Annotated in this window: 57 protein-coding genes, 1 tRNA gene and 1 pseudogene (2 of these 59 cut by a window edge); 15 read left to right on the top strand and 44 right to left on the bottom strand. The window is 35.7% G+C overall.

Annotated features, from left to right (window positions below; genetic code table 11):
• The 42 genes and pseudogenes from ABN763_RS13110 to ABN763_RS12905 form a co-directional block, all read right to left on the bottom strand.
• Positions 1-534: the 5' portion of a helix-turn-helix domain-containing protein gene (locus ABN763_RS13110; protein ID WP_410485934.1), read on the bottom strand. Its footprint begins 36 nt before the window's first position; only the first 534 of its 570 coding nucleotides appear in the window; its start codon is at positions 532-534; its stop codon lies beyond the left edge, outside the window.
• A gap of 782 nt (positions 535-1,316) precedes the next feature.
• Positions 1,317-2,036: pseudogene (gene bla, locus ABN763_RS13105) on the bottom strand (subclass B1 metallo-beta-lactamase); the annotation flags it as partial.
• 187 nt (positions 2,037-2,223) lie between these two features.
• Positions 2,224-3,258, bottom strand: a complete 1,035-nt coding sequence (locus ABN763_RS13100; protein ID WP_410485933.1) for a serine hydrolase domain-containing protein — start codon at positions 3,256-3,258, stop codon at positions 2,224-2,226.
• The gene (locus ABN763_RS13095; protein ID WP_410485932.1) at positions 3,255-4,025 is read right to left on the bottom strand and encodes a DUF6090 family protein; all 771 of its coding nucleotides are present in this window, start codon (positions 4,023-4,025) and stop codon (positions 3,255-3,257) included. Before ABN763_RS13095 ends, ABN763_RS13100 begins: the two co-directional genes overlap by 4 nt.
• Positions 4,026-4,318: 293 nt before the next feature.
• Positions 4,319-4,894 (bottom strand): YceI family protein, encoded by a 576-nt coding sequence (locus tag ABN763_RS13090; RefSeq protein WP_410485931.1) that lies wholly within the window; start codon positions 4,892-4,894, stop codon positions 4,319-4,321.
• A 33-nt stretch (positions 4,895-4,927) separates the two neighbouring features.
• The gene (locus ABN763_RS13085; RefSeq protein WP_410485930.1) at positions 4,928-5,281 is read right to left on the bottom strand and encodes a nuclear transport factor 2 family protein; all 354 of its coding nucleotides are present in this window, start codon (positions 5,279-5,281) and stop codon (positions 4,928-4,930) included.
• Positions 5,282-5,377: 96 nt separating this feature from the next.
• Positions 5,378-5,962 (bottom strand): Crp/Fnr family transcriptional regulator, encoded by a 585-nt coding sequence (locus tag ABN763_RS13080; protein WP_410485929.1) that lies wholly within the window; start codon positions 5,960-5,962, stop codon positions 5,378-5,380.
• 168 nt (positions 5,963-6,130) lie between these two features.
• Positions 6,131-7,045 (bottom strand): hypothetical protein, encoded by a 915-nt coding sequence (locus ABN763_RS13075; RefSeq protein ID WP_410485928.1) that lies wholly within the window; start codon positions 7,043-7,045, stop codon positions 6,131-6,133.
• A gap of 198 nt (positions 7,046-7,243) precedes the next feature.
• Positions 7,244-7,375, bottom strand: coding sequence for a hypothetical protein (locus ABN763_RS13070; protein ID WP_410485927.1), 132 nt, complete (start codon positions 7,373-7,375; stop codon positions 7,244-7,246).
• 78 nt (positions 7,376-7,453) lie between these two features.
• Positions 7,454-7,909 carry a hypothetical protein gene (locus ABN763_RS13065; RefSeq protein WP_410485926.1) on the bottom strand — a complete coding sequence of 152 codons (456 nt, stop codon included), beginning with the start codon at positions 7,907-7,909 and terminating at the stop codon, positions 7,454-7,456.
• Positions 7,910-7,990: 81 nt separating this feature from the next.
• On the bottom strand, positions 7,991-8,350 hold the full coding sequence (locus tag ABN763_RS13060) for a nuclear transport factor 2 family protein (protein ID WP_410485925.1): 360 nt from the start codon (positions 8,348-8,350) through the stop codon (positions 7,991-7,993).
• Between the two features lie 16 nt (positions 8,351-8,366).
• Complete coding sequence (locus tag ABN763_RS13055; protein WP_410485924.1) at positions 8,367-8,723, bottom strand: iron chaperone; 357 nt, start codon at positions 8,721-8,723, stop codon at positions 8,367-8,369.
• Positions 8,720-9,424: a DNA alkylation repair protein gene (locus ABN763_RS13050; RefSeq protein WP_410485923.1), complete on the bottom strand. Its 705-nt coding sequence runs from the start codon at positions 9,422-9,424 to the stop codon at positions 8,720-8,722. Before ABN763_RS13050 ends, ABN763_RS13055 begins: the two co-directional genes overlap by 4 nt.
• A 40-nt stretch (positions 9,425-9,464) precedes the next feature.
• The gene (locus tag ABN763_RS13045) at positions 9,465-9,878 is read right to left on the bottom strand and encodes a DUF6463 family protein (RefSeq protein WP_410485922.1); all 414 of its coding nucleotides are present in this window, start codon (positions 9,876-9,878) and stop codon (positions 9,465-9,467) included.
• 106 nt (positions 9,879-9,984) lie between these two features.
• Entirely contained in the window at positions 9,985-10,851 is an 867-nt protein-coding gene (locus tag ABN763_RS13040) for a DUF5694 domain-containing protein (RefSeq protein ID WP_410485921.1), read from the bottom strand.
• 444 nt (positions 10,852-11,295) lie between these two features.
• Positions 11,296-11,670 (bottom strand): VOC family protein, encoded by a 375-nt coding sequence (locus ABN763_RS13035; RefSeq protein WP_410485920.1) that lies wholly within the window; start codon positions 11,668-11,670, stop codon positions 11,296-11,298.
• Positions 11,671-11,754: 84 nt separating this feature from the next.
• A complete protein-coding gene (locus tag ABN763_RS13030; protein WP_410485919.1) occupies positions 11,755-12,573 on the bottom strand; it encodes a DUF6597 domain-containing transcriptional factor in 819 nt (272 codons plus the stop codon).
• Positions 12,574-12,905: 332 nt separating this feature from the next.
• Positions 12,906-13,328, bottom strand: coding sequence for a DUF2147 domain-containing protein (locus ABN763_RS13025; RefSeq protein ID WP_410485918.1), 423 nt, complete (start codon positions 13,326-13,328; stop codon positions 12,906-12,908).
• Positions 13,328-13,744 (bottom strand): DUF2147 domain-containing protein, encoded by a 417-nt coding sequence (locus ABN763_RS13020; RefSeq protein ID WP_410485917.1) that lies wholly within the window; start codon positions 13,742-13,744, stop codon positions 13,328-13,330. Before ABN763_RS13020 ends, ABN763_RS13025 begins: the two co-directional genes overlap by 1 nt.
• 8 nt (positions 13,745-13,752) lie before the next feature.
• The gene (locus ABN763_RS13015) at positions 13,753-14,715 is read right to left on the bottom strand and encodes an NAD-dependent epimerase/dehydratase family protein (RefSeq protein WP_410485916.1); all 963 of its coding nucleotides are present in this window, start codon (positions 14,713-14,715) and stop codon (positions 13,753-13,755) included.
• Between the two features lie 73 nt (positions 14,716-14,788).
• Positions 14,789-15,727, bottom strand: a complete 939-nt coding sequence (locus tag ABN763_RS13010; RefSeq protein WP_410485915.1) for a helix-turn-helix domain-containing protein — start codon at positions 15,725-15,727, stop codon at positions 14,789-14,791.
• 90 nt (positions 15,728-15,817) lie between these two features.
• Entirely contained in the window at positions 15,818-16,903 is a 1,086-nt protein-coding gene (locus ABN763_RS13005; RefSeq protein WP_410485914.1) for a serine hydrolase domain-containing protein, read from the bottom strand.
• A gap of 86 nt (positions 16,904-16,989) precedes the next feature.
• Positions 16,990-17,607 carry a GntR family transcriptional regulator gene (locus ABN763_RS13000; protein ID WP_410485913.1) on the bottom strand — a complete coding sequence of 206 codons (618 nt, stop codon included), beginning with the start codon at positions 17,605-17,607 and terminating at the stop codon, positions 16,990-16,992.
• A 184-nt stretch (positions 17,608-17,791) separates the two neighbouring features.
• Positions 17,792-18,265, bottom strand: a complete 474-nt coding sequence (locus ABN763_RS12995; protein WP_410485912.1) for a GNAT family N-acetyltransferase — start codon at positions 18,263-18,265, stop codon at positions 17,792-17,794.
• A 92-nt stretch (positions 18,266-18,357) separates the two neighbouring features.
• Positions 18,358-19,551, bottom strand: coding sequence for an alpha/beta hydrolase-fold protein (locus ABN763_RS12990; protein WP_410485911.1), 1,194 nt, complete (start codon positions 19,549-19,551; stop codon positions 18,358-18,360).
• A gap of 127 nt (positions 19,552-19,678) precedes the next feature.
• Positions 19,679-20,422 carry a hypothetical protein gene (locus ABN763_RS12985; RefSeq protein WP_410485910.1) on the bottom strand — a complete coding sequence of 248 codons (744 nt, stop codon included), beginning with the start codon at positions 20,420-20,422 and terminating at the stop codon, positions 19,679-19,681.
• 219 nt (positions 20,423-20,641) lie between these two features.
• Positions 20,642-21,154, bottom strand: coding sequence for a YdeI/OmpD-associated family protein (locus ABN763_RS12980; protein WP_410485909.1), 513 nt, complete (start codon positions 21,152-21,154; stop codon positions 20,642-20,644).
• A 219-nt stretch (positions 21,155-21,373) separates the two neighbouring features.
• Positions 21,374-21,811: a hypothetical protein gene (locus ABN763_RS12975; protein ID WP_410485908.1), complete on the bottom strand. Its 438-nt coding sequence runs from the start codon at positions 21,809-21,811 to the stop codon at positions 21,374-21,376.
• A 92-nt stretch (positions 21,812-21,903) separates the two neighbouring features.
• Complete coding sequence (locus ABN763_RS12970; RefSeq protein ID WP_410485907.1) at positions 21,904-22,575, bottom strand: TIGR00266 family protein; 672 nt, start codon at positions 22,573-22,575, stop codon at positions 21,904-21,906.
• A 139-nt stretch (positions 22,576-22,714) separates the two neighbouring features.
• A complete protein-coding gene (locus tag ABN763_RS12965; RefSeq protein WP_410485906.1) occupies positions 22,715-23,311 on the bottom strand; it encodes a hypothetical protein in 597 nt (198 codons plus the stop codon).
• 133 nt (positions 23,312-23,444) lie between these two features.
• Complete coding sequence (locus ABN763_RS12960) at positions 23,445-23,927, bottom strand: DinB family protein (RefSeq protein WP_410485905.1); 483 nt, start codon at positions 23,925-23,927, stop codon at positions 23,445-23,447.
• A 164-nt stretch (positions 23,928-24,091) separates the two neighbouring features.
• Positions 24,092-24,520: a VOC family protein gene (locus ABN763_RS12955; RefSeq protein ID WP_410485904.1), complete on the bottom strand. Its 429-nt coding sequence runs from the start codon at positions 24,518-24,520 to the stop codon at positions 24,092-24,094.
• A 15-nt stretch (positions 24,521-24,535) separates the two neighbouring features.
• Entirely contained in the window at positions 24,536-25,474 is a 939-nt protein-coding gene (locus ABN763_RS12950; protein WP_410485903.1) for a formylglycine-generating enzyme family protein, read from the bottom strand.
• Between the two features lie 191 nt (positions 25,475-25,665).
• Entirely contained in the window at positions 25,666-26,319 is a 654-nt protein-coding gene (locus tag ABN763_RS12945; protein WP_410485902.1) for a hypothetical protein, read from the bottom strand.
• Between the two features lie 162 nt (positions 26,320-26,481).
• Positions 26,482-27,240 (bottom strand): flavodoxin family protein, encoded by a 759-nt coding sequence (locus tag ABN763_RS12940; protein ID WP_410485901.1) that lies wholly within the window; start codon positions 27,238-27,240, stop codon positions 26,482-26,484.
• A gap of 81 nt (positions 27,241-27,321) precedes the next feature.
• A complete protein-coding gene (locus ABN763_RS12935) occupies positions 27,322-27,858 on the bottom strand; it encodes a Crp/Fnr family transcriptional regulator (protein WP_410485900.1) in 537 nt (178 codons plus the stop codon).
• 152 nt (positions 27,859-28,010) lie between these two features.
• The gene (locus ABN763_RS12930) at positions 28,011-28,691 is read right to left on the bottom strand and encodes a hypothetical protein (protein WP_410485899.1); all 681 of its coding nucleotides are present in this window, start codon (positions 28,689-28,691) and stop codon (positions 28,011-28,013) included.
• A gap of 150 nt (positions 28,692-28,841) precedes the next feature.
• The gene (locus ABN763_RS12925) at positions 28,842-29,678 is read right to left on the bottom strand and encodes a hypothetical protein (RefSeq protein WP_410485898.1); all 837 of its coding nucleotides are present in this window, start codon (positions 29,676-29,678) and stop codon (positions 28,842-28,844) included.
• Positions 29,679-29,879: 201 nt separating this feature from the next.
• Positions 29,880-30,425, bottom strand: coding sequence for a hypothetical protein (locus ABN763_RS12920; protein ID WP_410485897.1), 546 nt, complete (start codon positions 30,423-30,425; stop codon positions 29,880-29,882).
• Between the two features lie 63 nt (positions 30,426-30,488).
• Positions 30,489-30,614, bottom strand: coding sequence for a hypothetical protein (locus tag ABN763_RS12915; RefSeq protein ID WP_410485896.1), 126 nt, complete (start codon positions 30,612-30,614; stop codon positions 30,489-30,491).
• Positions 30,615-30,718: 104 nt separating this feature from the next.
• Positions 30,719-31,363, bottom strand: coding sequence for a polysaccharide deacetylase family protein (locus tag ABN763_RS12910; RefSeq protein WP_410485895.1), 645 nt, complete (start codon positions 31,361-31,363; stop codon positions 30,719-30,721).
• A gap of 117 nt (positions 31,364-31,480) precedes the next feature.
• Complete coding sequence (locus tag ABN763_RS12905; RefSeq protein ID WP_410485894.1) at positions 31,481-34,810, bottom strand: protein O-mannosyl-transferase family; 3,330 nt, start codon at positions 34,808-34,810, stop codon at positions 31,481-31,483.
• Between the two features lie 365 nt (positions 34,811-35,175).
• Here ABN763_RS12905 and ABN763_RS12900 point away from each other — a divergent pair, with 365 nt between their 5' ends.
• The gene (locus ABN763_RS12900) at positions 35,176-35,640 is read left to right on the top strand and encodes a hypothetical protein (RefSeq protein WP_410485893.1); all 465 of its coding nucleotides are present in this window, start codon (positions 35,176-35,178) and stop codon (positions 35,638-35,640) included.
• A gap of 609 nt (positions 35,641-36,249) precedes the next feature.
• On the opposite strand, the gene ABN763_RS12895 is transcribed toward ABN763_RS12900, so the two are convergent.
• Positions 36,250-36,322 (bottom strand) — tRNA-Gln (locus ABN763_RS12895).
• 406 nt (positions 36,323-36,728) lie between these two features.
• Between ABN763_RS12895 and ABN763_RS12890 the strand changes: the two genes are divergently transcribed.
• From ABN763_RS12890 to ABN763_RS12865, 6 genes are all read left to right on the top strand, one after another.
• Positions 36,729-38,489, top strand: a complete 1,761-nt coding sequence (locus tag ABN763_RS12890) for a carboxypeptidase-like regulatory domain-containing protein (protein ID WP_410485892.1) — start codon at positions 36,729-36,731, stop codon at positions 38,487-38,489.
• A gap of 135 nt (positions 38,490-38,624) precedes the next feature.
• The gene (rimP, locus tag ABN763_RS12885; protein WP_410485891.1) at positions 38,625-39,086 is read left to right on the top strand and encodes a ribosome assembly cofactor RimP; all 462 of its coding nucleotides are present in this window, start codon (positions 38,625-38,627) and stop codon (positions 39,084-39,086) included.
• Positions 39,087-39,098: 12 nt separating this feature from the next.
• Entirely contained in the window at positions 39,099-40,331 is a 1,233-nt protein-coding gene (gene nusA, locus ABN763_RS12880) for a transcription termination factor NusA (RefSeq protein WP_410485890.1), read from the top strand.
• An 87-nt stretch (positions 40,332-40,418) separates the two neighbouring features.
• A complete protein-coding gene (infB, locus tag ABN763_RS12875) occupies positions 40,419-43,154 on the top strand; it encodes a translation initiation factor IF-2 (RefSeq protein WP_410485889.1) in 2,736 nt (911 codons plus the stop codon).
• Positions 43,155-43,488: 334 nt separating this feature from the next.
• Positions 43,489-44,643 (top strand): hypothetical protein, encoded by a 1,155-nt coding sequence (locus ABN763_RS12870; protein ID WP_410485888.1) that lies wholly within the window; start codon positions 43,489-43,491, stop codon positions 44,641-44,643.
• Positions 44,644-44,661: 18 nt separating this feature from the next.
• The gene (locus tag ABN763_RS12865) at positions 44,662-45,753 is read left to right on the top strand and encodes a trypsin-like peptidase domain-containing protein (protein WP_410485887.1); all 1,092 of its coding nucleotides are present in this window, start codon (positions 44,662-44,664) and stop codon (positions 45,751-45,753) included.
• 122 nt (positions 45,754-45,875) lie between these two features.
• Here the strand turns inward: ABN763_RS12865 and ABN763_RS12860 are convergent, their stop codons facing one another.
• Positions 45,876-46,313 (bottom strand): SPOR domain-containing protein, encoded by a 438-nt coding sequence (locus tag ABN763_RS12860; RefSeq protein WP_410485886.1) that lies wholly within the window; start codon positions 46,311-46,313, stop codon positions 45,876-45,878.
• A gap of 222 nt (positions 46,314-46,535) precedes the next feature.
• On the opposite strand from ABN763_RS12860, the gene ABN763_RS12855 reads away from it, so the two are divergent.
• The 8 genes from ABN763_RS12855 to ABN763_RS12820 all read left to right on the top strand — a co-directional run.
• On the top strand, positions 46,536-47,810 hold the full coding sequence (locus ABN763_RS12855) for a c-type cytochrome (protein WP_410485885.1): 1,275 nt from the start codon (positions 46,536-46,538) through the stop codon (positions 47,808-47,810).
• Between the two features lie 124 nt (positions 47,811-47,934).
• Entirely contained in the window at positions 47,935-51,096 is a 3,162-nt protein-coding gene (locus ABN763_RS12850; protein ID WP_410485884.1) for a TAT-variant-translocated molybdopterin oxidoreductase, read from the top strand.
• A 35-nt stretch (positions 51,097-51,131) separates the two neighbouring features.
• Entirely contained in the window at positions 51,132-52,895 is a 1,764-nt protein-coding gene (nrfD, locus tag ABN763_RS12845; protein ID WP_410485883.1) for an NrfD/PsrC family molybdoenzyme membrane anchor subunit, read from the top strand.
• Between the two features lie 2 nt (positions 52,896-52,897).
• The gene (locus tag ABN763_RS12840) at positions 52,898-53,425 is read left to right on the top strand and encodes a DUF3341 domain-containing protein (RefSeq protein WP_410485882.1); all 528 of its coding nucleotides are present in this window, start codon (positions 52,898-52,900) and stop codon (positions 53,423-53,425) included.
• Positions 53,426-53,432: 7 nt separating this feature from the next.
• Positions 53,433-53,996 carry a c-type cytochrome gene (locus ABN763_RS12835; RefSeq protein WP_410485881.1) on the top strand — a complete coding sequence of 188 codons (564 nt, stop codon included), beginning with the start codon at positions 53,433-53,435 and terminating at the stop codon, positions 53,994-53,996.
• Between the two features lie 23 nt (positions 53,997-54,019).
• The gene (locus ABN763_RS12830) at positions 54,020-55,384 is read left to right on the top strand and encodes a quinol:cytochrome C oxidoreductase (RefSeq protein ID WP_410485880.1); all 1,365 of its coding nucleotides are present in this window, start codon (positions 54,020-54,022) and stop codon (positions 55,382-55,384) included.
• Between the two features lie 120 nt (positions 55,385-55,504).
• Positions 55,505-56,602, top strand: coding sequence for a cytochrome c oxidase subunit II (locus tag ABN763_RS12825; RefSeq protein ID WP_410485879.1), 1,098 nt, complete (start codon positions 55,505-55,507; stop codon positions 56,600-56,602).
• Positions 56,603-56,644: 42 nt separating this feature from the next.
• Positions 56,645-57,671: the 5' portion of a cbb3-type cytochrome c oxidase subunit I gene (locus tag ABN763_RS12820; RefSeq protein ID WP_410485878.1), read on the top strand. It continues 773 nt past the right edge of the window; only the first 1,027 of its 1,800 coding nucleotides appear in the window; it begins with the start codon at positions 56,645-56,647; the stop codon falls past the right edge of the window.

The raw sequence follows: 57,671 nt of genomic DNA, 5'->3' as shown, positions 1-57,671 counted from the left end.
TTTTTTGTCAATATCAATAGATGTTCGTGTAACAATAATAATATTGATTATGGCCACCATAAAATAACAAATAAACACAGGTAAAGGGATTGCCCCATTTCCTCGACCTATCACTAGGAAAATAATAACGCTGAAAAAAAATAAGAGTATGGTAGTCACAATCTGGAAACTGATGATTTTTCGACCTATGGTGTTTACGTTTTGGTTTGTTCTATGTTTATAAAATAGTATTGTCGGTAAGATAATATTACCAAAAGGGATGAGTAACACACTCAAAATACTGAAGTTTAATAGCTTTACTTTATTGAAGTTGTTGCTTTTTTCCAACGGTTGATTTTCATTTAAAACACGCAATTCTTGATTTTGAATGTTAAGTGCTTTGGCTAAGGCTTTAATTGTATGAGGACTTCCAGAAGTTAATCCTTTTTCTATGCGTTGTATAGTTCTGATAGAGATACCAGATTGATTAGCAAGCTCTTCTTGTGTAAGATGATTATTAATTCTATGTTCTTTTAGTATGTTTTTTTCTTTCATTATGAAGCGATTATAATGAATATAAGTAACCCCGCTAAACGTTGTACTGTTTCACAAACAAAAAGATTGTGAATTTGTGTTACCATGGTCTTAATGAAATTAGAACGTTGTATCAAGATTAATTAAAAGCGTTAGTTTTCACCATAGTTCGTTATTATAAACGACTGTAGAAATATAAACTGTATCGCTCACCGATGTTTATTGATCTCATAATTTCCATTCGCCCATCGTATTGTTGGTTCTATCCACTCTTTTAAAGGTTTGAACAAAAAACCGTGACCCATTCCTGTATTCAGTTCAATTTCTTTAAAGTTAATAATTTCACAAGTGGAATTATGTTTTCTTTCGATTGCAGAAACACCAAAAGGATCGGACTTTTCATAAATGGTTAATATATTTCCGCAATAGTTGATTTCGGGGATATTTTGAATATCGTTATTCTGATAACTTGCTACAAACACAAAATTCAAATCGGGATTATTGGCCATGGTAGAAACATATTGAGCTATGTATCCGCCTTTTGATGTTCCTACGACTGTTATGTTTTCTGGTTTAACCCCTTTTGCAATTAAGTTGTTGATTTGCTGAACAACTTCAATGGCGTAATCACGTGCGTTAACGTTACCATTTCTTTTCTCGCTAATTACTTCTAGTCCGGTTTTTTCAAATTCTGCAATAATTTCTTTGTATTCTGTCCGTCCAAATTCGGGATGTAAGTCGCTCAAACTATGCGTTTCTAAGAATCTGTTATGCAAAAAGAAAACAATTCTTCTATTTTCGTTAAATAAGTCAATAGTATAGTCCAGAAGCTCAGTATTTCCGTGTTTACCGTGCCCGGGAATAACAATTTCTAAGTCGGATAGTTCTTTTTTAATTCTTTTGACACTTGAAGACCATTCATAAATGTTTGCATCTGCTAAATTTCCCTTGGGTGCGTTTAGGGATTTAACTAAACAACCTCCAAATAGTGCTTTTTCATTAGGAATATATCCAACTATATTATCTTTTGTATGGCCTTCTCCAAAATACTTTGCCAAAACTATTTCACCATCAATTTTGAATTGATATTCATTATCAAAACCATTTTGGGGTAGGATTACGTTATCATCTTCTTTGGCAAGTTCAATAGTTTTATTTGATGCGTATGATGCAATTCCATTTGAATGAAATGTATGTAAACCTCCTAAACAGTCTATGTGAAAATGAGTGACTACAATTGCTTTAACCTTTTTATCTCCGATCCATGCAATCAATTCTTCCGATGCTTTTTCGTTAGTAGGAGTATCAAAAACGATTGCTTCTTCTCCATTGAGGTATACCATCCCATTGCAGGGAACTGTCCCTAAGTTTCTAGTTTGTAAATATGAAGTATGCTTAAAAACATTGTTGCCAATTCGTTCGATTTTTAACAACTCGGACTCATAATTTTCAGGTGTCTGCGTATTCAATTTACAGGCACTAAAAATTAAAGAAACTATTATAATTTGTGCTAGATACTTCATAATTGTGAGTAGTCTCTTTACCAAACGCGGAGTTGTTTTGTGAACGAAAAGATAGTGAATTTGCTTAACTATTATTTTAAATGAAGAGAGCTCAAAACGACTATAAAGCGGCTTAGTTAATGTGCTTGAATGGCTGATAAAGAAGGCATTTTCTCTCGTCGCCATAAGACCATGTCTTCATACGGTGTTATAAGTTTTTTTGTTTTTTCAGAATTTTGACAATACGGTTAATCATGATTTCAGACAAGTTCCATTCATATCCATTAAAATCAGTTGTATTAATAAATTGCACCACTACTGTATCAATATCTTCATGGTATTCAGCAAGGCTCTGATAGCCAACAACCAAGCCTCCATGATCGTAGACATAAGGGTAGATCTCCTGTTCCCCCTCATCAAATACTGAACCATCGTTCAAAGCTCGCAAGAATATACCCACGTCCTCCGCTGTTGCTAACATTCCATATTCATTGGCCTTAAAATCTTTATCATATCCAACATAATATCCACTCATTACATCATCTAAATTCACTTCGTTAAGCGAAAAAAAGGTGTTATTAAGATTAAGTGGTATCAATATTCTCTCCTTGATATACTGTTGGTGACCGTATCCTAATACGTTATCAATAATCTTTCGGAGCAACAAATAATTTGTGTTTGAATATTCATATCCTTTATCAGGGGCAAAACTAGCGGGTAAATCGAGAGCAAATTCAAGGGCTATTTTGCCATTCTCCTGTTCGTTTTCCCAATAAGCAGGATTATCCGTGAAATTGGGAATACCAGATCGATGTTGAACCATCATCTTCAAAGTTATTCTTTCTGCATTTTCAATTCTTCCTACCAGTTCAGGAAAGTAATCAGCGAGTGTTTCATCCAAAGACAAGCGCTTTTCTTTTGCCAGCTTGGTTATACTTACAGCAACATATAATTTACTAATACTCGCAATTTTGAATAACGAATTTGGGTCTGCTGGTGTCTTATTATCCCGATTCTTCCAGCCACCTGTATAGAACGCTGATGGTTTTCCTGCCTCTCCCACATACACAATCATACCATCAAAACCATATTCGATAGCCTCATCAACTTGCTCTTGAACTGTAGCGGGTAGTGGTATTATCCAAGCTTTTACTAAGATCCAGGGCACAAAAAATAATGAAATCGCTGTTCCTGTGAACAACAAAATGCGAACAATCCACTTTGCTTTTTTATTTTTTATCATTTTTGATCTTCGATAATCATGTCTATTTCCTTAATAATGCTTAAGCCTACGTTCTTTAGTTCATTGTATCGATGGATCATAGTATCAAACTGCCAGGCAGCTAAACTGATAACGTTTCGATAGGCAGCAAATGAAGTATATTCTTTAAAATCGGTAAAATATTCATTTTGTGGAGTGGCTCTTATGTTAAGGGAATCGGGCGGTACAAAGGCATACGCCAAAATCAAAGACCTGTCAAATTGAGTTGAAAGATATGCTTCTTGACTTTCTGCATATTCATTATAACTCTTTTCATTTAATGCAATCTCGCCAATAATGGTATGGTATCTCGTTAAAAGCGAATCCAAAGCCGTATTGTTAATTTTTCCATAGTAATTTGAATTTCTTAGGGCTTCATAGCCACCAATACTAGGATTAAAATAGAGGTCAATAAATGCCCAGCCGCTGGAAATAAAAAGCACAGTATTTTCATCTTCTGTCTTATCCAAAATACTAGTACGAGCCTGTTTACATAGCTCGGCTATTTGTCTTCTTCCAGTTGTTAACGAGTCTAGTTCGAGCATATCTTCTAAGGTGTTGGATTTGATTTTTACTAAATACTCTTTCAAGGCTATATCGCCTTTTCTAGATTCATTCCAATTGTTAATTTGTAAGGCAATCAAAATTCCAATTACTACCAATACTATTTCTCCTAAAGCATACTTTAGGTATTTTGTTTTTTTATTGTCCAAAATAAGTTTATGTCTTACTCCTCTAAAGAACTTCATAATGTGGTTCTAAATTGCTAATAACAAGTGTGCTAAACGTAATACTGTTTTGCAAACTAAAAGATAATGAATTTGCTTAACTATTGTTTAAAAGACTAAAGGAATTCAATAGGACCGAAAAATAACTTAGTCAATGTGCTTGAACGTTTGACCGTATATGAAAAATAGTAGGTTAGTAAATAATACTTTTTGGTTTTGCAGGGGGAATAAAAAAGTGCAAGCCAACAGGCTTGCACTACTTCAACTAATTTTTAATGTGTTGTAAGCATTAGGTTTTTAAACCTATATCTTTTTTAAAATTCCAAATCGGCAACTAAATCAAACTCATCATAGATTGCTTTGTCTTTAAGTCCGTCAAAGAAACTTGTAGAACCGTATCGTACATCAAATTTTGTTCTGTCAATTTTCATAGCAACAGTAGCTTTATTTCCATAAACAGATAGGTTAAAGCTAATTTTTTCGGTTTTACCCTTAATCGTGATATCACCTGTAACTTTATAAGCGTTTTTACCTGAAGGTTTTACTTTGGTAAATATTAGTGATGCTGTTGGGAATGTGCTTACTCCAAAAAAGTCATCTGATTTTAAATGACCTTCAAGTTTTCCTTTGTATTCACCTTCTAAGTCTGTTACGTTAATTGTGGTCATGTCGATTATAAAATTACCACCCGTTAAAACCTCATTGTCAAAAATCAAGTCTCCAGATTTAATAGTAATCTCACCGGTATGTGAACCTGTTACTTTGTAACCTTTCCATGTTACTGTACTAGTGTTGGTATTTACTTCTTTTTTAATGCTTTCTAAAGACTTAAACGAGAATGTCATCAATACGATTGTTAGTATTGCCGTGATATTTTTTAATTTTTTCATTATTTCTAGTATTTGTTTTTTTAATCTTAAAAATTAAGATCCGTAGTAAAATTTTTCTTTGATTATTTTTCCATCTTCCCATTCTTGAACAGCGACTTGGGTATAATTTCTTACACCCCAATCTTTATGAGTGTAATCAAAATGCCATTCTACCATTGTAGTGTTTTCGCCAACTGTGACATTAAGCGGTTTTGCTCCTCTAAACTCCGTAATGGCTCCAAAGAAATCTTCTTCTCTTTTTTTGTTTGCGGCCTTTCCTGAAATTTGTGGATTGTCGTTTTCTTGCATTATCACATCGTCGTGATAAAACTGATCAAAAGCATCTAATGCTTGACCCTGAAGAATCATATCATTAATTGTGCTTATTTTTTCTAATAAAGTACTCATCTATTTATGTTTTAATGTTATGGTACAAATCTCTGTAACATTGAAAACCTAAAAAATGAACTAGAATATGAAATGAAGTTAAACTAGATTAACATTTCATTGTTCATGTATGAGTTGACTTTTTATTTTACTCAAGAATTCTTTCGTTATACCTAAATATGAGGCGATCATGTATTGTGGAACTCGTCGATCTATCTTGGGGTATGTATGTTTAAAAATGGCATATCTTTCTTTTGCATCCAAACTAAAATTTCGGATAATTCGGTTTTGAGACGCTACAAATGCACGTTCTACAATTTTTCTAAACAACCTCTCAAGTTTTGGAATTTCTATGTATAACTCTTCAAGCTTGTCATAGTTGAATTGAATTAGTTGGGTATTCTCTATACACTGTACATTAAAATCTGCCGGTGTTTGGGTAATAAAGCTGCCCAAATCTGATGCCCACCAATCTTCTACGGAAAACATCACAATGTGTTCTTGCCCTTCCGTGTCCATATAAAATGTTTTAGTACAGCCATTAATAATGAAGTTTGCACTATTACAAACATCACCTTGCTGCACGATATATTGATTTTTGAGATAGGTGCGAAGGGATGTTTTAGATAGCAGCAATGTTTCCTCTTCTAATGTGAGGGCGATGTATTTTTTAATGTAGTCTAAAAGAGGTTTTGTGCTCATTTATTTTCAGCTTATATCTAACGATTTTCGCTATAATCTTTTCTCAACGCGGGATGAACCACATGAATGCGAGGGCAACTTTTGTTCTGTGTTCTAATTTAATAAATTGTAGCAAACACTATTGTATTAATTATCAACGTGGCGTATTGGCTTTATTGCAAAGAGTTTTTACTCACCTTTTTTCTTAAATACCAAGTTGTTATTGGACGGTAATGCAATATTTCCAATTTCCATAGCGCTATTTAGGCCTTTTAAATATGTGTCAAATAATACAATTGAATTTTCCTCATTAAAGGTTTTGATATCTCTATTGAGTCCTGCAATATCATTATGACCCGTATTGTCACCTTCAACAAGAATTTGAATTCTCAACCCATCCTCATTCATTTGTTCATATCCTTGCAGTCTCCAATCTTCCTGGTTAATAGTCTCCATTCCGTTACTATCTTTTTCAGCTTCTCCAATGATCATTAATACTGCTGTTTGGTTTATTGTGCTAAATCCATTTGGGCTCTGTTTTATTCCAAATTGATCTGGTGAATATCCTGGTGGTGACATTGCATACACTGCCTTAATAGCTGGACATAAGTAGTTCCCATGATTCATATCCATGCCGGCAGATAAAAGGCCTTCCATTGCACCAGCTGAATGGCCAATATAACCTTGTTTAGTGCCATCTATGGAACCTAAAAAATTACCATAATCAATGGTGCCTTTTGCTATTTGATCAGAAAGAAATTGAATTTCCTCACCACGTAATTGTGCTATGTTTTCAATATTAGATCCTGCATTTCTATGGTCAATTTGAACTACGACATAGCCTTCAAGGACAAATTTGTTTGCATACGATAACAAGGCTCCGCGATCATCGCCTTGACCATTACCGCCTCTTGAAAGAATAATAACAAATGTTTGGTCGTCAAATGCTGTCGGATAAAAGACGCGATATGGAAGGTCTCCAAATGGAGCATTAAGAGTTCCATCATATTGTGCAATTGTGAATACGCTATCATCAATTTCTAGTGCTGTAGCATCGTCTTCTTGACAAGTAAATAAAGATAAAACTGTAAGAAAAAATATCATTCTATTCATCTTGGATTTTTGTCCTTAGACTTAAGAAACGGTCGTTAGTTTAATAATCATAAATCGATTGCATAAAAGCAGGAAGACTTTGTTTTGTAATGTTAATTGAAATGCGATGCTACCTCATTGCTTTTCTTTGATATTCGAAATATATCAACGTAAATCTGTTACGATCTCTTCAATTATTGCGGATTTAATTTAGTCTTCTGATTTTGGTGCATCTTTGTACTTACTAATATGACTAATTTCTTTACTGAAAACTGCTTCATAAAAAGTAAATGCTTCCTTACAGTTTCCGTTAAAGTAGATATATGGATTTACCATTATCATAAATAGCTGATTTAACAGTGTTCTTTTATTGGAGATAGGACTGAATTGTTTTGAATTATAGTAATTTGTGCATCATTCTTATTTACTTTTTTTAATCCACTTACCAAATTGAATTCCGACTAAAATTGCAGGTATAGTTCCAATTACTATAATCCAAAAGAATGGTTTGAATACGTAATCTTCAAAGGAATCCCAAAACCTATCATAAGGTTCGATTCCTTCTTGCACAAATCCAGTCCAACCAACAAGAAATGCAGTTATTATCAAAGTTAAAATTCCATATTTTATCCCAACTTTGCTGTCGTCTTTTTTCTTTATTAAGATTTCGTATCCGGCATTTCTTCCTGACCAGTATGCAAGGCCATAAAAAACACCAATTCCGATAACTATGTTTATCCAGTAGTTCCATTCAGTCATCCATCTTAAATTTCCTCCAGCAAGTAAAGTCATAAAGAAAAAAGCTATCAGAATGCCAACTGTTGCATATTGTAATGCTCTTTTAACTCCTATCTTTTTAGCTATTTCAGGCGTCATTTTACTTTTTTGGGATATGTTTGGTGTAAAAGGTCATTTTAATAGCTTTTATCCATTGTTATGCGTTTGTTTTATATCTTTTTATTCGGTCGGAATCGGTAGATTATGCATTTTTAGAAATGATAATTTATCCCAATACCCGCGTTGAAATTTGATTTTCCCTTTGACAACTTGAAAAAACCCACATCCTCTTAATCCCAAAGGATCTTTCCATTCTAAAATAGCCCATTCTCCATCCTCGAATATATTTTCAGGAATACAGGTCATATCCGCCGTGTTGAATTCGATCGAAAAGATTTCTTTAATGGCATTTCTTCCTTCAATTGGTTCGTTAGCCACCTGATGATTAATTGCATCCAAATGATATAGTTCTGCAATTTTTTCTGCATTTCCCTCATTGAATAATTCAATCCACTGCTCAATCAACTCCTTTGGTCTCATTTTTTTAGAAGGTATTTTATTTTTCGTTCAATTTTAATTGCTTCTTTATCAATTTTTTGATTTCAATTATTGGCACTTTCTGGTCGAACTTAATCTGTACGGTTTTTTTTCCTGTTTTGTAGCCCATATCACCAAGAGCTTTTCGGTCTTCTTCTTTTAGAGCATCTATTCCAAAACTAACATGTTTTTTAGCAACGTCAAATCCGGCCAGTATACCATTATACTTATATATTGGAACATTCCAACTTATTCCGCCTTCAGCTCTCGGAACTGTTGATTCTATCAATTCCTTCAGGACCTTCATAATTTGTTGGGATTCTTCCGGGGAAGTTTGGATATATTCATCAATAGTCTTTGGTTTTGAAGCTTTCATGTCATCTTTTTTAGCTTTAAATAGTGTTCTTTAGTAGGTGCATCAAACTTCTCTATAGCATATCGTAAAGTTACTCTGGGCATCGTTTTTGCGTATTTATCCAAAAAGCTTTTCAAACGCTTTTCATCTTTTTTTCCAGCTTCTCGAATCCAACTTCCTACAGCTTTATTTATCAATTCTTCCTTATCGTTTATCAAGATTTCTGCAATTTTAAAAGTGTCTTCCAGTTGTCTTTTTTTTATGAACGCATATGTACTAACGATCGCAGTCCTGCGCTCCCAAATTATGTCTGATTTTGCCAATTCATAAAGAACATCTCGAGGTTTGTCTATTAAATACTCCCCAATGATATTGTACGAACCTCTATCTACAAAATCCCAGTTATTTAATCTATCGTGTCTGGATAAATAAAGGTTAAAAAGCTCTTTTTTTGTCGATTCAGGCGTTTTTTTTGATTTTGCCTGAAAGTCCATTATACTAACTGCCCCCATCCTGATTTCATAATATTCATTGTCTAGGAGCTTGTTAATTTCGCTCAATGGCATTTCAATAAATTCTTTTGCAATCTTAAATACGTCGCCAAATTTTACTCCAAATGGCTTTGTGATTCCATCATTTCCTTTGAAGAATTTTTCAACGACATCCAATCGTTCTTCTGTCCTAAATTCCGATAATCGTTTTATAAAATCTTTTGCAGTCATTTTTAGCTTATAGGTCCATTCTTCTTTTGATTCTCAAGTTTCATTCTGCAACGTTTTTCAAATGCTTATTTCTATGGTACAGCATATATAAGGCATGTGGTAACATTAAAAACGTCATTCCAGAGAATGGTATCATAAAAACCCCAATTAATATGATAATGAGATATGTTCTAATAAAATTTCTAGGTATTTGTCCGTTTGTTTTTTCTACATAACTAACTATAATACCAAGTGGAATGAGTAATAGACCATAATAAAAAAACCAGAATGCTGCGAAATTCTCGTAGTTCATCTGTCCGTTTAGTAATGGAAACTCGAACAGTCCTTCGCTAATTTTAAAAAAGAATGTATCTACAAATCCTATAAATTGTTTCCCAAAAGCAAAGGGTGATATTCCTAACAGTGTATGGATAATTCCAAAAAAAATTAAAACTGTTCCGTTTGTTATTTTCATGTTTTGGTTATTGGGTTCTGGATTGCAATAGGGTTATTGTAAAGATACGGAACAGTTTAAGTTAGCACTCAAATCGCTACTACTTACCCAACAGTTTGGTTGGCAGTTATTTTTTCACGATTTCATGTAACTCCTTTATTTTCCAATCATCATTTTCATTAATAAATAGCTCAAACATAGCAGCATGACTTGCCCCAACAAGTATCATTATTCTTTCATCCGTATCCATTGTGTTTTTTTGAGCCAATGACCACATGTACAGGTTTCTCTTATACCATTCAGAAGTTAATAGTGGTCCATTAAAATCATCGGTATCGCCTGCTAACAACATTAAATTGTTGTGAAAGTAATTGGAAAACTTTCGCATTTCTGGTGTATTTAAGTAGTATGTAAGTTCTACTAGGGAAACCCCTGCTTCAATTTTGTTGTCAAAGTCAACAGTGATCTTAGTAATCCCATTTTGGATTTTTGACATTAGTTCGGTTTGGTTTGCTTCTTCGATATCTTTCATTACCTCGTTAAAGGGAAATGAAGTCGAATAATCAATACCATATACTTTCTCTATATCGTTTGCATGAGCTGCACGAAAAGCGAGTTGAAATATTTCATTTTGTAAATAAAAATCGGATAAACTATCATTTGTGAAGTACTGATTTTCTTGATACAGGGTGTACAATGAATCCAACTCGTTTTGCTCATTATAGGGCCATTCTACAAATATTTTAGTAGGGTTGTACTCCTGTATGCTTTTTGAAATCTGCTCCAATTCATTTTGCGATTCTTCACTCATAATATCGAATGACTTGGTCTTTGCTACATCAGCTCCTGGATTGTTGTAATGAAACGTTCCTATCAGTAGTACTTCCTTGTTTGCTTTAGTGGAATCTACATGATTTGATTGCGGTTTTGATTGTTTTCCGTCACAGCTAAAAAGTATAGTCGAAACTAGAAGCACTAATGTTTTGTTAGTCATACGGTTGTTTTAAATAAATAGGTACAAATTTGACATCATGATTTCGTTGTGGAATCATCCTCCTGAAGGTTCTGCGCCTTCATCATTCATCCAGTCGATCTCATTTATTTGTTCCATACTAATCTTAATTACACGCAACGTTTAGTATAAGAGTAGTGGCGTATAGATGCCATCGCTTTTTATATTACAATATACTTATTTAAAAGTAATAGCGGTTCGAGCTTGTACCCGAACCGCTATTGCTTTTATCCACAATAAGCCGTTATCTGTTATTTACTTGGACCTTTGTTTGTTTGATGGTTTTGCGATTTTGTTATCGTCAAGGCATACGTTTAGGTAAAATTCAAAGTCTTTTCTGTTATTAAATCCGACTTGATTTATACAACGGTAGCCTTTATATTCTTTGTTTTTCATCAACATGGTATTATAAGCCATCAGTAAAAATTATTGTTGTGAGTGAAGTCCCACTGTGTTGCCTTCTGTATCAATAAAAATGGATACAAAGCCGAATTCACCAATATTCATCTTGGGTTGCACAACTTTTCCACCAGCCTTTTCAATTCTTTGTTCTTCTGCAAGGTTGTCTTCGGTTTCAAAATAGATCACCGTATTGTTACTACTGGGAACAAAATTAGCTTTCTCTACCAATGCACCCGATATGTCAGAGCTTTCCGGGCTAAATGGAAAAAATGATTGCTTACCCCATTTAATGGGAGCATCAGTAAGCTTTATATTGAAAACTGTTTCGTAAAATTTTTTTGCTCGGTCTAAGTCTGCAACATTAAGATCAAACCAACCGACTGGATTTACATTTGCCATTTTAAATTGTTTTTAAGTTTCTGCACTATTGCTATGCAAATCTAGAATCAACCTAAACGGCAAAATTGTAAAAATGGGACAGGGCTATTCTTTGTCAAAAATCAAAGACAATTTTAAGTCGTCACCGAAAAACTCCTTTGGTGTCAATCCTGTAAATTCCTTGAATTCTTTTATAAAATGTGCTTGGTCAAAATATTCGTTTTCATAAGCCAAATCAGTTAGGCTTGTAAGTTCTTCATTTAGTAATGATTTCAAAGTTGTTTGAATTCTGATTGTTTTTGCAAGTTGCTTTGGACTTAACCCAATGGTTGAAGAAAATTTACGAGCTAATTGTCTTCTGTTGATATTTGTACGCTTTGAAAATTCATTTACAGAAAACTGCCCATTTGTATTGAAGATTGTTTCAACTGTTGAATTTACAATAATGTCAATAGTCTTTTTATCGGCTAATTCTTTAAGAAGAAAGGTCTCAATAATTTGAATTCTTTCAGAGGTATGGTTAGCGTTTAAGATTAGCTCACCAAGTTTTTTGCCTTTATCTCCAAATAATTTGTCTAATGGTACTGCAGTATTTTCCATTTCTTTAATTGGGATTGTCGCAAAAGGTAAAAATCCATTTGGTTTGAATTGAACAACAAAACTGCCCGTTACTCCAGTAGGTTCAATCACATAAGGCTTTGTCAATTGTCCAATTAAAAAGCATTTTGGTAAAACTGTAATGTCTCCACTTTTTGAATGGTGCTTATAAGTGTGACCATAATGAAAAATTAATTTCATTGTTCCATCTGGTACGATGGTGTTTTTAAGAGGAACTTTTTCCTTTTCTCCGTCCAATGTCCAATACCGTTTGACAAAGGCTGTTAGTTTGATATTCGGCTTATATGTTTTCGGATTTAACTCCATTATCAATTTTTATGAAGTGTCTCTTGCATAATGGCGGCTAAAGTATTCGTATTTGATTCCTATGTAAGGAATCAGTAATAATTAAAAGTAGTAAATATTCTTTGAAGAAGAGCAGCTATAAATTCTACACGTTGTTGGTAGTTATTTTTTTAATTCCGTTCAAAGACAATTATATTTTTTCAGTGGTAATGAACTATAACCGTCGTTGGGTACAGTTATGTACATTTTATTCCTTCCGTAATTTTAGTCAATCCGTTATCCCAAATCGTTTTTCTTTTGCTGTAGCCTGTAATGGATATAGAAAAAATCGATTCATACTATTACAAACACTACTAATTTTGCCTTGGAAAAATTGAATTTCCACCTAAAAACTTAAAACCAATAAATCCTCGTACAATAAGATTTTTGTTAGTATCTAATCTTAGAGTTCCCGGAAAAACATTCCTTGCGTACATTGGGGAATGAAGCTTACCTTCTTTCCAAGTTTTATCATCCTGATCGAATACGAAATTCTTAAATACTATAAAACCAATGCCTTCACTTCCATCGGGTTCGTCTGGTGCTGAATGTATAATACCAAAATATTGACCATTCTCTTTATAAACTTTAACTGTTCTTGATTTGTCAGGATTTACATATATCCCAAGAATGTCATCAGCAGATACCTGCCTATTTATATAATATCGATTACCGCATCCGATAAGAATTACGACTACGACCAACAATAAAAGCAGCAAATATTTAATTTCTCCCATCATTCTACTCTTGTAAAAGTCGCAGTTTTCCCCAATAATGATACTCCAATATAACCTCTCATTTTTAGTATCTTCCCGTTCTCCTTGAGCCATAATTTCCCAGAATAAGTCCCGCCGTTTTCAATAGAATAGATTTCTCCATTTACCCATTTATTGTTTTTATAAATAAAATCTTTCATGAAGACAATTCCGATAACACTCCTATTTTGAAGATTTTTATCAGAATTTTCCGTATCCAAACGAGCATCTTTTCTCCAAATAATTTTACCAAAATATATGTTGTCTTTTTTAAATATTTCTATTTTTCCTTCTTTAGTTTCTGTCCAGTATTCTCCAATTATGTTATCTCCCTCAGATTGTGAAAAAGAAAAAGTTGTAAAAAGGATAAATGTTATTATTGTTACTAGTGTTTTCATATTTTTTATTACGATTTTAGTTCTTTAACTCCTTGTTGAAAATCAATTACATTTTTATATCCTAATTGATCTCTTGCTTTTTGATCAGACACTGAAAATTCAGTACCCATTAATCGAATCATTAATGGCATCACTGGTGGTCTTGATTTGAGCCTCAAGATTTTCCATATTCCGCCAAATAAGTGAGCAAAAAATAGTGCGACATTTCTAGGAAGTTCCTTATCTCCAGGGTCAAGTCCTTCGGCATTTAATATTGCAGTGAAGGTTTTCTTGACCGATCTTCTATCTCCATCTGTCACAAAGTAGGCTTCTCCACCTTTTTCTGACTTAAAGGCAGCTATTACTGCACTTGCCAAGTTTTTAACATGAATGGTAGATAATATTTGATGACCGCCACCAATCCACCTCCATTTGCCATTTTTTACGTTTTCTAATAAATCATCATAATGATGGTTATTTGGTCCCCAAATAGCTGGTGGACGAAGAGAAATGGTTTTAAATGATGTGGTATTTGCCGCTAAAACTGCCTTCTCAGCTATCGCTTTTGTTTTTGGGTATAATGCTTTTGGTAGCTTTTTACCCGCATCCTTTTCAGATAAATTTATGATTGGTGAACCTGGAACCACAGGTGCTGCACTGATATAAATGAACTTCTCAATACCATTTTCTTTTGATTTTTTAAGCAAATCCTTGGTGGCATTCACATTGATTTTGTAGAAAAGCTCTTTATCATAGGTCAAGTCCATATGAGCTGCTGAATGCAGCACATAATCACATCCTTTTAACGCATGCTCCGTATTTTTAGATAGCGTTGTTAAGTCATCTACTATGGGAATAGCACCCATTGATTTTATTTTACTCGCAGATTTTGGGCTTCTTGCTAGCGCAAGAATCTCAAATCCATTTTCGATAAGTATTGGAATAATACTTTGTCCTACAAATCCAGAACCCCCTGTTACAAATATTTTCATATTGCAAAACTAGAGCGAATGGCAGTGACCAGATTAGCTGTATAGGTCGTTTGATTAGACCTGTAAGACGTTTTTAATTGAATGTGGAGGGAACAGTGCCAAATATTTTCTTAAAGGCACTTGTAAATTTTGAGGGATGCGAATAGCCTAGTTCATAACTTAACTCACTTGCAGATTTACGTTTACTCTCTAATTCAGTTTTGGCATAATCAAATTTAATCTTTTGATGGTATTGGATAGGCGCTTTTCCAAACACTTGTTTGAAAGTAGTTTTAAACTTAGTAGTTCCCATTCCGGCGATTTCTGCTAGTTCTTTAACTGAAGGAACAGTATGAGCAACAGGATTTCTTAAGTAGGCAGAAGCTATGAAAAGCCCTTTAACATCTGAAGGATGCAGATGCTCGTAAGTTGTAGAAAGTTCTCTGCCTTTCAGTTTATCAAGAATATCAGCTAAAAATTGCATCAAAAAGGCGTTCGCTCTTATTCTATTGTCCTTAAACTTTATAATGTTCATTAAGGCATTTTCCATAGCATAGTTTAGGTCTTCATAGATAATTGCTTTTTTAGAATTTTTCAATTTGAAAATCTTGTCACCTTCATATTCTTTGAAAAAATCTGTATGAACCCGTATTAAAACGATCTCAAAATCGGAGTTTTTGGGATTGGAACTAAATACATGTGTATCGCGTGTATAAAATAATATCCCTGAGGGGAGAAATTTCTGAAAGTTAATTTTTTGATTGTTAACAGTTTTTTCGATAGCAGACTTAGAAAGATTGATGTTAAAGAGTAACCATTCACTATTTCTTGGATTGGTTGATCGTAATTCAACAATTTCCGAGACAGTACATTTTAAATGGTAAAATTCTATTTGATTTGGAAACTGATATAATGCTATTTGCCCGTTACCAAAGTTGGGTGGTAATACCAGTGTGTTATCGATGACTTCCGTTTTCAGTTGTTCTGAAAACTGATTTAGAATGTTATTTCTAATATCTATTTTGAAATTCATTTCTAATGGTGTCCTATGGGCTTATATATCCCCAAGTTATTGGTTTTAAGTTATTACTTTTTAATTATACCATGTTGTAATTCGTTTTTGTCAATATTTTCTTTCTAAATAATTCCAAACTTCGTTTCCAAGTTTTTCTCCATGCATAGAATTTGTAAATAGTACATACCCAAATCTTTTATGTGTATCCATTAAATAATAGCAAGTAAAGCCATCATTTGTCCCACCATGTAAATAAGTATTGCGATATTCTTCATTGTCTATGGTTACAAAACCTAATGTGTAATATATATCAATACCTGAAGAGGTGGTATACATTTTTGAATGACGCTTTAATATTTCGGAATAACTACTTTCTGTTAGAATTTTCTTGTCCATTACGCCAATCATCCATTTAGAAAAATCAAGAGATTCAGACCTTATGGAAGAAGGGGCAACGAATTTACCTTTACCCTTTTTATACCAATAGTCATTTTTCCAATCTATCCATATTCCTTCATTATTATAAGGCTCAGCTTTGTGTTCAAGAGCATAGTCATTTTCAATGAAAGTAGTATTTACCATACCCAAAGGCTTGGCAATCTTTTTCTGAAAGGCGATTTCTAAATTATTCCAATCATCTCCTTCAATATGTTTTAAAACCATCGCTAAGTACTGATACCCTTCTCCAGAATATTCATAACTGGTTCCTGGATCAAACTTTATTTTTAGTTTTCTATCCTCTTCATTTTCTCTCCAATTTGGGAATCCAGATCGATGGCTCAAAACCATTCTCGCCGTTATTTTTTTATACCGCTCATCATGCGCTATATCTGGATAAGACCAGTAATGATATAAGGGTTTGTCTAAATCCAATTTCCCATCTTCAACGTAGGTCATGACAAAGGTTGAAAAAACGGATTTGGACATAGATGCACCTTCAAAAATAGTGTTGCTAGTAACCGGTAGTTTTTTTTCAAGGTTTGCATATCCGAATGTTTGATGGTACACTACCTTACTATCGTTAATTACTGCAATTGAAAGTCCAGGAATATTAAGCGAGTCCATTCGTAATTTAATGAATTCATTTATCGAATCAGTCGAAACTTCATATCCCGCAAGGTTCGTTATTTTCTTTTGAGAATAACAACTGGTGAATGAGACGGATAAGAATAATAGACAAGATAATTTAATCAAGCTTCTTTTATTTTGCACAGGTAAGTTTTTTTTAGGTGTGTTCATAATATCCAATACCATTTGTTATAATTGTAAATCCAGTATTTTCATAATTTCATAAAGTCTAATATTTGAAGCCAGTTAATTTTTACTAACTCTACAGCCTCTTTAATTTTCCCATTTTCTATATATTCAATGATAAGATGATGGTGATGTTTTGAATTCTTATGAAATTGTTGATGTTTCATGAATTCAACTTCATAGAAAAATATTCTTGTTTTTAAGTCAAGTAAAATTTGTTGTGCTGTTTGATTATCATATTCCGAGGTTAGGATGTTATGGAACTTAATATCCGCATTAATTCGGTCGATAGCGCTTTTTGCATTTTCAATCTCCTTTTGTTGTTTTTTTAGTTTTGTGATTGTTGATTTAGAATAAACAGAATTTTCAATGGCTAAGGCTTCTAGGTTGGCAACGAGTTGGTATAAATTTTTGGCTTTTGAGTCATTTAATTCTGGAATAATAAAACCACGATTTGGTATATATTTAATGATTCTTGAATATTCTAATTGAGTTAAAGCTTCTCTGATTGGTGTAACACTTACCTCTAGCTCTCTTGCAATTGATGCAAGTGATAAGGAATTTCCTGCTAATAATTCCCCAGTTTTCATTTTATCAAGAAGTAATTTTCTTACTTGGTCTCGATAGGTAATTTTTTGAATCATGAGGTAAAAATAATATATCGTATACGATTTTTAAAATGAATAGGAAAAAATCTGAAGTCGTTTTCAAAATGGATTCGCTTTAGCTGTTCCGAGCGAAACGAACACACGACAGTTGCAAAGCAGACTAGCTAATGTGCTTGAACGGCCTTGTATATGGGTACTAGCGGATTAATTGTTATTATTTTTATCCGTTGTCGGCATTCGTTTTCTCTAGTCTGTTGTATACATTAGGATTGTGTTTTTCTAAATAAAATTCAGGATTAGGTAATTCCGTAAACCCATACTTTTTGTAAAGCCATTCAGCCGTATTAGTTAATAAAATCCAGCGTCTTAATCCTTGAAGATTTGGGTGTCCCATTATTTCATTCATAAGCCAATTACTCAATCCCTTTCCTCTATATTCTTTTAGAATATAAACATCTCCTAAATAAGCAATAGTAGAATAATCTGAAATTATTCTAGCAAAGCCAATTTGCTCGTTTTGGTAATAAAGTCCAAAATTTAAAGAGTTTTCAATGGATGTTTTTAAGGTATTGATTGGAATTCCATTAGCCCAATCAGTTTCGTTTGCAAGGAATTTGTGAATGCTCAAAATATCTAATTTATCCTTGTCAGTTGAAATGGTATAGTCATTTCTATGTATCTCCCTAATTTCCAATTTGGTTTTCTTAATTAATGTGAACGGTCCTATATAGCCGTAAGTTATTAGTTTTAAGTTATTACTTTTGGGTTATATATTGTTAGCAAGCGTTATTGGTTTGATTTAGATATGTCTTGAGCTTTTCGAAAATATTTTTTAGACATTCGCTCATTATTCTCCCCTTTATACGTATTTCCTATTCCGTTTAAAGCTCTTACAGAATTTGGATTTTTCTCTGTTATTTCAAAGAATAATTCCTTAGCCTTGGCAAATTGCTTATGCTCTAAATAGAATTCTGCAATTGAACAGGCTCTGTTTTCTCGTAGTCTTTTGATGTATCCTGTTGGTTTGAACTCATTAACTAACTTTTCAAATTGTTCAAGGCTATTCGCCCGCATGGCATTTCTGGTGATGCTAAACATGGTCCAATCGCTTAAATCACTTGAAAAACCATATTTCAAGGCTCTTTTCTTGTAATAGTCATACACAAAATTTAACCCTCCAGCCTTTATAAATTCTTCCAAGCTGTTGAATTGTAACTCAGGGTAAAAATCAAAATGCCTCTTTAAGCCTCGATATAAGGTTGTAAACGGGGTCGATCTATGCTCTTCTCCCTGTAATTCTTCAAAGCTCCAGTTAAAAGTGTTAGGAGCTTTTTCAGAAAGGAGCTTATTTAATTCACGAGTTCCCTCTTTGACAACCCCTTCATTGGTTTCCGATGTAAAGCATAGAAGTTTACTGAAAGTTGTATTTTTTCTTAATAAGCTGTCAACTTTATCAACTTTCTGATGTAAAGGAAAAGGACTTGCTGCTATATATGAATCAAACAAATTTGGTTCAGTTACCATGGTTTCCAAAACAAAACCACCTGCATAAGCCCAACCAAATAACATTCTATTTTTGGAAGTTCTGTATTGTGAGTCTATATATTCAATAACTTCATTTTTTATAAAATTCAAGTAGTTCATTGAATTGGCACTATAGTTTCTATTTCTATCGGAAGACAATTTGGATATTCCCACAATGATAAATTCAGGTGATTGTTTAAATTCTACGAATGTCTTTTGAAGACTCACTCCATGTAAAAAATACCGTTGTCCATCTAAAATATATAGCACTGGAAACTTTTTTTCCGAACTCGAATAACTTTTGGGCAAGAATACTTGAATTTCTCTTTCTTGATTTAAAACATTCGATTTAATTAGGATTGTTGAACCGACTATATTGCTCTCAGTATTAATTTGCGCATTGACAGTGAAACAACAGAATAATAAGAATGTGAAGAATAAAATTTTTGTCTTCATGTTTTTAATGCACTTGAACAATTCGGCTATGATTTCGTTGTGAATCAACCTATTTAAAAGTAGTAATTTTAATTATAGTAGAGTAGAGTAGTAGCAATGGATTATAGCCATCGTTGTAATGCGTTTTCTAGTCTTTTACTTTTAATTCAGAATATAGGTCAAATACATTTTTTATTTGTTCAGTTATTTCCTTGGGCAGGGTTGCTGTCCTATTTCCATTTTTTCCGGTAAATTCGATTGTAATAGTTCCTTGGTGGTTACTTACTGATTTGAATAAGTCGATAAAATTTTTGGTATTACTTTCTATGGTACAGGACTCAAAACCATTGTCTCTCGATTTAACTCCGCTCAAATAATATTCAAACTGGGTATCATCAAATTTTAGCGCAGCTTTTTCAATATAGAGTAATTTGCCGTTTGTATAATTGACAAATTCCAAAAACATATTGCTGTTTTCATTTATGTATATATAAAGATACATTCCTGTTTTGTTGTTATTCAATACTTTTTTGAAATCCCCATTCGGTTCGATAAAATATGTATTATTGACTTTTTCAAATGCCAAATCTTTTGAATTGGCTATACTGTCATTGATGCGTGACACATCGACTTTTGGTATTTCGAAATATTCTAAACGCTCCAGATATTCTTTATGATCGTTTATTTTATTGATAAACTCTTTTTTTGTGGCCATTTCTAATATCCCATTGAGCATTTTAACTGAAGCATCTCTTCTATCACTCATGGGAGCACTTAATTTTTTTTGAATTGAACTATAAGTGATTTCAGCCAATCTCTGATTGTTTTTTTTCTGTCCAAGTACTACAACAGGAATTAATATTAGAAGAATTAATAAGTGTGATTTAGTCATAATAATGCTATTTCATTTAAGGGTTTTATTAAATCAATTAGTGTTGCAAAATGCATCGGCTTAAAGGGAATATGTGTTAATGGATTTGTATAACGATCCGTTGCAGATTTCTAGGTATCTAAGTTAATTAAAAACGATGGAGGAGGGGCTTAAAAGGGTTTTTCGCAGCGGAAAATCCGATGCAATGGTGGTTACTGGCTGTTGTCTGTAGTTATTTTATCAGCTTCCTGGTAATTTTTCACCTTTAGCTGAAAGCTCCACAAGTTTTTTTATTCTACTTTCTCTGGTTTTCTCAGCTTTAGCCAATTTAATCCATCGCAATACAAACCTTTTACTTGAAGGATTGATTGCGTTGAAAAACTCCGCAGCACCATCTAGTTTTGAAAGTTCTTCAGATAAATCCTCTGGAACAATCAAGTTATCAATGTCATCCATAAAGTTCCAAAGTCCGTTCGATTTTGATATCTCGATAGCTTTTAATCCAGATTCGTGCATCCTTCCTTCATCTATTAGCTTTACTGCTCTTTCTTTGTATGTTTTCGCCCAATGCCCAACTTTCCTTTGCGATATTAACTGCATGGTTTTTTTGTCGTCAAGCTTTCGTCTAATTCCGTCAATCCATCCAAAACAAATTAATTCGTCGAGCACTTCCCATCTTGAAACATACTTTTCTGGGTAACTTTTCTTGTACGTTACAAGCCAAACACTTTCAGGCTGAGTATGATTCTTCAACAGCCAAGATCTTAGTTCCTTCTGAGAAGAAATTTCAACTTGTCGGAAATTCTCAGTTTTAATCATTTGATATAATTACAATAACAATTTGGTTATGGTTTCATTACGGAATCGCCTGAAAAGACTATTCTGAGAAACTCCAGTAATCTTTACAAGATAAGAATTTCAGTTAGGGAAATTCTGCTAATGAATTATCGTCATTGTTGGCAAATACTTGTATCAAAAATAGTTGAAGAACAACTCAACAAAAACTCCAAGGACAAGACTTAATATGGCTATCAAACGAGATAAACGTTTTAATTCAAATGGGTTTGCAAATGCTAGCCAGATACATAACAGACCACAAATCGATAAAATTATCGGTCCGTGTAGAGGTACAATGCTCTCGAAAAGGCCTAATTGGTCAAAGAGCGGGTCTAGCAAGGCGGTAAACCCAAAAAGGGCTAAAGCGAAATTTGTTTTTTTATGCCCTATTAAAAAGTAGTAACCTGCTATTAAAAGTTCAACGCTTATGGCCAAAGGACCAAACTGATTGTAATATTCCCTTTTAAAGTATGCCTCAAATCCTTGAGGAAATTCAATCCTTAATATAAAGGCAATGCTTAAAGCAACACCAATAGCCAAAAGTACTATTGAAATAGTTTTTCTTTTGTTCATAAGGTCTTTCCAAATGTTGGCTAATGGTTTCGGCTGTGATTTTGGTGTGGAGCAAAATCACAATGAGTTATAGTCATTGTTATCAGTAATTTTTATCTAAATATTCCTATTATGTTATTAATTATTCCACTACGAGATGACATTTCATGTTCTTCTCTAGTTTGCGTCCAAATTTCACCATTTCCTCTAATAGAATATAAATAACCTTCCCCGCTTCTAACTAGTTCTTTAAATCCAGAAGAAACTGTTTTTACTTCTAAATTACTGTCAAATGCAACTAGGTAATCTTCGTCAACCAAGTATTCTTTTTCTGGATTTAGTTTTTGATTAATTATTTTCCCATAACCGATTAGAAATAATTTTCCATTTCCACTAGCTTTCATTTTTAAGCCATCATTAAGTGTAGTCTTCCAATCTTTATTAATTATTTTCAAATCTATTTCATTTGTTCTAGCAAAGTGAGCGTTTGGTTCGATAATTACTTCTTTGTTTTCATTAATTTCAATTTCAAATATTTCTCCGTTTTTGTCAGGTGAAAAAATCATCTCAATTTTTTCTTTAGCCTTATATATGTTATACGCTAAACTTTTTCCTCCAAATAATTTCCCAATCCAGTTGTTAAAGGTTTTTGCCTCAAATTTTGTCTTTAATTCATAGTTTCCATCAGATAAAATCATTGCACCCCTTTCAACTATTATCTGCTCAGATTCATTTAGTTCAATTCTTAAATATGAGTTTGGGTATTCTGATATGGTGGTTTTCATAAATTACTTACAACGGTTTGGCTATGACCTGTTGCTGATTAGTGCAAGCAACGGCCAAGAGGTTTTATTCAAAACTAAGATAAAGAATTAGATCAAGCTTTGGTGGACAATTGGTTATAGCTGTTGTTGGGTGCCGTTTTTAATTATCTTTAAATAAGATAGATATAGCTTTCCGCGCGACCTTAATATTCTCTCCGTTGACCCTGTCGTCGTCATTTCCATTTTCAATTTCCCTTTCTCCCACGACTATCTTTAAATCTTTTTTTGTGTCCAAAAATGTGAACTTTCGTGTGGAATTGACATAAATGATTCCGGCCAAGTATACTTTTCCAATCCCCCAGGCTCTCACAGATTTGTTTTGAAAAAAAACTTCAAAATAATGATGGTCACTATTTACGAATTTTGCTATGGAATAGTCTTTATTAGTCGCATTCGGTTTATTAAACTCAGAATTTGTTAGATGCTCAAGCATAGCATTTGTACGTACATAGAGATTTTCACCATCTGACACGGCGAATGCGTCTTTAATTTTATTGCCGTCGCCATCTTTTATTCTGAATGTGGTGATGATCATATTCTTGCCTTGCTTTGCAGAGATTGAATTTTCTATGCTAGGTTTTCTGTTAATAAAATCCTGAAAGGTGCTGTAAACCCCTTGAGGATACACTACCTTATTATTTTGACCGTAAATAAAAAATAGCTTTAGTAAAAGTAAAAAGGTTAAAACTCTCTTCATTCATTTTTTAATTAATCTGCTCTAAATGTTGCACAACAGCATGTATATGATTAGTTCCGGAAAAGGAGGTAAGTCCCTTTCCGCAATGAAAAACTGCAGCAATTAATAATATATGTTGTTAGCAGCCGCTGTTTCATTTTAGGTATTTTATAATAATTCCAATTTGTCCCAAATGATAAGCATCGTGTTGTAGCATTCCATTTAATAACCATTTATAGGTGTAGTAGCCTTTAAAGTCTGTATCAAAGTATTCTTGATCAAGGAAATCATCTGTTTTGTTTCTTAATAATGCTATTAATTCAGATTGAGTTTTGTCGTATGAAGACTTGATCTGGTCCCAACCGATGAGCTTAAGTTTATCATTGTCCAACCAGTTTTCCTCACAATCATCGGTTTTACTTCCTTTTCCAGTTTTGATCTTCAAAATTGCTTCGCTTCGCCAAAGGGTCAGATGACTCATTATTTCCGCAACACTATGTAAATCTTTAATTGGTCTTTTGAAATATTCATCTTCCTTTACTTGATCTAACTTTTTTTGAAAAGTACTCCCAATCCAAGGTTTTCCGTGTTGGATTTCTTCTAATTGATCAATTATATTTTCAATAATTTTATTCATTTAGTTGCTGCTATTGTTTGCATCCGGAATAAATCCGATGGATTTTTCCGTTAGAACTAAAGATAACTAATTGCATGGAATTTCCATTTGGAAATTCTGCCACAATGAATTACAGCCGTTGTTGGCGGTAGTTATTTTAATAAGCTTCTATTGAGTCATAGCACCTATTCCGTAACCACAAATTGCCAAGATATACCGTATTTGTCTTCGCACCATCCAAACTTCTTACCAAAACCATAATCGCCTTCACCCTTATAATTATCCAGTGGGACCATTATCTGACCTCCATTTGAGGAAAGTTTTTCAAAAAGAGTTTGTATTAAGTTATCAGAACTGTCACTTATAAAAATTGAGACTCCAGGTGTAAATGACCAAGTATGATTGTAATTACTTTCAGAAACCATATAATCAGTTCCATTCAACGAGAATATTCCAAATTTAATGAGTTCGGCCGTGCCTCCTGCTTCTCCTTCCGAATACTTTGTAATGCTTTTAATTTCTGAATTCGGGAATATGGAAGTGTAAAAGCTAATTGCTTCTTCAGCCTTTCCGCATTGGTCACCTACAAATGTTAGAAATGTTGTTGTTTTCATACTTTTTTTGTTCAATTAGTTCTTAGACTTTTTAATTACACAGCGAAAGCCTAGAGAAGCTGTCCAAAAGTTTTCAGACTCAAATACACCTCTTTCTGATAATCGATGCTGTTCTGGTGAATAAGCCCAAGTTCCACCTCTTACGATTTTACTTTTCCTCTTTAGAGAGTCGGGTGGGTTTGTATCGATACTATAATTGTATCTACTGTAATAGAAGTCGTCATAACACCATTCCCAGACATTTCCTGACATATCATAAAGGTTATAACCGTTAGGAGGGAAAGAACCAACTGGTGAATAAGTGGCATAATGGTCAATATAATCATTAAAAATGCTCATCTTGGAATAAATAGCTTTAGTTGTAATATCAGGACCATTGGTTTGAGGAACTCCATCGATAACCGGTATCCATTTATTTCCCCAAGTGAACAATTGATTTTCCAAACCTGCTCTAGCTGCATATTCCCATTCAGCTTCTGTTGGCAATCGTCCCCCCATGCATTCACAATATTTTTGAGCGTCTTTCCAACTAACTTGTGCGACCGGATAATTATCAGGAACAGTTAATCCTGGCATTAACGGATTTTTCCAAGTCACTCCTGAAGTCCAAACCCAATCGTTTATCTCATTTTGAAAAATACGCCCTTTATTTTTTAATTGGGACTCGGGAGTATAATTAAAATTCTCAGTAAATTTTCTAAAAGAACCAACCGTTATTTCTGTGGATGTAATCCAAAATCCTTCTTTAATTTGTACTTTTCGCCTTGGCAGTTCTTCCTTCCAGCACAAGCTATCTCCGGGAATACAGCCCATCAAAAATTCTCCTTGAGGTATGAATGAGTATTCAAGACCGCCGACAAAAAAACCTTCTTCTTTTTCATGGCAAGAAATCACCAAGGAAATAATTAAAATAATGGATATTAAAAATATTTTATTGCTGTATTGGTAATACATACTTCAATTAAGTATTAAAATTTGAATTTAATCCAAATACCTTATTGCTGCCTACGGTTTCGTATAACCGTTAGTTACTGGTTTTAAGTTAGTTATTCTCGTGTTGATACAGAACTCTCAATTACGAGTGGATTTGGACGTATTCAAATCCGCTATAATTGAGGATATGCATTGTTGTAAAATGTTTTTATTCAGTATCTTATCGTCAAATTTAGTTCTTTAAATTCTATTACTTTCAGTTGACTGTTAGTGTCAAATTCAAGAGTTAAATGATTTCGCTGACCATTTTTGAAATCAATATTTTCAGCACTTTCAAAGTAGCTTTTAAATTCGTTGTCGCTCTTATTTAGTGGTACTTCTACTTCAAATTCCGCTTGAGTGAGTTTTCGTATACCATTATTGTGATCTGTTGGTTCATTATAGGCTTTTTTTTTATCACGATATGGAAGTCTGAAAGTCCAAGGTAAATATGGTTTTTTTTCGTTTGTAATCATATCAATTGACATTCCTTTTGGAAAGTAATTCGGTTGATAAACCTCGCTTTGCTCAAAAAGCTTGTCGGTCAATTTTGAGTTGACTAAACATAATCCAAAAGGTGAATTATTATTCTTTTCAAATTGAGAACGCTCCCAAAGTGTTGTTTTAGCGGTCAATTCATTTCGGATTTCACTTTCGTCAATGACCCATAAAATTTCAAGAAAAAAATTCTCAAAATAAAACTTGCGGTTTGTTGTACCTTGTCCTGGATGAATTCGACTACTTCCTTCGGTCAACCCAAACTCAACTAATTTATCTGCCTCTTTTCCGCCATTGTTTGAAAATATAAATATGTGGTCTATTTCCATATTTGTTGATTGGTTCAAATGTTTTACAACGGGTTAGGGTATAAGCAGTAGCGGGTTTAATAAAATCCCTTTTCAAATTTCAATATACTCTAATTAAATAAAAAAAACGGTTTGAGTGCTAACTCAAACCGCTATTACTTATACACGATGTTGACGTGTTGTTTACCTTTTGTGTTCCGGACTGTCAAATCCTGCTTTACATCCTGCTTGCCATTCATCAGGTTGGTTTCCAAAAGCAGGAATACCTCCCTGGTCTTTTAACATTCTTGCCAAGTGTAAACAGTTCCATACCAAGAAGGTGGTATTTCTATTTGTGAAATCATTTTCAGGCCCTCCTGAACCTTCATCCATATAAGATGGACCTGGTCCAGCTTCTCCCATCCAGCCTGCGTCAGCTTGTGGAGGGACAGTATAGCCTATATGAGATAAAGAAAATAAGATATTCATTGCACAATGTTTTACACCATCTTCATTACCGGTAATCAAAGTGGCTCCAACTTTATCATAGTCTCTGTACTGACCTTTTTCGTTGAATTGATGCGTATAACCATACATTCTTTCTAATGTTCTATTACAAACAGATGATTTTTCTCCAAGCCATACTGAGGTGCAAAGGATTAAAATATCACAATCGTCCACCTCTTTTTGTATAATAGGCCAATCATCCTTATCCCATTCTGGAGTTTTAGACATATCAAGACCTAAACCCGCAGGAATATCATAGTCAACAGGTCTAATAATTTTGGTAGCAGCTCCAACCGATTCAAAAATTGCTTGCGCTTTTTTTATCAGTCCTTCTGTATGCGATAGTACTGGAGTTCTGTTTAAAGTACAATTAAGAAACAAAACTTTTAAATCATCATATTTTGCTGGGGCATTCTTAACATATTTTTTCGTTAGTTTATTTAACTGTTCGCTCATTTTCTCACGATTTTAAAATTTAGTAATTCAAAAATAAGCGCTACAATGAAGCTAGGCATTCGTATAGATGAAGAAATGATATTATTTTCTTCTGGCTATTTCACTTCTAATAGAACTCAAGGTTTGTGGAGAAATTCCGAGGTAAGAGGCAATCATTTTTTGAGGCACCCTGATTGGCAGCTCTGGATAAATTTCTAAAAAATATGCATATCTATCAATAGCAGGAGCTCCCATTAACATAAGAACTCTACGTTGAAGTCGTCCAATTCGTCTAGAAAGTAGTTGGTTAAAAATTACCGTGTGTTCTTTTGATAAAATAGTTAACAACTGCTCCTTATCAAAAAGAATAACCTCACAGTCTTCTAGACAATCAATGTACAATTGTGTGGATTGATGATATTCCATAGCTTCAATATCACCTATTATGTAGCCCTTAGAGGCAAACATATAGATATGTTCTTTTCCATTACTGTCAATAATGTAACTTCTAAGAATACCTTTTTTTACATAAATACTAGGAGTCGCAGAACTTTCTGCTTGCTGGATAATGTGACCTTTTTTAAAAGTCCTTGCTTTAACATTCGAATGGGAATTCAGTATATCTTCTATATTTATCATTTTTCTTAATACACGCCAACTGGTTTGTATAACGCCGGTTGTGGCGATACTTATGGAAAGTTAATTAAAAAATGGGATTTTATGTTAGGAGAGAAGTTCCATTTTTATTTATTCTTTAGGCAATGTTTTATATACGGTGTTGGCAATAGTTTTTATTTGTACTTTTTTCTTTTACGTTTTATATTCGTTACATAATTTTCCAATTCAGCACCAATTTCATTCAACAATTCTAATTCATTTTTACCTGAACCAGGATAATTATATTTTGTCATGATGTGTGAAATTATTTTTTTTCCAACCTTATCATATTTGTCTACAGCAATTCGGATCAAATGGTTTATCAGTTCTAAATAATTAGGTATTTCAATTTTCTCAAAACTGTGTCTTCTTTGTAAAGCTACTTTTATTCCCCAAGTATTAGTTTTTGGATAGACTTGAAAATAAGCTTTTCCAAATTCATGTTCGGTTTGTCCTCTATGAGCTACGAAATTATGTCTCATATTCATAAGATTTAAATGTAGTTTTTTTAAGTTTTCATTTTCAGAGCTAAATAAATCAGATTGTAACTTAGGAGATTTTGTAGACGAGCTATCGGTAAAGCATTTTCCATATAGAATTATAACAGTTGTAAATAAAGAAGTCTGAACAATTTCACTATTGATTTCTTGTAATTGCAACAATGCTTCTTTACAGGTTTTTAAATCAAGTATAATGCTATGATATGCGATGTTTTTCCTTTCTAGATGTTCAGGAATCTTAAAAATAAAACTATCGTTATTTTCTTTTTGACTTCTTAAATGACGGATTATTTTTTCTTCTTTTTCGTTACTCATCTAAATTATTGCCAAAGGTCTCGTATAACCGTCAGTTACGGGTTTTAAGTTACTATTTTTCGGTTAAGAACTAGCGCTCGCAATTCCGAGTGGATTCGGACGTAGTCGAATCCGCCGTAATTGCGATTATACATTGTTGTAAAACGTTTCTTATCCAAATTGCCACCACTTTTTTTTCTTTATCAGTTTATTAATCGAAAAGGATTTTGTTATTCCGTTCATCTTTTCATGTTCTAGTTGTTTGTCCATCGGTTCGATAATATTTTGCCAACCTGCCGAAAAACTCGCGTGTATTTCACTTCCATTAGGTGTGTATTTCACTTCGACTGGAATTTCGCCAACGTTCTCAAACAACTCTGAAAATTCTTTTTTAAATTGCTTGGGTAAATACCAAGTTACTTTCGGTTCATTTTTCCAATGTCCAAAACTTGCAACTAAAACATTACACTTTTTAAAGTCCAAAATTGTTGGCTTTTCAGCTTGGTTTATTCGTGTAGTAACAATTAAATTATATCCAAAACCTGTTTCCAAGTCAGATTCTAAAACTATTCCACCACCATAATTTCCGTTTTCTAATCTGAATGTTAAACAAGTTCCTTTTTTAAAAATCGGCTCTTTTTTTACAATTCGTTTGCGTGCTTTTGGTTTTGCTTTTTCTGATTCTAATTTTACTAAAAATTTATCAAGGACAATTTTTCTTTTTTTAATGTCCGATTCACTTGCATCAAGTTCTTTCCACAATTTTAAATCAGATTCACTTTCTATTATTCCACGAATTTTTTCTAAAATGTCATTCGATAAACTTTTCGTTTCCCAGAGAGCCAAAGCCAAAGCAAACCAAAAATCATTTGTTCCGTTTGGGTTTTCAGAAATCAGTTTGTTTTTGATTTTGTTAGGCTCTTTTCCATCATTGTATAAGTCAAAAAAATCAGCATAAATATCTGCTGAAGTATCGTTACTTTTTATTGCGGTTCCCCAAGTTCCCAATTCAGTTCGTGATTTTTTTTAAATGTTTTAAAACGGTCCCGGCTATGATTTCGTTGTGAGGACATGGCACTGCCATGGGCCAGCTGCAGCGTTGGCCAAGGCAGGATTATTCCGCTGAAATCCAGCCGTTTGATTTATACTATTATTTTGGTGCGGCACAAAACCACAATGAATTATAGCCATTGTTGTATGCAGTAGCATTTAAAATTTCTTTCTTGCTTTATACAAATCTTTAGGCTTATTCGATAGTATTACAACTCCGTAGTCTTTATCGTGGATTTCATACTCTTTTTGCAGAGTTTTTTTGTCAATTATCTTAATATCCTTGAAAATATCATCATTTATTGTTGCTAAGTCACCTTCAAAATTATCAGTTAGAACTCGATCATTAAGGATATATTGAATATTAGAGTCGGAGTCAAAACTGGGGACTAACTCACTGTAAGATGATGATTTTGAACTGAAAAATTTCCAATATCTTAATCTTGAAAAATTTACAGTTTCGATATAAATGGCTCCGTCTTTACCATTTTCGCCTAAAAGTTCAATCGCCTCTTTACCTTTAAATACCGTAACAGAAGCAATTTGATTGGGATTGTATTTTTTTAATTCTTCTCCAGAAACATTAATACTATCGATAAAATATATCGGATTATCTCCAATTTTTTTTAAAACTCTTTTAGGGCTTTGCCCTTGTAAATAAATAGAGCTTAGAATAAACGCGAGAACAATTAATTTTTTAATCATATTTCTTTTTTTTTGATATTGCATACAACTTGTTATATCAGAATCAAATATACTGATATCCGGTTATAAGTTTCCGGATAAGAGTAGGTTATTATTGTTTTTATCCGGATCCGAAAGTGCTTGGACCAACGCATCAATCGAACCTTCAATACTCAATAAATCCTTTTTTACAACATGTGTATAAATCATGGTCGTTTCTGGTTTTGCATGCCCTAAAAGTTCTTGTGTGTATCGAATGTCAATGCCATTTTCTAATAAATGTGTTGCATAACTATGGCGAAGTGTGTGAGGGGTTACAATGCGTTAAACGAGAAGCCTTTTTCTGAAAAGTGCTCTAGGGTTTTTTCTAACGCATATTTCATATTGCGTTCCGCTTTTACACTATCATGAAAAACCACAATACTACCCGGTTTTGCATTGTTTATGATGTTTGAAGCGCTTTTTTCAACCGGAATTTCGGCTTTCCAATCAATGGCTAGCGCTTCCCACATGATAATGTCATATCCTATTTTGCGCAAGGCTTTTCCTTTGGGTATGGTGATCTCACCATAGGGTGGGCGAAATAGTTTTTTCTTTTGCTGTAGATATAGCGAATGTTTTGCCATTTCTGCTTCAGCCAACGCAATATTTTCTAAATAGTCTTTGGTGTTGGTTTTCCATCCCTTAATATGATGAAAAGTATGATTGGCGGCACGATGCTGCTCTTCTAACAACCGATTAAAAATATCAGGATGTTTCCTGACGTTATCACCGATGCAAAAAAAGGTCGCCTTTGCATTGTATTGGTGTAGTATATCTAACACCCATTCTGTTACTCCAGGAATAGGGCCGTCGTCAAATGTGAGGTACATGGTTTTATCCGTGCCGGAAATGCGCCACACATAATTAGGCAACAGTAATTGAATCCAATGGGGTGTTTTTGCCGGAATAAATTTCATTTAACGATCATCAATTACACTGTTACCCATACCCGCAAAAAAGGGTTCTCCTTGTGCTAGCGATACAACTTCAGGTGCGCGTATGCGCACTGATAATGGAGCCAGGCAAAAGAACGTTTAATTTATGGTATCGTCTGCTACAGAATCGTTGATTTCCACTGGAGCATCTTCTGGTACTTGTGATTCTATTGGCGGAATTTGCGGCGCTTCTTCATCAGGATAAAACAACTTTGCATATTCTCTAAATTCTAATAGCGCGCGTTCTGCAGCTTCATCATCTCCGTTTTCAACCATGACCAAAACGAGTCGGCGGTAATATTCAATGTCAGAAAAAATATCTTCTCCAAAAGCAATTTGCTGCTCTGGTTCTAGTCCGCTATAATAAATAAGACTTTCCTGGTACTTACCGATGATCTTGGTTAGCAATTCACGAGCTTTTTCTTTTTCACCTACTTTATAATATCCATCGGCAAAAGGTTCTACAAACACATAGTACCCAAAGTATTCAATAGGCATTTTGTTTACCGCCAAATCAATTACTTCTTTAGCTTCTTGGGTCTTACCTTCTTCCAATAACTTTTCCATGGCACGGGCCATATTGCTTCGATAGGTAATACTATTGCGACGCGTCTCCGGATCGTGATAAATATCTTCTCTTTCTGAGTTGCCCCAGGTCCATTTTTTGATATTCTTATAAATGACATCGGCATTTACACGTCCCATTTCAAACGGATTGCTACTGTCAACCGGCGTTTTAATAGGGACTAGCTTGTAGGCCATGCCATCAAGCTGCAGATAATCCTTCATCCAGATATACTCCTTGGCATCAAAACTACCACCAGAGAAATAAATAGGGCGTTCCCAGTTGTTGTTTGCTACGATATCGAGCATTAACAATTGATTTTTGGTAATTGATCCAGGAAGTCTGATATTAATAGTGTCTACAATTTCATCCGCATCTTCTGGTGAAACTGCCCCATTTCGCACTGCGGCTTCCTTATCTACCGGGATGTATATATTCCGCGTGGGATAGTATACCATGCTTTTTTGCGCTGACGGAATTGCATCCAGATCAAATTCAAATTCTTGCGCTTGGCGTTTTAGTATTTCGCCATATTGTTTTCGTGGGTCGTCATCTTGTACCCATGACATAAATCGCTGAATGCTCCATGCTTCTTCAGTCAACGGCTGATGCAATATTTGATCTCTAGTACCATATCGGTATTGCTCATGCGTCAGCTGTGACGGAATGGGCTTACTTTCATAAGCGGCCCGTTTCATCTGGTCAATGTACCAGTCGGTGTATAATAAACTAGTATTAATGACCCGTACATCGGTACGGTAGCCTTCAATTTCCTGTGCGTACCAAAGTGCGAAAGTGTCGTTGTCGCCAATCGTAAAAATAATGGCATTTTCTTCTAACGAATCCAGATAAGACTTGGGCATCGATTGCGCGGTATACCGTCCTGATCGGTCATGATCATCCCAATTTTGGGAAGCCATTAAGGCCGGAATTCCCAGTAGTGCCACGGTGAGTAATGGTGCCAATATTTTTTGCGGAACGATGTTTTTTAACTGGTCGAATAATGCATATACACCAATTCCGATCCATATGGCAAATATGTAAAAAGAACCAACCAACGAGTAATCCCGTTCCCTTGGTTCGTAGGGTCGTATGTTGGTGTAAATTTGAATAGCGATACCCGTAAATAGGAAAAATACGAGCAGCACCCACCAATCACTTTTTGATTTTTTAAAGTGAAATACCAATCCGATTACTCCTAGTAACAAAGGGAGCATGAAGTAGGTATTTCTACCTTTATTATTCAGCACATCGCTTGGTAAATTGTCTTGTGGTTGAACATTCGATATATTTTCATCTATAAAAGGGATACCACTGAGCCAGTTCCCATTTTGCATGTCGTATTTTCCTTGTATATCGTTTTGGCGCCCAGCAAAATTCCACATAAAATAGCGCCAATACATATAACCCAATTGGTATTGTAGCATAAACTTCATATTCTGAAAAAACCCGGGTTTTTCAATGTCAATATACCGCTCCATTTGACGCAGGAAATTGTGATACCCTTCATAATCGACTTCACCTGCATCGTAAGCCGCCAGAAACTGATCTACCGCTTTACGTGCATTGGGTTCAAAGCGATATTCGGGTTTCAATTTAAATTCAGGTACGCCAGCGTGTACCATGTAATTGACAGCGTGTTCTGAGCTCCACATTCTTGGTAGGAAGCCCTTATGGCGGTCGTCATAGTTCTGGCGCGCATCTTTCCAATCGTTTACAACCACATACTTCCCTAATTTTTTGTCCTGCTCGTATTTTGGTTTGTCATCTACATACTGGTTATCATCATCAACCAGCGCATATAATTCGGTATACATTGGTCCGTATACAATACCCACACTAGGGTATTGCTCGCGATTGTAATATGCCAGCAGCTCACGTGCACTAGCGGGATTGTTCTCGTTAATTACGACCTGTGCGTTCGCTCGAATAGGGATCATTAACCAGGACGAAAAACCAACGCACATAAAAAGAAAACAGAGGACTGCAGTATTTAAGTGCACCCATTTCTTTTTACGGGTATAATTCAAACCGTAATAAAATAAGCCGATAAATAGAAGCCCGGTAATGATTGTTCCTGAATTAAAAGGTAGTCCGATGGTGTTGACAAAAAATACTTCAAGTCCACTAAAAATGGTCAAAATAGTGGTGAGCATAAATCGATAGATAATCATCAATATTACCACAACCGCGACGTTGGCAATTAAAAATGTTTTAAGATCGTAGTCCTTATAATTCTTGAAAAAATAGATCAGCCCGATGGAAGGAATAGCCAACATACCCATAAACTGTATACCGAAGGTACAGCCGATTAAAAAGGCGATTAGAATTAGCCATTTGTTGCCTCTAGGAGTATGCATGTCCTGTTCCCATCGAAGCCCTAGATAGAGTAACAGCGCCATCATAAAACTTGCCATGGCATATACTTCAGTCTCTACGGCATTAAACCAAAAACTATCGGTAAAGGTGAAAGCGAGTGCACCTACGAGTCCGCTGCCCAATATGGCTTGCGCTTTACCCATCGTTAATTCACCTTCTTTGATCACGAATTTTTTAACAAACTGTGTGATAGTCCAGAACATAAATAAAATAGTAAATGCACTGGCAAATACTGACATGTGATTAACCATCAAGGCAACTTGCTCTGGCTCCATGGCGAACCATGCAAAAAATGCACCAATCATCTGAAAAAGTGGGGCTCCCGGAGGGTGCCCAACTTGCAATTTTGCACTTGTTGAAATGTACTCGCCCGCATCCCAGAAACTGGCCGTAGGTTCAACGGTTAACATATAGGTAATCAAGGCTATCGCAAATGCGATCCAGCCTACGATAATGTTCCACTTTTTATATTGTTGCTCGCTCATCAAAAGGTTTTTAGAAGCATTTGGGCGAATTTAGTAATTAATACCAAATCAACTCTTAAATTAGGCTTAAATACTCGTTCATTTTCCTTCCTTCGTCATTATAAAATAGTTCCGTCTTGATGATGGTATTGGAATTCGTTGTTTTGAACACTTTGAAATGAGAAAAAGCAGCTTCATCTTTCAGAAACAGATGTAATACGTTTTTGAACAAAACCTAGCGGTGATCTAGTAAGCTCGACGAATTGGCCCAGTGTAAAAACTTGGTGGGGGGTTAATTGCCAGTTATTTTTTAGGTGGTACTTTTGAGATGTTATAAAAATTTTAGACCCAATAGATCTGCAAACAACGTAACGAACCAAATCCTAATGAAAAAAATTCTAATCGTATTACTTGTTTTTAGCTGTCAATCAAATAGCAAAAAAGATGATCATGTACAGCTTGCATATAGCGTTTTCGAAACATTGAGACAAGATGATTTTAACAAGTTTCAATTATTTTTTATGCCTCACAAAGTGAATGGGTTACAAGCAGACGGAGTAGATGAAGCTGAATATTACAAATTTGTTTCAAATTCTTTCACTAAAAGTATTGGCAGTTTTGAACGTAAAGGACTTAAAATTGAAGATTTTAAAATTACCGATGTAACTGAACTGGTACCTAGACTATCGCAACGGGTTTATGGAGGTAAAAAATTTGAGTTTTTTGAATTTTATGTTTTTTTAGAAAACGATAAAAAAGAGTCATACCGGGCGCAGATGAAGTGTATTAAAATAGAAAACAAGTATTGGTTTAGGGATAATGTAGCGGTTATAAAATTTCCTGTAGAATAGGATCGTTTTAGGATAACGAAGCAATGAACCTATATATTAGTTAATTTGGTTGAAGTTTTCTTGGGAATATACTGTTCATTAAAATGCTAATCTAATCGGAGTGTAATAGGAAGCACTCGGTCAATTTAAACAATTTCTAAAAAAGCTAATTCTTTTTCTTGACCTCGCACCCACGGTACTGTGCCAACAAAACGACTGCTTACTGGTAACTGAATACTGAAAACTAAAATTTCATTCTTATACGTATCTCCACAAAGTACTTTATAGCTAGGGTTAATGAATTAAGGGTAGCACTCCGTTCGTCAAAATACTTAAGAAAAATAAATCATTTTGTCTCACTCCGCACCCACGGTAGTGTGCCAACAAAACGACTGCTTACTGGTAACTGAATACTGAAAACTAAAATTTCATTCTTATACGTATCTCCACGAAGTACTTTATAGCTAAGGTTAATGAATTAAGGGGAGCACTCCATTGGTCAAAATACTTAAGAAAAATTAATCATTTTGTCTCACTCCGCACCCACGGTAGTGTGCCAACAAAACGACTGCTTACTGGTAACTGAATACTGAAAACTAAAAAATCCCGATCGTATGATCGGGATTTTTGTTGGCCCACTAGGGCTCGAACCTAGACTCTTCTGGACCAAAACCAGACGTGTTGCCAGTTACACCATGGGCCATCCTCAAATCTCTTTTGAGAATTGCGAGTGCAAATTTAAAACAAACTTTTAGTTGCACAAACAAATTAGTTGATTTTTACTGCTATTGATTATTTATCTGTTGTCAAATGGAAATGTTATTCATGCTATTATGATTGGTTTGCTTGTTTCATCTTCCAATCAGTTTGGACGCGTTTAAAGAATGAGTTTGATAAAAACATCTGTAAAATATAGTTGGGGCATACAGTTTTATTCTTTTAAACAATGCGTTTTGTTTTAACTTTTCTTTAAATGGTTAAACATATATTAATTACTACTTTTAGATTGGAAGTTATATTGATGATGGTTTTCCTCTGATTTAACAGGTTTTTGATTTCCGCTTATTCATTTGTTAAGTCCTATTGTTCAATATTTTAATAAGGTTACTATGAAAATTAAACTAATGATCACGTTGTTCACTTTTTTGTTGTGCTTTGGTTTGCGTGCGCAAGATTCTATTAGAAAAATCACAGGTTATGTTTCTGATGGTGTAATGCCATTAACCAATGCAACTATTTCGGTGAAAAATTCTGATGTCACTACAACCTCTAACGCTAAAGGTTTTTATGAAATAACGGCCGATGAAAATGAGACGTTGGTTTATTCTTATTCAGGTAAAACATCAATAGAAATATTGGTTCAGGATGTGACAAAGTTTTTGAATGTACAGTTGAACCCAGAGGTAGATATATTAGATGAGGTTGTGGTTGAGGGATCAATACGAAGAAAAAAAATTGATGCTATTGATTACGAACGCAAAAAATCAATTGTTCGTACAACTTTCGGGTATATCGATCAAGAAACTTCGTCGGGATCTATGGCCGTGTTAGACGAAGAAGATTACATCTCTGATTATGTCTGTCTTCTCGATTTGCTTAATGGAAAATTTTCCGGGGTTACGATTAAGGGCAATTGCAGTCAAGGTGGCGATGTTTTCATAAGAGGTCAAAGTAGAGGTGTGACTATAGGTGGTACCAGTAATACAGAAGCCGATGCTGTTATTGGCAATCGATCACAGGGGGCATTATTCGATGTAGATGGGCTACTAGTTGAGCAAACTCCTTTTTGGATTCCAGTACAAAATATTAGAAGAATTGCTGTGTTGAGAAGTATGTCTTTGACAAATGCCTATGGCAATTTAGGCCGGGCAGGTGTAATAGTGATCAACACAAAAGTCAATAATCCGGTATTAAGTAACGCGCAAAAACAAGCCCAATATACCAATGCTAAGACCTACGAAAATGATGCGGTCGAAAGTGCTGAAATGGTTCGCTATGCGCCGGAATATTATAAGAGTTTAGCAAATACTGCAAATAAGAATGCTTTTGAGACGGCTTTGAGTGATTTTACAAAAACAAATCAATCCGCTTATTTTTATGTAGACGTTGTTGGTTTGTATCTAAACAAATGGAATGATAAGTCCGGGGCTAAAGACTTTTTGAGAAAACACTACAGCAAGCTTAATACAAATCCGGTTTTGTTAAAGGCATTGGCCTATCAACTGGAGTCTGGTAAAATGTATAAAGAGGCTCGGGATATTTATAAAGACGTTTTTATACTCAGACCAGAATACAATCAGTCTTATCTGGACTTAGTTGATAATTTTCAAGATAATGGAGAAACGAAGCAATCCAGATTACTGATGATGCGTATGCTCGATTTGATCAATCGTGATTGGTTACAAACCGATGCTGACTTTCATCAAATGCTGCAGCATGAAATAGTTGGGTTTAATAGCGCTAATAGGGTTGAAATTCCCGTTGAAGGTGAACTTGATATGAGTCAGTATCATCCTGGAGACACCCGTGTGGTTTTAGAGTGGAACGACAATGAGGCGGAGTTTGTGGTGCAGTTTGTGAATCCGAAAAACCAATATGTCACTTGGGATCATACCATGTTAAACGAGCCAGAAACCATAAAGGCTGAGAAGCAGATAGGCTTTAATCAAAAAGACTTTTTTATTGATCAATCGGTCAGAGGTCGTTGGAAAATGAATATTAAATATTTAGGCAATAAAAGCCTTACACCCACCTATGTGAAAGTGAAGGTATATGATCAATTTGGTACAAAAATGCAGGATAAAAAAGTATCTGTACATAAACTATTTACCAAAAACATGAATAGTAATGTTCTTATGGTAGGCATTTAAGTAATTCTCCAAAAAAATAACCATTTAAAACAATATCATCCGGCTATATTTCTTAATAAAAGTTGTATATTTGCACCGCTGTAAGAGAAAAAACGAATTACGAGGGGACCTAAAGTCCCCTCTTTTTATAGACTTATGTTCGAAAAAGAAGTCAGACAATTATTACAAGATGCACTAGATAAGCAACCTGAGTTGTTTTTGATCGACTTTACAATAAGCAGTGATCATAAGATTCTGGTTACCATCGACGGTGATAAAGGGGTGACCCTTCAAGATTGTATGAACATAAGCCGTGGTATTGAGCACAATTTAGATCGGGATACGGTCGATTTTGGTCTTGAGGTAACAAGTGCAGGGGCTACAGCACCTTTACAAATACCGCGACAGTATAAAAAAAACATTGGTCGTAAGCTAAGCGTAAAACTAGTGAATGACAAAGTTGAAGGCGAATTGGTAAGTGCCGACGACAACAAAATAGCACTGAAATGGAAAACCAGAGAACCTAAGCCAATTGGTAAAGGAAAGGTGACCGTAGAAAAACAACAGGAAATCCTGTATACAGATATTGTTGAAGCAAAAGTGATGATAACATTTTAATTAAACGTTGACATGGAAAATATTGCATTGATCGAATCATTTTCGGAGTTTAAAGACGATAAACTCATAGATCGTGTAACGCTAATGGCGATTTTAGAGGAGGTTTTTAGAAATGCACTAAAAAAACGATTTGGTAGTGATGAGAATTTTGATATCATTATTAATCCCGATAAAGGAGATTTAGAAATATGGCGTAACCGTATTGTGGTTGCTGATGGTGAGGTTGAAGATGAGAACGAAGAAATAGCACTTAGCGAAGCACAAAAGATCGAACCAGATTTTGAAATTGGGGAAGATGTATCAGAAGAGGTGAAGTTAATTGACCTTGGACGACGGTCTATTTTGGCACTACGTCAAAATTTGATTGCTAAAATTCACGAACACGATAATACCAATATTTATAAACAGTTTAAAGACCTGATCGGTGAAATTTATACTGCTGAGGTGCATCATATTCGTCATCGTGCAGTTATTTTGTTAGATGATGAAGGCAATGAGATCATTTTACCGAAAGACAAGCAAATACCATCTGACTTCTTTAGAAAAGGAGAAAATGTGCGCGGGATTATCGAGAACGTAGATCTTAAAGGCAATAAACCGAGTATTATCATGTCTCGTACGGCTCCTGAATTTTTGGAGAAGTTGTTTGAGCAAGAAATTCCGGAGGTTTTTGACGGTTTGATTAACGTGAAGAAGGTAGTGCGTGTACCTGGAGAAAAGGCAAAGGTGGCAGTTGATTCATATGATGATCGCATCGATCCTGTTGGCGCCTGTGTAGGGATGAAAGGATCGCGTATTCACGGTATTGTTCGTGAGTTAGGTAATGAGAATATCGATGTAATTAATTATACTGATAATACACAATTATTCATCACCAGAGCATTAAGTCCGGCACGTATTACATCACTTAAAATTGATGACGAGCGCAAACATGTTGAGGTGTTCTTAAAACCAGAAGAGGTTTCTAAGGCTATTGGTAAAGGGGGATTCAATATTCGTTTGGCAGGTCAGCTTACCGGATACGAGATTGATGTATTTAGAGAAGGTGTTGAGGAAGATGTAGAATTAACCGAATTTGCTGATGAAATTGATGCTTGGGTAATTGAGGAATTTAGTAAAGTAGGATTAGACACCGCGAAGAGTGTTTTAGAGCAAGATGTAGATGATCTTGTAAAACGAACTGACCTTGAAGAGGAAACAATTAATGAGGTGAGACGAATTCTTAAAGAAGAATTTGAACAATAATTAGCTAGAAAGCGCAGCAATTGTATTTTTGTTGTAATTTGAGAAAGGCTTAAGCATTTTTCACAGCGTAAATTTTTTAAACAAAGTATGGCTGAAAACAAAGTAATGAGACTTAACAAAGTACTACGCGAACTAAACATTTCGTTAGATCGCGCGGTCGAGCATCTTCAATCCAAAGGACATGAGATTGAAGCGCGCCCGACTGCCAAGATTTCTAGTGAAGTGTACGAAGTGCTATTGGATGAGTTTCAGGTTGACAGAAAGAAGAAAGTAGCATCCAAAGAAGTTGGCGAGGAAAAGCGCAAGGAGAAGGAAGCACTACGTCTTCAAATGGAGCAGGAGCTTGAAGAAAAACGCATAGCTAAAGAGCAGCGAGAAGTTGTAAAAGCGAAGGCAACACTTAGCGGTCCTAAGACGGTTGGTAAAATTGACCTTGATCCTAAAAAGAAGGAGGAAGCAGCCGCTGTTGAAAAGCCAAAAGCACAAGAGCCAGTTGCGCAGCCTAAAGAAGAAAAGAAAGAAGCTAAAAAAGAGCCCGTAGCTAAAAAGGAAACAGCTCCGAAAAAGGAGGTTGTTGCCAAAAAAGAAGAACCAGCTAAGGCAAAAGAAGAGCCAGTTGTACAAGAATCTACTGAGCCAAAAGAAGAAACGCTTACTACACAATATCAAAAACTTTCCGGGCCTAAAATGGTTGGAAAGAAAATCGATCTTTCAAAATTCGATAAGCCCAAAAAGAAGAAGGAAGAAGCAAAATCGGGAGATGCTGCGGGCGATCGTAAAAAGAAAAGAAGGCGCATTAGCAAGGAAACACCTGGAGGAGGTAATAACCAACAAGGTGGAGGACAAAGACGTTTTGGTAATAACGATAACAGAAAAGGACGCGGACGTCGTAATGCTCCTGTAGCAAAAGTAGAGCCTACTGAAGAAGAAGTACAAAAACAAGTACGAGAGACGCTTGAAAAACTTCAAGGGAAATCTTCTAGAGGTAAAGGTGCTAAATATCGTCGTGAGAAAAGAGATATTCACCGTCAAAAAACAGCAGAAGAACTAGCTGCGCAAGAAGCAGAAAGTAAAATATTAAAAGTAACCGAGTTTGTTACTGCAGGCGAAGTGGCTACCATGATGGATGTTGGTATCACTGATATTATTTCGGCTTGTATGAGCTTAGGAATGATGGTAACACAAAATCAACGCTTGGATGCTGAAACCTTAAGTATTGTTGCTGAAGAGTTTGGTTATGAAGTAGAGTTTGTTACGGCAGATATTGAAGAGCAAATTCAAGAGGTAGAAGATAAGGAAGAAGACCTAAAGCCAAGGGCGCCGATCGTTACTGTAATGGGTCACGTTGACCATGGTAAGACCTCTTTACTAGATTATATTCGTGAAGAAAATGTAATCGCAGGTGAATCAGGGGGTATTACACAGCATATTGGTGCTTATGGAGTTCAGCTAGAGAGCGGACAAAAAATAGCATTTCTTGATACGCCGGGTCACGAAGCCTTTACCGCTATGCGTGCTCGTGGTGCTCAAGTAACCGATTTGGCGATTATTGTAATTGCGGCTGATGATGATATCATGCCTCAAACAAAAGAAGCAATTAGTCACGCACAAGCAGCATCGGTTCCAATTGTTTTTGCAATTAATAAAATTGACAAGCCAACGGCGAATCCTGATAAGATTAAAGAGAAGTTAGCCGGAATGAACCTGTTGGTTGAAGACTGGGGTGGTAAAATACAATCACACGATATTTCAGCGAAAACAGGTCTTGGTGTAAAAGAGTTATTGGAAAAGGTACTTCTTGAAGCAGAATTACTAGAGTTAAAAGCAAACCCAGATAGACGTGCAAATGGTACCATTGTAGAGGCATTCCTAGACAAGGGTCGTGGTTATGTTGCTACCATTATGGTGCAAGCAGGTACGTTGCGAGTAGGGGACTATGTACTGGCTGGTAAGCACAGTGGTAAGGTGAAAGCAATGCATGATGAGCGTGGTCACGAAGTGCAAGAAGCAGGACCATCAACTCCGGTATCGATATTAGGTTTAGATGGTGCGCCACAGGCCGGTGATAAGTTTAACGTATTTGAGGACGAACGCGAGGCAAAACAAATTGCTGCAAAACGTACACAGTTACAACGGGAGCAATCTGTACGTACGCAACGCCATATAACACTTGATGAAATAGGTCGTCGTATTGCATTAGGTGACTTTAAAGAATTGAACATTATCCTTAAGGGTGATGTAGATGGCTCGGTAGAAGCATTGACAGATTCGTTCCAGAAGCTATCTACTGAAGAAATTCAGGTAAACATTATACATAAAGGTGTAGGTGCCATTACTGAAAGTGATGTGCTTTTAGCATCGGCTTCTGACGCGATTGTTATTGGATTTAATGTGCGCCCAATGGGTAACGCAAGACAATTAGCTGAAAAAGAAGAAATCGATATTAGAAACTACTCGATCATCTATGATGCTATCAACGATCTGAAAGATGCGATGGAAGGTATGTTGTCTCCTGAGATGAAGGAAGAGATTACAGGAAATGCGGAGATTCGTGAAACCTTTAAGATCTCCAAGATCGGTACTATTGCAGGTTGTATGGTAACAGATGGTAAGATATTTAGAAACTCTAGCATTCGATTAATTCGTGAAGGTGTTGTGGTGTTTACAGGAGAACTAGCGTCACTTAAACGTTTTAAAGACGATGTGAAAGAAGTTGCTAAAGGATACGATTGTGGACTTCAAATTAAAGGTTATAATGACATCAAGGAAGGTGATGTAGTAGAAGCCTACCAAGAAGTGGCGGTGAAAAAGAAGTTGAAGTAATAATCAACTCAATATAAAATAAAAGCCTCGGAGAAATCTGGGGCTTTTTTTTGTTTTAATACTTAAAACTCAAATCTTAAAAAAGCGGTTAGAATTTGAGATTTACTTCATTGAGATATTCCAATAGAAATAACAATTATCGAAAACTGTTGACTGAAAACCGGACATTCACTTTCACGGTTTACCGGGGTAACAAGCAAGCTATCATCACCATACATTTGTATTGTAGAGGATATTAAAGAATAAATTTGATATTGTTATTCAATTTGTGTTCTTTTAGATATCTATTTTACCAAACGAAAAATCGGCACGATGTGCCATTAAAAACCAACGCATGAGGCAAGCTTTAAGTTTTGACAAAACCTTAATGTCTTCATTAAACACTAAGGTAACCGTATCTAAATGGTACGATGCAAAAGACAGGTATGACGAAAACAAATACAAAGAGGCTATTTTGGAACTCTTTGACTACGTTAACCTCGATATCAGAAAAAAATATGCAAATGAAAATGAAACCTACTTTAAAGTACCACATGGTAGTGTAGTCGTTGAGGTTGAATTTACTGACACCCATTTTAAGGTGAAAGCTCCTTTTTTAAAAGTAGGATCAGAAAAACGTATTCCACTTTTTAGAAAGGTGGCCGAGGTGAATTTCGCTCCATTAAATCTAGCGCAAATCAAATTGGAAGACGATCAACTAAACTTTCATTATAGTTGTCCTTGGCACTTGTGCGAGCCTTATAAAATTTATTATATACTGCAGGAAATTTGTCATAATGCCGATAATTTTGATGACGAATTTATCGATCTTTTTGATGTGAGTCCGCTACACGAGCCACAGATCACGAATTATGATGCGGCTACCTTAGATCAGGCGTGGAATACATACAACGGTATTATTAAAGAAGCTGAAGCGTACATTCAATACTTCGACCAAAACAGGATGGAGTATTTTAACTGGGATATTCTGAACATTACTTTTAAGAAGATTGAGTATCTAATTATGCCAAATGGTAAATTACGTACTGATATCGAGAAGCAAATAAGTGATCTATATAGTAAAGATCATATGCAAGATCGTATTCAGCGCGCAAAGACTTTCTTAGCAAAACTAAAGGCGAAAACGAAAGAGGAGTATTTAGAAGATATTTATGTGGCTGAATCGTTCATTTCGATCAAATCAAGATTAGAACATGAGGCGTTAAAGCAAAACTGGAAGCGCGCTTATGAAAATTCATCAAAAGAAATTCAAGATAAACAGTTCACGGGTGCAACCTTAACTTTATTAGTTGGTTTTTATGATATGTATTACTACAACAATATTCCCGATGATATTAACCAAAAGGTTGAAACTGTTTTACAAAATGCAAGCGGGCAAGATTGGCATATTGCTGCAACCACCCTACATAATGGTATGACCGCTATTTTAGAAAATAAACCGGTTAAATCATCAGCTAAAAAAGGATTCTTCTCGAAACTATTTGGTTAAAATTTTAAAAGAAAAACAATGCAAACATTAGAAATATTAAAAGATGCAACCTTCAAGATTTTAACTTCAAGAGGTACAGGGAGCGGATTCTACTTAAAAGATGAAAATCTTATTTTAACCAACCATCATGTAATTGAAGGCTGTCATGAAGTGGCAATTGAAGATGATAATAAGAACAGAATATTAGGCAAGGTGATCTTGACCAATCCTGATATGGATATCGCCATTTTGCGTACTGAGAAAAAGTTAGAGGTGCAACATGCAATCGATATCGACGATACGCTTATTCCATCAAGACAACAGAAAGTGTTCGCTCTGGGGTATCCTTTTGGAATGCCGTTTACAATAACCGAAGGTATTGTGTCCAACCCAGAGCAACATATGAACGGGAAGCACTTTGTGCAAACTGATGCAGCGATTAATCCTGGAAATAGTGGCGGGCCTTTAGTTACCCAAGATGGGAAATTAGTTGGGATAAATTCTTCTAAATTTAATAATGCAGACAATGTAGGTTTTGCAATTCCCACCAAAGCGGTAAAGGAAGCTGTTGAGAGCGTAAAGAATAATGCAGAGGATAAGTTTTCATTGCAATGCGCTAGTTGCGGTAATTTAAGTTATGAAGTAAAGGAATTCTGCGATAATTGTGGTGCAACCCTACAAAAGGATGTTTTCGACGTACTTAGTTTAACAGAATTCTCTCAGTTTATTGAAGATTCGTTATCGGCATTAGAAATTAATCCGGTATTGACTAGAGCTGGACATGAGTTTTGGGAATTTCATCAAGGTAGTTCGCTTATTCGTGTTTTTGTGATGGATCGAAACTATCTATACCTCACTTCACCATTGAATAATTTGCCTAAGGAAAATCTTGAAAAGTTGTATGAGTATTTGATTAGTAGTGACCAAGGTGAGTTCAATTTAGGAGTCTATAAGAATACCATTTTTGTGAGCTATAGAATTCACATGAGTGACATTTTTAAAGATGATGAAACAAAGGCCGATATTAAAAATAAAATCAAAGCATTGGCTTTAAAAGCTGATGATCTTGATGACTTCTTTGTCGATGAGTATAATTGTACGATGAGTACGTATGCGAAAGAGGTAAGCTAATAAATAAAAATTAAAAGGCTGAAGGCGGAAACTTATTTCAAACCTACAAGGGGGTGAGCTCAAATAAAGAGCGTTCCTTGTGGGTTTTTTACTTGATTAATAAATTAAAGTTAATATACGGACTACCCTTTTGGTTTTAGCTTAAATGCAATAGGGTATTTCTTTCTGATTTCAATAAGCATCTTGTCTGCTTCGATGGATGTTCTAAAACTACCTACGTATACTTTGTAATTAGGATAATCCCAATCTGACATATTCGATACATTAGGAAAGTCTTTTCTGAAGTTTTTAATGGCATTTTGTGCCCCACTTAGCGAACCGCTATAAATCTGAATTCGATATATATTTCTAGAGCCTTGATTTTTATTTACTTGCTTCTTTAGTTCTAATACTTTGGCCAATTTCTCATCTTGAACAATGTTTACTGTTCCTTGGGAAGCGATCATGGTCTCTTCAGTTTGTTGAGGAGTTTCTTCAGAAGTTTGAGCAAAACCTAAAAAGCTAAATATCAGCAAACAAGCTGCAGTAAAAAGTGGTTTTCGTGTGTAAATTGCTTTCATCATAATCTATATACGTACAAAAGTAAATTATAATAACTTAAACAGGGCTTCATTTATTATTTAGAACAATTATAAATTAGATATTAACGCTTTTCTAACATTTCCAAAATCGTCTCTATGTCGTACTTTTGTCGTCGAATTTGCGGAGGCTTGATTGAATGCATGTGCATCAATATTTTAGAAAAAATCATGCCACAAAAAACCCAAAATTCTTATTTCATTATGAAGAAGGTTTCTTACCAAAATGCTAGTATGCGATTCCTCGGTTTCGCTTTTTCTTTATTAGTTACTTTTTCATTTTCATTGAATGCGCAAGATGGTGATCCTGCAGTGGGCGAAAAGCTTTTTAAAGCTAATTGTGCTGCGTGTCACGCGTTGAATCGAAAAATGACAGGTCCTGCATTGGCTGGAGTAGGTGATAAATACGAACGCGAATGGTTGTATAGCTGGATTAAGAACAGTTCTGCAATGGTAAAGTCGGGTGATGAGCGCGCTGTTGCTATCTACAATGAGTACAATCAATCGGTAATGACTTCATTCCCGTTATTGACTAATGAAGATATTGACAATATTATTGCCTACACAATGGCACCGCCACCTGCACCTGTGGTTGAGGCGGGTCCAGCAGTGGTGGCTCAACCTGTGGAATCTGGGGTGCCCAATAATATTATTCTTGCTGTCTTAGGATTGGTCCTTGCGGTACTGGTTATCATGTTGGTGCTGGTAAATAAAACACTTAGAAAAATTGCTGCGGCTAACGGAGTCGTAGTGGAAAAAGAAGAGCGTACACCGATCTGGAAAGCATTTGCTCAAAATCAATTTTTAGTATTGGTTACTGCAATATTCTTATTGTTGGGTAGTGCTTATTTTGCTTATGGCTGGATGATGCAAGTTGGAGTTGATCAAGGGTATGCGCCTAAACAACCTATTCACTATTCACATAGAATACATGCTGGTGATAACCAGATAGAGTGTAAATATTGTCACTCGTCTGCACGAGTAAGTAAGCATTCAGGTATACCTTCACTCAATGTTTGTATGAACTGTCATAAAAATATTGCCGAAGTAGCACCTGAAACATTGGCTGAGGGTAAAAATGAGTATGGTATAGACTACAACAAAGAAATCGAAAAGTTGTATGCTGCTGTCGGTTGGGATGTTGAAAACCAGCGATACACTGGCGAAACGAAGCCAGTAGATTGGGTTCGTATTCATAATCTGCCTGATTTTGTGTATTTCAACCACTCCCAACATGTTGAGGTTGCGGGAGTAGAGTGTCAAACCTGTCACGGTCCTGTTGAGGAAATGGAAATCTTAGCACAGCATTCTTCATTGACTATGGGTTGGTGTATTAACTGTCACCGCGAGACCAATGTGAAGACAGAGGGCAACGAATATTACGCAAAAATTCACGAAGAATTATCTAAAAAATATGGTGTTGAAAAACTTACTGCGGCCCAAATGGGTGGTTTAGAATGTGGTAAGTGTCACTACTAGGCTTGGCTTAGTTTTCTTTTCCAATAAAGTGGAAACAAGCACCAAATGAATAATTAATTAAAGAGTAAAAATTTTAGCATAACGGAGGTTGAATTCCGAAAATCTAAAATCGTAAATAGCAAATATGGCATCAAACAAAAAATACTGGAAAAGTGTTGAGGAGCTGGATACAAACAGCACCCTTGTTGAGGCTTTAAAACAAAATGAGTTTGTTGAAGAAATTCCAACCGATGAATTTCTAGGAGACAAGGAAGTTTTAGAATCGTCATCGACATCTCGAAGAGACTTTTTAAAGTATGTTGGTTTTAGTACTGCAGCAGCATCACTTGCTGCTTGTGAGGGCCCGGTTATTAAGTCGATTCCTTATGTGGTACAGCCAGATAGTATTGTTCCGGGAGTCGCAAATCATTACGCAACGACCATCGCAAACGGATTTGATTTTGCAAGTGTATTGGTAAAGACAAGAGAAGGTCGACCAATTTTTGTAAAAAATCACGATAAAGCAGCGACAAATGCAAGTGCTAATGGGCGTGTGATTGCCTCGGTTTTAGATTTGTATGATAGTGGTCGTTTGCAAGGACCTACGGTAGGTGGTGAAGCTGTTTCTTGGAATGATTTTGATAACGCGGTTGCAAAACAACTAGTCGATATTAAATCTACTGGCAAAGAGCTAGTGTTGCTTACACAAACATTTGCAAGTCCTTCAACTGCGAAGTTAATTAATGAGTTTAAAGAAAACTTTGGAAACGTTCGACATGTTACATATGATGCTGTTTCAGAATCAGCTGCCTTAGACGCTTTTCAAAACAAATATGGTGTTCGTGCATTAGCTGATTACGATTTCTCGAAGGCTGATGTAATTATTTCAGTAGGTGCTGACATTCTTGGTGATTGGCAAGGTGGAGGGTATGATGCTGGTTATGCCAAAGGAAGAGTGCCGCATAATGATCATGGTAAAGGTAAAATGTCTTATCATGCACAGTTTGAGGCAAACATGACCCTTTCTGGCGCAAATGCAGATAACCGTGTTCCATTAACGCCTGTGCAACAGAAAAGAGCCTTGGCTAAAATATATGCTGCGCTTGCAGGTGGTCCTTCAATTTCAGGAGACCTTCCGGAATCTGCGGAAAAAGCGATTAAAACTGTGGTAGCTCGAGCTAAAGAAGCAGGAAAAAATAAAACGGTTGTTGTTTCAGGTATTCAGGATGCAACAGCACAAGCGTTAGTTTTAGAGATTAACGAAATGTTAGGTAGCGAAGCGTTCGACACTGATGCTCCTAAAATGGTTCGTTCTTCATCAAATAAAGAGATTGAAAGTTTAGTGGCGCAAATGCATTCAGGACAGGTAGGTGGTATTATAATGGCAGGTATCAATCCTGTGTATTCAATGCCGTCTAAACTTGGTTTTGAAGATGCACTTTCTAAAGTAGGTTTTAGAATGACCTATGCCATGAAAGCCGACGAAACAGCGAATGCATGTGAATTTGTAGCTGCGGCTCCTCACTACTTAGAGTCATGGGGTGATGCACAAATCAAAAAAGGACATTACAGCTTAACGCAACCAACAATCCGCCCGTTGTTCGATACAAGACAATTTCAAGACGGACTATTGCAGTTAACGCTAAGCAATAAAAACTATTACGACTACGTAAAAGATAACTGGAATGAATCCATATTGGTGGATTCTTCATGGAATCAAGCATTGCATGATGGTGTATTTCAAACTCCTGCGATTGCTCAAGAGGAAGTTGTTGTTGCAGCTGCCGCCGATGAGATAGAAGGTGACACAACGACAGCATCTGCTTACAATATGGCAAGCGAGCTTGCGCGAAGTGCAAAAGATGTAAGTGGTACTCAGATAGTATTGTATACCAAAACAGGAATGGGTGATGGTCAGCAAGCCAACAACCCTTGGTTGCAAGAATTCCCGGATCCGATTACTCGTGCTTCATGGGATAACTATGTTACCATGAATGCTTCCGATGCTGCCGCTTTAGGTATAAAAAATGAAAACGTTGCAAATGGGGCTCTTAATGGTCATTATGCGACAGTGAATGTTGAGGGTGCCGAGGCACTTACGTTACCTGTTATTATTCAGCCAGGTCAAGCAAAAGGAACCATTGGTGTAGCCCTTGGGTATGGTCGTAAAGCAGGTGTAAAAGATGAATTGCAAACCGGACAAAATGCGTATAGCATTTATGATGGTTTTGACAATGTGCAAACAGCAACTGTCTCTGCTCCCGGAAATGGCTGGCATGAGTTTGCTTGTGTACAGCTGCAAAACACATTGATGGGGCGTGGTGATATTATTCGCGAAACTACCTTAGATACATTTGCAACGGTAGACGCTCATGACCATAAAAATGGTTGGAACGTGATTCCTATGGTATCTAAAGACCATCAGGAAATTCCAGTGACATCGCCTGATGCTGATTTATGGGATTCTTTTGATCGTTCTGTGGGGCATCATTTCAATTTGTCAATTGATTTAAATGCTTGTACCGGTTGTGGTGCTTGTGTTGTAGCATGTCATGCTGAAAATAATGTGCCTGTTGTAGGTAAGTCTGAGATGAGACGAAGCCGTAATATGCATTGGTTGCGTATTGACCGTTACTACTCATCTGAAGAAACTTTTGAAGGAGACAATCAGAAAAAAGACAACTTAGACGGACTTTGGGGTGATAATGGTTCATTAAGCGGATTTGGTGAAATGGAAAATCCAGCTGATAATCCTCAGGTTGCTTTTCAGCCGGTAATGTGTCAGCACTGTAATCATGCTCCTTGCGAAACTGTTTGTCCGGTTGCTGCAACAGCACACGGTCGTCAAGGACAAAATCACATGGCATATAACCGCTGTGTAGGTACACGTTACTGTGCGAACAACTGTCCTTATAAAGTACGTCGTTTTAACTGGTTCTTATATAATGAGAATGATGAGTTTGATTATCATATGAATGATGATCTTGGACGCATGGTATTAAACCCAGATGTTGTGGTACGTTCTCGCGGGGTGATGGAAAAATGTTCTATGTGTATTCAAATGACACAAAAGAGTATTCTCGATGCCAAGAGAGAGGGTCGCACCGTTAAGGATAGCGAATTCCAAACCGCATGTTCGGCTGCATGTAGCAGCAACGCATTAGTGTTTGGTGACATAAATAATAAAGAAAGCGAAGTTGCTAAGCTTAAAGAAAGTGATCGTATGTACCACTTGTTAGAGCATGTAGGGACTGAGCCAAATGTATTTTACCATGTAAAGGTGAGAAATACGGATAAAGAAGCATAATAAACAAACTGATTAAAAAATCTAATTAACTATATATGGCGTCGCATTACGAAGCTCCTATTAGAAGGCCATTAGTAACCGGTGGTAAGTCATATCATGACGTAACAGTCGATATTGCTGCACCAGTTGAGGGTCGTGCTAACCGTCAGTGGTGGATTGTCTTTTCAATCGCCTTAGTGGCATTCTTATGGGGATTAGGGTGTATTGTTTACACAATTTCTACTGGTATTGGTGTGTGGGGATTAAATCCAACCGTTAACTGGGCTTGGGATATTACCAACTTCGTTTGGTGGGTAGGTATTGGTCACGCAGGTACACTTATTTCTGCAGTATTGTTATTATTCCGTCAAAAATGGCGTATGGCGATCAATCGCTCAGCAGAGGCAATGACCATTTTCTCGGTAATTCAAGCAGGATTGTTCCCGATTATTCATATGGGTCGCCCGTGGTTAGCATATTGGGTACTTCCCATTCCTAACCAATTTGGCTCACTTTGGGTGAATTTTAACTCACCACTACTTTGGGATGTATTTGCCATCTCTACCTATTTATCGGTTTCATTGGTATTTTGGTGGACTGGTTTATTGCCCGATTTCGCAATGATTCGTGATCGCGCGATTAAGCCATTTCAGAAAAGAGTATATAGTATTTTGTCATTTGGTTGGTCAGGCCGCGCTAAAGATTGGCAGCGTTTTGAAGAAGTATCATTGGTGCTTGCTGGTCTTGCTACACCACTTGTACTTTCTGTACACACCATTGTATCGTTTGACTTTGCGACTTCGGTTATTCCAGGTTGGCATACTACTATCTTCCCGCCTTACTTCGTTGCAGGGGCAATTTTCTCTGGATTCGCAATGGTAAATACCCTTCTTATTATTATGAGAAAGGTATGTCATTTGGAAGATTATATTACAGTACAGCACATCGAATTAATGAACATTGTAATCATGATTACAGGTTCTATTGTTGGTGTAGCCTATATTACCGAGTTATTTGTTGCTTGGTATTCAGGAGTAGAGTATGAGCAATATGCATTTTTGAATAGAGCAACAGGGCCTTACCTTTGGGCGTATTGGTCTATGATGATTTGTAATGTATTCTCACCACAATTTATGTGGTTTAAGAAACTGCGTACAAGTATCATGTTCTCTTTCTTTATTTCGATTGTCGTAAATATCGGTATGTGGTTCGAGCGTTTCGTGATTATTGTAACCTCGTTGCACCGTGATTACCTTCCATCTTCTTGGACCATGTTCCAGCCAACCTTTGTTGATATCGGAATATTTATCGGTACTATCGGATTCTTCTTTGTACTATTTTTATTGTACTCAAGAACATTCCCGGTAATTGCGCAGGCGGAAGTAAAAACTATTCTAAAATCATCAGGAGATAAGTATAAAGATCTGCGAGATTCGGGTCAAAGTTTAGTAGGTACTGGTGCAGATGATCGTACTTCGGGAGGTGCAGTTGTTACCCCTACAGAAAAAGTCGAGCAAGAGGAAGTCTTGGTGGAGGCAGTAGCAGAGAGTAGTGACGAAATGACCAATAGTTTACTAGCTAGTATTGGGACTTTTGATTCGGCTACACAAACTGCTGACGACCTTAAGAAAGTAAAGGGTATTGGTCCTCAAATGGAAAAAACATTAAATCAAATCGGGATTTTTACTTTTGCTCAGGTGAGTAAAATGACAGAAAAAGAATACAACTTGCTAGACTCAATTACCGGTTCATTCCCTGGTAGAGCACAACGTGATGACTGGGCAGGTCAAGCAAGAGAACTAAATAATAATAACGGGTAACTATGAGTGATAAAGTAGTTCAAGCATTATACAATGACGACGACGTACTTATGAACGCCGTTAAAAAAGTAAAGGCTGAAAAGCATCATATTGAAGAAGTATATTGTCCGTTTCCCGTGCATGGGCTGGACAAAGCAATGGGCTTAGAAGGAACTCGAATAGCAATTACGTCTTTCATGTATGGTTGCGTTGGTTTAACAGTAGCTATTTTGATGATGAATTATATCATGATAGAAGACTGGCCTCAGGACATTGGAGGTAAACCAAGTTTTAGTTATATCGAGAATATGCCGGCCTTTGTGCCTATTATGTTCGAGCTTACTGTGTTTTTCGCAGCGCACTTAATGGTAATAACCTTCTATATGCGCAGTAAGTTATGGCCGTTTAAAAAAGCTGAAAACCCAGATGTTCGTACAACTGACGATCACTTTTTAATGGAAGTGAGTACTCATGGTAACGAGGCAGAAGTTGTTGCCTTATTGCAATCAACGGGAGCAGTTGAAGTAAATATTGTTGATTCTGACCATTAATAAAAATATGAAGCGATTAGTTAATATATCATTACTTATAAGTGCACTATTAGTGATAGTAGCTTGTCAAGATAAGGCAAAGCCAAACTATCAATACATGCCTAATATGTATGAGCCGGTGGGATATGAAGCATATGGCGAATATGCGGTTTTCCCGGGTGGTCAAGAAGCAATGATCCCGGCAAAAGGTGCTATTAAAAGAGGTTATGTACCTTATGAATATGCAAATTCAAACGAGGGATATGAGCTAGCGAAAGCGGAGCTTAAAAATCCGATGGCTACTGATACCTTGGCGATTGAGGATAATATGAAGATAGGTAAAGAGCTTTATAACATTTATTGTGCTGTGTGCCATGGTGCTAAAGGTGACGGTCAAGGAATTTTAATGCAGCGCGAAAAAATATTGGGTGTACCAAGCTATGCTGCAAGAGAAATTACTGAAGGTAGTATTTACCATGTAATGCAACATGGTATTAACTCGATGGGATCATATGCATCTCAAATGAATCAGAAAGAACGTTGGCAAGTAACGATGTACGTTCAACAATTAAGAGCTGAATTAACCAAATAAGATTTAAAGAGAGACAGTAAGATATGTATACGTTTTCTAATAGACTTAAAATGTTTGCCTTTGCTTCAATAGTGTTAGGAGTGCTATTGTGGGGTTGGGCATATGTTTCAGCTCCTGGATCGATTGATGATGTAAAAGTAATGCTTGCTGAAGAAGCTTCACATGGTGGAGGACACGGAGGGGGCAGCTTTGATGTTACTCAAGAGCATGGCGATAATAGTCATGGTGAAAAAGCAGGACATGGTGAAGCGGGACACGGTAATGCTGATGAACATGCTGAGCATGTATATCATCAATTAAAAAATAAGCCTTGGTCTGCATTATATGTGGCCGCATTCTTCTTTATGATGATACCTTTAGGGGTGTTGGCATTTTATGCAATACAACGTGCTGCGCAAGCAGGATGGTCTCCATTATTGTTTAGAGTAATGGAAGGGATTACAGGTTACCTGTTGCCAGGAACATTGATCGTATTATTACTACTGGTACTTTCAAGTGTAGGTATAAACCATATTTTTCATTGGATGGATCCAGAATTGATAAATCCTGAAAGTGATCATTATGATAAATTAATTGCAGGTAAATCTGGATTCTTAAATATACCCTTCTTTTTAATTCGTGCGGCGATATTCATTTTAGGATGGAACTTCTATCGTTGGATTTCTAGAAAACTTTCAGTAGCGCAAGATAATGCGAGTGACAATAGTAATTTCAAAAAGAACTTTAGATGGGCTGCCGGTTTCTTAGTATTTTTCATTTATACCGAATCAATGATGTCTTGGGACTGGATCATGTCATTCGACCCGCACTGGTTTAGTACTTTATTCGGTTGGTATGTATTTGCTAGTATGTTTGTGTCAGGTATTACGGTAATTGCTTTAGTAACGATATACTTAAAATCAAGAGGATATTTAGAACAGGTAAATGATAGCCACATTCATGATTTAGCAAAGTTTATGTTCGGAATTAGTATTTTCTGGACGTACCTTTGGTTTTCGCAATTCATGCTTATATGGTATTCAAACATACCGGAAGAGGTAACGTATTTTGTTACTAGAATCGAAGATTATAAATTACCATTCTTTGGTATGTTAGTAATGAACTTTATCTTCCCATTATTAATATTGATGAATAGTGATTACAAGCGTATGAACTGGTTTGTTATTATGGCAGGGTTGGTAATTTTAGCAGGTCATTATATTGATATATTTAATATGGTAATGCCAGCTACGGTAGGTGACCGTTGGTTCATTGGTGCAGGTGAAATAGGTGCAGTGTTATTGTTTTTAGGATTGTTCATTTTAGTAGTGTTTAACTCTATTGCTAAACATCCACTTATTGTAAAACGCAACCCGCTGCTTGAAGAAAGTAAACATTTTCACTATTAATAAAACTACCTTGCGGTTAATTCCAAAAGGAATATTGAGAAAAATAATTTTTGATTTCGGGCTAAACCCCGGATAATTTAAATCTCGATTATCGAGTAAAGAAAACAGGAAAGAAAAAGGATGACTAGTTTCTTAATTTTTATAGTATTGATTTTAGTGGCCATTTCTGTATGGCAAATCACTAAGATATTTGAATTATCTCAAGTTGGTGCTGATAACTCACAGATAGCTAATGATAAAGATAATAAGATAAATGGCTATTTAATGTTTGGCTTTTTAGTCTTCATTTATGTCATTACTATTATTTGTTTTGCTAAGTATGGGCATTTGCCTTTAATTGGTAATGCAGCTTCAGAACACGGAGCTGGTCTTGATACTTTGATGCAAATATCAATGGCTTTAATATTTGTAGTTCAAATTATCACGCAGGCATTACTATATTATTTTGCCTTTAAATACCGAGGTGAAAAAGGCAAGAAAGCATTATTCTACGCTGATAATGACCGGTTAGAGTTTATTTGGACTATTATTCCTGTAATTACCTTAGCTGGATTAATCTTGTATGGATTATTTACGTGGACGGAAATTATGGATGTCGATATAGAAGAAGACGATCCTTTGGTAGTAGAGTTATATGCTCAGCAGTTTAACTGGAAGGTTCGGTATGCAGGAGCTGATAATACATTAGGCTCAGCAAATGTTCGTTTCTTAAATGATTATGAAGGGAAGAATGTAACTGGTATCGATGATTCAGACCCAAGTGGAATGGATGATGTAGTTTCTACTACGGAGCTTCGTTTGCCTAAGGGTAGAAAGGTGTTATTCAAAATGCGTTCACAAGATGTCTTACACTCAGCTTATATGCCTCACTTTAGAGCACAAATGAACTGTGTTCCGGGTATGATTACTCAATTCTCATTTACGCCTAGTAAAACAACAGAGGAAATGAGAGCTACTGATAAAATATCAAAAAAGGTAGAAGACATTAACGAGATCAGAAGAGATAAGAATAAAGAAATTAGAGAATTTAACATAGGTAAAGCACCTGAAGATCAAAAATCAGAGCTGGATCCTTATACTTTTGATTACCTATTATTGTGTAATAAGATTTGTGGGACTTCTCATTATAATATGCAACTTAAAATAGTTGTTGAAGAAGAGGAAGATTTCAACAAGTGGTTGTCAGAACAGCAAACATTTGCACAGGTAATTCAGTAATTGCTAGAATAAAGAAAAAAGAAAATTTAAGACCTTAAGATTATGTCAGAACACGCAAACAATATGCACGATCATGATCACGACGATCACGGACATCATCACAAAGAAACATTTATAACTAAATACATTTTTAGTCAGGACCATAAGATGATTGCAAAGCAATATCTTATTACCGGTATCATCATGGGTGTTATTGGTATTGGTATGTCTTTATTAATGCGTTTACAATTAGCATATCCAGGAGAACCTAATGCTGTAATGTCATTTTTCCTAGGAAAATGGGCAGAAGGTGGTGTTATGGATCCAAATATCTATTTGGCGTTAGTGACCATTCATGGTACGATTATGGTATTTTTCGTACTAACGGCTGGGTTAAGTGGTACATTTAGTAACCTTCTAATTCCATTGCAAATAGGTGCACGCGATATGGCATCTGGTTTTCTTAACATGGTCTCATACTGGTTGTTCTTTACATCATCAGTAATCATGGTGTCGTCGTTCTTTGTGGCAAAAGGGCCTGCAGCAGCTGGTTGGACCATCTATCCTCCGCTTTCAGCGTTAGAAGAAGCGCAAGGAGGTTCGGGACTTGGTATGACCCTATGGCTGGTATCAATGGCGATATTTATTGCTTCATCGCTGTTGGGATCGCTGAATTATATTGTTACGGTATTGAACCTGCGTACAAAGGGAATGTCGATGACACGTTTGCCGCTCACCATTTGGGCGTTTTTTGTGACAGCGATTATTGGTGTGGTTTCATTCCCTGTATTATTATCAGCTGCGTTGTTGTTAATAATGGATAGAAGCTTCGGTACATCATTCTTCTTATCTGATATTTTCTTAAAAGGAGAAGTGTTGCACTACCAAGGAGGATCACCGGTATTATTTGAGCACCTATTCTGGTTCTTAGGGCATCCAGAAGTATATATCGTATTATTACCAGCACTAGGTATAACGTCAGAAATTATTTCTACCAACTCACGTAAACCAATTTTTGGATACCGCGCAATGGTAGCTTCTATATTGGCTATTGCATTTTTATCAACGATTGTTTGGGGTCACCATATGT

This window comes from Spongiivirga sp. MCCC 1A20706, from assembly GCF_046524175.1.
Taxonomy (GTDB): domain Bacteria; phylum Bacteroidota; class Bacteroidia; order Flavobacteriales; family Flavobacteriaceae; genus Spongiivirga.
Note: the sequence above shows the minus strand (reverse complement) of the source record. Positions and strands in the feature narration are given on the sequence as shown.

Excerpts from the sequence above, each read along its gene's own strand:
- ABN763_RS13100 (WP_410485933.1), bottom strand. The coding sequence starts at position 3,258 with ATGATAAAAAATAAAAAAGCAAAGTGGATTGTTCGCATTTTGTTGTTC.
- ABN763_RS13095 (WP_410485932.1), bottom strand. The coding sequence starts at position 4,025 with ATGAAGTTCTTTAGAGGAGTAAGACATAAACTTATTTTGGACAATAAA.
- ABN763_RS13090 (WP_410485931.1), bottom strand. The coding sequence starts at position 4,894 with ATGAAAAAATTAAAAAATATCACGGCAATACTAACAATCGTATTGATG.
- ABN763_RS13085 (WP_410485930.1), bottom strand. The coding sequence starts at position 5,281 with ATGAGTACTTTATTAGAAAAAATAAGCACAATTAATGATATGATTCTT.
- ABN763_RS13080 (WP_410485929.1), bottom strand. The coding sequence starts at position 5,962 with ATGAGCACAAAACCTCTTTTAGACTACATTAAAAAATACATCGCCCTC.
- ABN763_RS13075 (WP_410485928.1), bottom strand. The coding sequence starts at position 7,045 with ATGATATTTTTTCTTACAGTTTTATCTTTATTTACTTGTCAAGAAGAC.
- ABN763_RS13070 (WP_410485927.1), bottom strand. The coding sequence starts at position 7,375 with ATGATAATGGTAAATCCATATATCTACTTTAACGGAAACTGTAAGGAA.
- ABN763_RS13065 (WP_410485926.1), bottom strand. The coding sequence starts at position 7,909 with ATGACGCCTGAAATAGCTAAAAAGATAGGAGTTAAAAGAGCATTACAA.
- ABN763_RS13060 (WP_410485925.1), bottom strand. The coding sequence starts at position 8,350 with ATGAGACCAAAGGAGTTGATTGAGCAGTGGATTGAATTATTCAATGAG.
- ABN763_RS13055 (WP_410485924.1), bottom strand. The coding sequence starts at position 8,723 with ATGAAAGCTTCAAAACCAAAGACTATTGATGAATATATCCAAACTTCC.
- ABN763_RS13050 (WP_410485923.1), bottom strand. The coding sequence starts at position 9,424 with ATGACTGCAAAAGATTTTATAAAACGATTATCGGAATTTAGGACAGAA.
- ABN763_RS13045 (WP_410485922.1), bottom strand. The coding sequence starts at position 9,878 with ATGAAAATAACAAACGGAACAGTTTTAATTTTTTTTGGAATTATCCAT.
- ABN763_RS13040 (WP_410485921.1), bottom strand. The coding sequence starts at position 10,851 with ATGACTAACAAAACATTAGTGCTTCTAGTTTCGACTATACTTTTTAGC.
- ABN763_RS13035 (WP_410485920.1), bottom strand. The coding sequence starts at position 11,670 with ATGGCAAATGTAAATCCAGTCGGTTGGTTTGATCTTAATGTTGCAGAC.
- ABN763_RS13030 (WP_410485919.1), bottom strand. The coding sequence starts at position 12,573 with ATGGAGTTAAATCCGAAAACATATAAGCCGAATATCAAACTAACAGCC.
- ABN763_RS13025 (WP_410485918.1), bottom strand. The coding sequence starts at position 13,328 with ATGGGAGAAATTAAATATTTGCTGCTTTTATTGTTGGTCGTAGTCGTA.
- ABN763_RS13020 (WP_410485917.1), bottom strand. The coding sequence starts at position 13,744 with ATGAAAACACTAGTAACAATAATAACATTTATCCTTTTTACAACTTTT.
- ABN763_RS13015 (WP_410485916.1), bottom strand. The coding sequence starts at position 14,715 with ATGAAAATATTTGTAACAGGGGGTTCTGGATTTGTAGGACAAAGTATT.
- ABN763_RS13010 (WP_410485915.1), bottom strand. The coding sequence starts at position 15,727 with ATGAATTTCAAAATAGATATTAGAAATAACATTCTAAATCAGTTTTCA.
- ABN763_RS13000 (WP_410485913.1), bottom strand. The coding sequence starts at position 17,607 with ATGATTCAAAAAATTACCTATCGAGACCAAGTAAGAAAATTACTTCTT.
- ABN763_RS12990 (WP_410485911.1), bottom strand. The coding sequence starts at position 19,551 with ATGAAGACAAAAATTTTATTCTTCACATTCTTATTATTCTGTTGTTTC.
- ABN763_RS12985 (WP_410485910.1), bottom strand. The coding sequence starts at position 20,422 with ATGACTAAATCACACTTATTAATTCTTCTAATATTAATTCCTGTTGTA.
- ABN763_RS12975 (WP_410485908.1), bottom strand. The coding sequence starts at position 21,811 with ATGAACAAAAGAAAAACTATTTCAATAGTACTTTTGGCTATTGGTGTT.
- ABN763_RS12970 (WP_410485907.1), bottom strand. The coding sequence starts at position 22,575 with ATGAAAACCACCATATCAGAATACCCAAACTCATATTTAAGAATTGAA.
- ABN763_RS12965 (WP_410485906.1), bottom strand. The coding sequence starts at position 23,311 with ATGAAGAGAGTTTTAACCTTTTTACTTTTACTAAAGCTATTTTTTATT.
- ABN763_RS12960 (WP_410485905.1), bottom strand. The coding sequence starts at position 23,927 with ATGAATAAAATTATTGAAAATATAATTGATCAATTAGAAGAAATCCAA.
- ABN763_RS12955 (WP_410485904.1), bottom strand. The coding sequence starts at position 24,520 with ATGAAAACAACAACATTTCTAACATTTGTAGGTGACCAATGCGGAAAG.
- ABN763_RS12950 (WP_410485903.1), bottom strand. The coding sequence starts at position 25,474 with ATGTATTACCAATACAGCAATAAAATATTTTTAATATCCATTATTTTA.
- ABN763_RS12945 (WP_410485902.1), bottom strand. The coding sequence starts at position 26,319 with ATGGAAATAGACCACATATTTATATTTTCAAACAATGGCGGAAAAGAG.
- ABN763_RS12940 (WP_410485901.1), bottom strand. The coding sequence starts at position 27,240 with ATGAGCGAACAGTTAAATAAACTAACGAAAAAATATGTTAAGAATGCC.
- ABN763_RS12935 (WP_410485900.1), bottom strand. The coding sequence starts at position 27,858 with ATGATAAATATAGAAGATATACTGAATTCCCATTCGAATGTTAAAGCA.
- ABN763_RS12930 (WP_410485899.1), bottom strand. The coding sequence starts at position 28,691 with ATGAGTAACGAAAAAGAAGAAAAAATAATCCGTCATTTAAGAAGTCAA.
- ABN763_RS12920 (WP_410485897.1), bottom strand. The coding sequence starts at position 30,425 with ATGATTAAAAAATTAATTGTTCTCGCGTTTATTCTAAGCTCTATTTAT.
- ABN763_RS12915 (WP_410485896.1), bottom strand. The coding sequence starts at position 30,614 with ATGATTTATACACATGTTGTAAAAAAGGATTTATTGAGTATTGAAGGT.
- ABN763_RS12910 (WP_410485895.1), bottom strand. The coding sequence starts at position 31,363 with ATGAAATTTATTCCGGCAAAAACACCCCATTGGATTCAATTACTGTTG.
- ABN763_RS12905 (WP_410485894.1), bottom strand. The coding sequence starts at position 34,810 with ATGAGCGAGCAACAATATAAAAAGTGGAACATTATCGTAGGCTGGATC.
- ABN763_RS12900 (WP_410485893.1), top strand. The coding sequence starts at position 35,176 with ATGAAAAAAATTCTAATCGTATTACTTGTTTTTAGCTGTCAATCAAAT.
- ABN763_RS12890 (WP_410485892.1), top strand. The coding sequence starts at position 36,729 with ATGAAAATTAAACTAATGATCACGTTGTTCACTTTTTTGTTGTGCTTT.
- rimP (WP_410485891.1), top strand. The coding sequence starts at position 38,625 with ATGTTCGAAAAAGAAGTCAGACAATTATTACAAGATGCACTAGATAAG.
- nusA (WP_410485890.1), top strand. The coding sequence starts at position 39,099 with ATGGAAAATATTGCATTGATCGAATCATTTTCGGAGTTTAAAGACGAT.
- infB (WP_410485889.1), top strand. The coding sequence starts at position 40,419 with ATGGCTGAAAACAAAGTAATGAGACTTAACAAAGTACTACGCGAACTA.
- ABN763_RS12870 (WP_410485888.1), top strand. The coding sequence starts at position 43,489 with ATGAGGCAAGCTTTAAGTTTTGACAAAACCTTAATGTCTTCATTAAAC.
- ABN763_RS12865 (WP_410485887.1), top strand. The coding sequence starts at position 44,662 with ATGCAAACATTAGAAATATTAAAAGATGCAACCTTCAAGATTTTAACT.
- ABN763_RS12860 (WP_410485886.1), bottom strand. The coding sequence starts at position 46,313 with ATGAAAGCAATTTACACACGAAAACCACTTTTTACTGCAGCTTGTTTG.
- ABN763_RS12855 (WP_410485885.1), top strand. The coding sequence starts at position 46,536 with ATGAAGAAGGTTTCTTACCAAAATGCTAGTATGCGATTCCTCGGTTTC.
- ABN763_RS12850 (WP_410485884.1), top strand. The coding sequence starts at position 47,935 with ATGGCATCAAACAAAAAATACTGGAAAAGTGTTGAGGAGCTGGATACA.
- nrfD (WP_410485883.1), top strand. The coding sequence starts at position 51,132 with ATGGCGTCGCATTACGAAGCTCCTATTAGAAGGCCATTAGTAACCGGT.
- ABN763_RS12840 (WP_410485882.1), top strand. The coding sequence starts at position 52,898 with ATGAGTGATAAAGTAGTTCAAGCATTATACAATGACGACGACGTACTT.
- ABN763_RS12835 (WP_410485881.1), top strand. The coding sequence starts at position 53,433 with ATGAAGCGATTAGTTAATATATCATTACTTATAAGTGCACTATTAGTG.
- ABN763_RS12830 (WP_410485880.1), top strand. The coding sequence starts at position 54,020 with ATGTATACGTTTTCTAATAGACTTAAAATGTTTGCCTTTGCTTCAATA.
- ABN763_RS12825 (WP_410485879.1), top strand. The coding sequence starts at position 55,505 with ATGACTAGTTTCTTAATTTTTATAGTATTGATTTTAGTGGCCATTTCT.